50 protein-coding genes, 2 tRNA genes and 3 pseudogenes (1 of these 55 cut by a window edge) are annotated in these 57,383 nt (G+C 64.5%); 38 read left to right on the top strand and 17 right to left on the bottom strand.

Annotated features, from left to right (window positions below; genetic code table 11):
* Together AOQ71_RS30630 and AOQ71_RS30635 are read right to left on the bottom strand one after the other, a co-directional pair.
* On the bottom strand, positions 1 to 606 hold a 606-nt coding region (locus AOQ71_RS30630; protein ID WP_245317269.1), incomplete at its 3' end, for a DUF1365 domain-containing protein.
* A 4-nt stretch (positions 607 to 610) separates the two neighbouring features.
* Positions 611 to 1,924 carry an NAD(P)/FAD-dependent oxidoreductase gene (locus tag AOQ71_RS30635; protein ID WP_057754894.1) on the bottom strand — a complete coding sequence of 438 codons (1,314 nt, stop codon included), beginning with the start codon at positions 1,922 to 1,924 and terminating at the stop codon, positions 611 to 613.
* Between the two features lie 394 nt (positions 1,925 to 2,318).
* Here AOQ71_RS30635 and AOQ71_RS30640 point away from each other — a divergent pair, with 394 nt between their 5' ends.
* From AOQ71_RS30640 to AOQ71_RS46435, 8 genes and pseudogenes are all read left to right on the top strand, one after another.
* Entirely contained in the window at positions 2,319 to 3,818 is a 1,500-nt protein-coding gene (locus AOQ71_RS30640; protein WP_083514607.1) for an efflux transporter outer membrane subunit, read from the top strand.
* Entirely contained in the window at positions 3,808 to 5,235 is a 1,428-nt protein-coding gene (locus AOQ71_RS30645) for an efflux RND transporter periplasmic adaptor subunit (protein ID WP_057754897.1), read from the top strand. Before AOQ71_RS30640 ends, AOQ71_RS30645 begins: the two co-directional genes overlap by 11 nt.
* Before the next feature lie 37 nt (positions 5,236 to 5,272).
* Positions 5,273 to 5,435 (top strand): efflux RND transporter permease subunit (locus AOQ71_RS48865; RefSeq protein ID WP_245317314.1); only part of this gene is annotated, 163 nt, incomplete at its 3' end.
* A gap of 1 nt (position 5,436) precedes the next feature.
* A pseudogene (locus AOQ71_RS30650) lies at positions 5,437 to 8,422 on the top strand (efflux RND transporter permease subunit); the annotation flags it as partial.
* Complete coding sequence (locus AOQ71_RS30655; RefSeq protein ID WP_057754903.1) at positions 8,422 to 11,529, top strand: efflux RND transporter permease subunit; 3,108 nt, start codon at positions 8,422 to 8,424, stop codon at positions 11,527 to 11,529. The pseudogene AOQ71_RS30650 and the gene AOQ71_RS30655, both read left to right, overlap by 1 nt.
* 37 nt (positions 11,530 to 11,566) lie before the next feature.
* Positions 11,567 to 12,307: a tRNA-uridine aminocarboxypropyltransferase gene (locus AOQ71_RS30660; protein ID WP_057756639.1), complete on the top strand. Its 741-nt coding sequence runs from the start codon at positions 11,567 to 11,569 to the stop codon at positions 12,305 to 12,307.
* Positions 12,308 to 12,415: 108 nt separating this feature from the next.
* A tRNA-Cys gene (locus tag AOQ71_RS30665) sits at positions 12,416 to 12,489 on the top strand.
* 191 nt (positions 12,490 to 12,680) lie between these two features.
* Entirely contained in the window at positions 12,681 to 12,827 is a 147-nt protein-coding gene (locus tag AOQ71_RS46435; protein WP_167354006.1) for a hypothetical protein, read from the top strand.
* Positions 12,828 to 12,879: 52 nt separating this feature from the next.
* On the opposite strand, the gene AOQ71_RS46070 is transcribed toward AOQ71_RS46435, so the two are convergent.
* Complete coding sequence (locus AOQ71_RS46070; protein WP_057754910.1) at positions 12,880 to 13,086, bottom strand: hypothetical protein; 207 nt, start codon at positions 13,084 to 13,086, stop codon at positions 12,880 to 12,882.
* 274 nt (positions 13,087 to 13,360) lie between these two features.
* On the opposite strand from AOQ71_RS46070, the gene AOQ71_RS30680 reads away from it, so the two are divergent.
* The gene (locus AOQ71_RS30680) at positions 13,361 to 13,624 is read left to right on the top strand and encodes a hypothetical protein (RefSeq protein WP_057756641.1); all 264 of its coding nucleotides are present in this window, start codon (positions 13,361 to 13,363) and stop codon (positions 13,622 to 13,624) included.
* Between the two features lie 235 nt (positions 13,625 to 13,859).
* On the opposite strand, the gene AOQ71_RS30685 is transcribed toward AOQ71_RS30680, so the two are convergent.
* Positions 13,860 to 14,915, bottom strand: a complete 1,056-nt coding sequence (locus AOQ71_RS30685; protein WP_205668275.1) for a transporter substrate-binding domain-containing protein — start codon at positions 14,913 to 14,915, stop codon at positions 13,860 to 13,862.
* A gap of 263 nt (positions 14,916 to 15,178) precedes the next feature.
* Here AOQ71_RS30685 and AOQ71_RS30690 point away from each other — a divergent pair, with 263 nt between their 5' ends.
* The 11 genes from AOQ71_RS30690 to AOQ71_RS30740 all read left to right on the top strand — a co-directional run bounded on the left by AOQ71_RS30690 (position 15,179) and on the right by AOQ71_RS30740 (position 27,727).
* Positions 15,179 to 15,562, top strand: a complete 384-nt coding sequence (locus tag AOQ71_RS30690) for a RidA family protein (RefSeq protein ID WP_057754916.1) — start codon at positions 15,179 to 15,181, stop codon at positions 15,560 to 15,562.
* Between the two features lie 890 nt (positions 15,563 to 16,452).
* Positions 16,453 to 17,616, top strand: a complete 1,164-nt coding sequence (locus AOQ71_RS30695) for a PspA/IM30 family protein (RefSeq protein WP_057754919.1) — start codon at positions 16,453 to 16,455, stop codon at positions 17,614 to 17,616.
* A 13-nt stretch (positions 17,617 to 17,629) separates the two neighbouring features.
* Entirely contained in the window at positions 17,630 to 18,298 is a 669-nt protein-coding gene (locus AOQ71_RS30700; protein WP_057754922.1) for an OB-fold-containig protein, read from the top strand.
* An 11-nt stretch (positions 18,299 to 18,309) separates the two neighbouring features.
* Positions 18,310 to 20,016 carry a flotillin family protein gene (locus AOQ71_RS30705; protein ID WP_057754925.1) on the top strand — a complete coding sequence of 569 codons (1,707 nt, stop codon included), beginning with the start codon at positions 18,310 to 18,312 and terminating at the stop codon, positions 20,014 to 20,016.
* Positions 20,017 to 20,225: 209 nt separating this feature from the next.
* Positions 20,226 to 20,594, top strand: a complete 369-nt coding sequence (locus AOQ71_RS30710) for a hypothetical protein (protein ID WP_057754928.1) — start codon at positions 20,226 to 20,228, stop codon at positions 20,592 to 20,594.
* Positions 20,595 to 20,739: 145 nt separating this feature from the next.
* Positions 20,740 to 20,814, top strand: a tRNA-Asn gene (locus AOQ71_RS30715).
* Positions 20,815 to 21,028: 214 nt separating this feature from the next.
* Complete coding sequence (locus AOQ71_RS30720) at positions 21,029 to 21,208, top strand: hypothetical protein (protein WP_057754932.1); 180 nt, start codon at positions 21,029 to 21,031, stop codon at positions 21,206 to 21,208.
* A gap of 139 nt (positions 21,209 to 21,347) precedes the next feature.
* On the top strand, positions 21,348 to 22,010 hold the full coding sequence (locus AOQ71_RS30725; protein WP_057754935.1) for a protein-L-isoaspartate O-methyltransferase family protein: 663 nt from the start codon (positions 21,348 to 21,350) through the stop codon (positions 22,008 to 22,010).
* A gap of 205 nt (positions 22,011 to 22,215) precedes the next feature.
* Positions 22,216 to 23,607, top strand: a complete 1,392-nt coding sequence (locus AOQ71_RS30730) for a TolC family outer membrane protein (protein WP_057754938.1) — start codon at positions 22,216 to 22,218, stop codon at positions 23,605 to 23,607.
* Positions 23,608 to 23,910: 303 nt separating this feature from the next.
* A complete protein-coding gene (locus AOQ71_RS30735; protein WP_057756643.1) occupies positions 23,911 to 24,678 on the top strand; it encodes a PopZ family protein in 768 nt (255 codons plus the stop codon).
* Between the two features lie 172 nt (positions 24,679 to 24,850).
* Entirely contained in the window at positions 24,851 to 27,727 is a 2,877-nt protein-coding gene (locus AOQ71_RS30740; RefSeq protein ID WP_057754941.1) for a valine--tRNA ligase, read from the top strand.
* Between the two features lie 114 nt (positions 27,728 to 27,841).
* Here AOQ71_RS30740 and AOQ71_RS30745 read toward each other — a convergent pair whose 3' ends face one another.
* A complete protein-coding gene (locus AOQ71_RS30745) occupies positions 27,842 to 28,444 on the bottom strand; it encodes a DNA-3-methyladenine glycosylase (RefSeq protein ID WP_057754944.1) in 603 nt (200 codons plus the stop codon).
* A gap of 130 nt (positions 28,445 to 28,574) precedes the next feature.
* Here AOQ71_RS30745 and lipA point away from each other — a divergent pair, with 130 nt between their 5' ends.
* Complete coding sequence (lipA, locus tag AOQ71_RS30750; protein ID WP_057754947.1) at positions 28,575 to 29,531, top strand: lipoyl synthase; 957 nt, start codon at positions 28,575 to 28,577, stop codon at positions 29,529 to 29,531.
* A gap of 6 nt (positions 29,532 to 29,537) precedes the next feature.
* Positions 29,538 to 30,020 (top strand): type II toxin-antitoxin system RatA family toxin, encoded by a 483-nt coding sequence (locus tag AOQ71_RS30755; protein ID WP_057754949.1) that lies wholly within the window; start codon positions 29,538 to 29,540, stop codon positions 30,018 to 30,020.
* Positions 30,021 to 30,120: 100 nt separating this feature from the next.
* Here AOQ71_RS30755 and AOQ71_RS30760 read toward each other — a convergent pair whose 3' ends face one another.
* Positions 30,121 to 30,729: a CinA family protein gene (locus AOQ71_RS30760; protein ID WP_057754953.1), complete on the bottom strand. Its 609-nt coding sequence runs from the start codon at positions 30,727 to 30,729 to the stop codon at positions 30,121 to 30,123.
* Positions 30,730 to 30,733: 4 nt separating this feature from the next.
* Complete coding sequence (locus AOQ71_RS30765) at positions 30,734 to 31,915, bottom strand: bifunctional 2-C-methyl-D-erythritol 4-phosphate cytidylyltransferase/2-C-methyl-D-erythritol 2,4-cyclodiphosphate synthase (protein ID WP_057754956.1); 1,182 nt, start codon at positions 31,913 to 31,915, stop codon at positions 30,734 to 30,736.
* 282 nt (positions 31,916 to 32,197) lie between these two features.
* Between AOQ71_RS30765 and dusB the strand changes: the two genes are divergently transcribed.
* Genes dusB through ntrC form a run of 3 tightly spaced genes read left to right on the top strand, consistent with a single transcriptional unit; the run spans position 32,198 to position 35,817 of the window.
* Positions 32,198 to 33,199, top strand: coding sequence for a tRNA dihydrouridine synthase DusB (gene dusB / locus AOQ71_RS30770; protein ID WP_083514609.1), 1,002 nt, complete (start codon positions 32,198 to 32,200; stop codon positions 33,197 to 33,199).
* Positions 33,196 to 34,365, top strand: a complete 1,170-nt coding sequence (locus tag AOQ71_RS30775; protein ID WP_057756646.1) for a two-component system sensor histidine kinase NtrB — start codon at positions 33,196 to 33,198, stop codon at positions 34,363 to 34,365. Before dusB ends, AOQ71_RS30775 begins: the two co-directional genes overlap by 4 nt.
* Before the next feature lie 9 nt (positions 34,366 to 34,374).
* On the top strand, positions 34,375 to 35,817 hold the full coding sequence (gene ntrC / locus AOQ71_RS30780; protein ID WP_057754959.1) for a nitrogen regulation protein NR(I): 1,443 nt from the start codon (positions 34,375 to 34,377) through the stop codon (positions 35,815 to 35,817).
* Positions 35,818 to 36,005: 188 nt separating this feature from the next.
* Here ntrC and AOQ71_RS46440 read toward each other — a convergent pair whose 3' ends face one another.
* The gene (locus tag AOQ71_RS46440; protein WP_167354007.1) at positions 36,006 to 36,152 is read right to left on the bottom strand and encodes a hypothetical protein; all 147 of its coding nucleotides are present in this window, start codon (positions 36,150 to 36,152) and stop codon (positions 36,006 to 36,008) included.
* 175 nt (positions 36,153 to 36,327) lie between these two features.
* Between AOQ71_RS46440 and AOQ71_RS30785 the strand changes: the two genes are divergently transcribed.
* From AOQ71_RS30785 to fabI, 5 genes and pseudogenes are all read left to right on the top strand, one after another.
* Positions 36,328 to 38,547 carry a DUF3141 domain-containing protein gene (locus tag AOQ71_RS30785; protein WP_057754962.1) on the top strand — a complete coding sequence of 740 codons (2,220 nt, stop codon included), beginning with the start codon at positions 36,328 to 36,330 and terminating at the stop codon, positions 38,545 to 38,547.
* Positions 38,548 to 38,573: 26 nt separating this feature from the next.
* On the top strand, positions 38,574 to 39,536 hold the full coding sequence (locus AOQ71_RS30790; protein WP_430648662.1) for a phosphate acetyltransferase: 963 nt from the start codon (positions 38,574 to 38,576) through the stop codon (positions 39,534 to 39,536).
* Between the two features lie 5 nt (positions 39,537 to 39,541).
* Positions 39,542 to 39,660 (top strand): annotated as a pseudogene (locus AOQ71_RS48870) (acetate kinase); the annotation flags it as partial.
* A gap of 1 nt (position 39,661) precedes the next feature.
* Positions 39,662 to 40,748 (top strand): annotated as a pseudogene (locus AOQ71_RS30795) (acetate/propionate family kinase); the annotation flags it as partial.
* A complete protein-coding gene (fabI, locus tag AOQ71_RS30800; RefSeq protein WP_057754965.1) occupies positions 40,745 to 41,533 on the top strand; it encodes an enoyl-ACP reductase FabI in 789 nt (262 codons plus the stop codon). The pseudogene AOQ71_RS30795 and the gene fabI, both read left to right, overlap by 4 nt.
* A 6-nt stretch (positions 41,534 to 41,539) precedes the next feature.
* Here the strand turns inward: fabI and AOQ71_RS30805 are convergent, their stop codons facing one another.
* The 5 genes from AOQ71_RS30805 to AOQ71_RS30825 form a co-directional block, all read right to left on the bottom strand.
* Positions 41,540 to 41,998 carry a MaoC family dehydratase gene (locus AOQ71_RS30805; protein ID WP_057754968.1) on the bottom strand — a complete coding sequence of 153 codons (459 nt, stop codon included), beginning with the start codon at positions 41,996 to 41,998 and terminating at the stop codon, positions 41,540 to 41,542.
* Between the two features lie 12 nt (positions 41,999 to 42,010).
* A complete protein-coding gene (locus tag AOQ71_RS30810) occupies positions 42,011 to 42,661 on the bottom strand; it encodes a 3-oxoacid CoA-transferase subunit B (protein ID WP_057754971.1) in 651 nt (216 codons plus the stop codon).
* 3 nt (positions 42,662 to 42,664) lie between these two features.
* Positions 42,665 to 43,312 carry a CoA transferase subunit A gene (locus tag AOQ71_RS30815; RefSeq protein ID WP_057754973.1) on the bottom strand — a complete coding sequence of 216 codons (648 nt, stop codon included), beginning with the start codon at positions 43,310 to 43,312 and terminating at the stop codon, positions 42,665 to 42,667.
* A gap of 93 nt (positions 43,313 to 43,405) precedes the next feature.
* Positions 43,406 to 44,002, bottom strand: coding sequence for a hypothetical protein (locus AOQ71_RS30820; RefSeq protein WP_057754976.1), 597 nt, complete (start codon positions 44,000 to 44,002; stop codon positions 43,406 to 43,408).
* The gene (locus AOQ71_RS30825; protein ID WP_057756650.1) at positions 43,999 to 44,925 is read right to left on the bottom strand and encodes an alpha/beta fold hydrolase; all 927 of its coding nucleotides are present in this window, start codon (positions 44,923 to 44,925) and stop codon (positions 43,999 to 44,001) included. Before AOQ71_RS30825 ends, AOQ71_RS30820 begins: the two co-directional genes overlap by 4 nt.
* A gap of 125 nt (positions 44,926 to 45,050) precedes the next feature.
* Between AOQ71_RS30825 and AOQ71_RS30830 the strand changes: the two genes are divergently transcribed.
* From AOQ71_RS30830 to hflX, 7 genes are all read left to right on the top strand, one after another.
* Positions 45,051 to 47,558, top strand: a complete 2,508-nt coding sequence (locus tag AOQ71_RS30830) for an alpha/beta hydrolase (RefSeq protein WP_057754979.1) — start codon at positions 45,051 to 45,053, stop codon at positions 47,556 to 47,558.
* Positions 47,559 to 47,567: 9 nt separating this feature from the next.
* Entirely contained in the window at positions 47,568 to 48,431 is an 864-nt protein-coding gene (locus AOQ71_RS30835) for an alpha/beta fold hydrolase (RefSeq protein WP_057754982.1), read from the top strand.
* Positions 48,432 to 48,447: 16 nt separating this feature from the next.
* A complete protein-coding gene (locus AOQ71_RS46445; protein ID WP_167354008.1) occupies positions 48,448 to 48,618 on the top strand; it encodes a hypothetical protein in 171 nt (56 codons plus the stop codon).
* A gap of 337 nt (positions 48,619 to 48,955) precedes the next feature.
* The gene (locus AOQ71_RS30840) at positions 48,956 to 51,376 is read left to right on the top strand and encodes a sensor histidine kinase (protein ID WP_057754987.1); all 2,421 of its coding nucleotides are present in this window, start codon (positions 48,956 to 48,958) and stop codon (positions 51,374 to 51,376) included.
* Positions 51,377 to 51,393: 17 nt separating this feature from the next.
* A complete protein-coding gene (ntrX, locus tag AOQ71_RS30845) occupies positions 51,394 to 52,764 on the top strand; it encodes a nitrogen assimilation response regulator NtrX (RefSeq protein WP_057754991.1) in 1,371 nt (456 codons plus the stop codon).
* A 245-nt stretch (positions 52,765 to 53,009) separates the two neighbouring features.
* Entirely contained in the window at positions 53,010 to 53,258 is a 249-nt protein-coding gene (gene hfq / locus AOQ71_RS30850; protein WP_007591126.1) for an RNA chaperone Hfq, read from the top strand.
* A gap of 11 nt (positions 53,259 to 53,269) precedes the next feature.
* Entirely contained in the window at positions 53,270 to 54,652 is a 1,383-nt protein-coding gene (hflX, locus tag AOQ71_RS30855; RefSeq protein WP_057754994.1) for a GTPase HflX, read from the top strand.
* Positions 54,653 to 54,751: 99 nt separating this feature from the next.
* On the opposite strand, the gene AOQ71_RS30860 is transcribed toward hflX, so the two are convergent.
* The gene (locus tag AOQ71_RS30860) at positions 54,752 to 55,210 is read right to left on the bottom strand and encodes a GNAT family N-acetyltransferase (protein ID WP_057754997.1); all 459 of its coding nucleotides are present in this window, start codon (positions 55,208 to 55,210) and stop codon (positions 54,752 to 54,754) included.
* A gap of 14 nt (positions 55,211 to 55,224) precedes the next feature.
* Positions 55,225 to 56,043 carry a nucleoside triphosphate pyrophosphohydrolase gene (gene mazG / locus AOQ71_RS30865; RefSeq protein ID WP_057755000.1) on the bottom strand — a complete coding sequence of 273 codons (819 nt, stop codon included), beginning with the start codon at positions 56,041 to 56,043 and terminating at the stop codon, positions 55,225 to 55,227.
* A gap of 128 nt (positions 56,044 to 56,171) precedes the next feature.
* On the opposite strand from mazG, the gene queC reads away from it, so the two are divergent.
* Positions 56,172 to 56,879, top strand: a 708-nt coding sequence (queC, locus tag AOQ71_RS30870; RefSeq protein WP_157083752.1) for a 7-cyano-7-deazaguanine synthase QueC, incomplete at its 3' end; no start/stop codon positions are given.
* A 118-nt stretch (positions 56,880 to 56,997) separates the two neighbouring features.
* On the opposite strand, the gene AOQ71_RS30875 is transcribed toward queC, so the two are convergent.
* Positions 56,998 to 57,375 carry a nitrile hydratase accessory protein gene (locus AOQ71_RS30875; RefSeq protein ID WP_057755008.1) on the bottom strand — a complete coding sequence of 126 codons (378 nt, stop codon included), beginning with the start codon at positions 57,373 to 57,375 and terminating at the stop codon, positions 56,998 to 57,000.
* Positions 57,375 to 57,383 carry the 3' end of a nitrile hydratase subunit beta gene (gene nthB / locus AOQ71_RS30880; RefSeq protein ID WP_057755011.1) on the bottom strand. The gene runs 651 nt beyond the window's last position, so only the last 9 of its 660 coding nucleotides appear in the window; the start codon falls outside the window, past its right edge; its stop codon occupies positions 57,375 to 57,377. Before nthB ends, AOQ71_RS30875 begins: the two co-directional genes overlap by 1 nt.

A 57,383-nucleotide genomic window follows, 5' to 3' on the forward strand; every position in this document is an offset into this window, starting at 1 on the left:
GAGCAGCGGGCCGTCGTGGTCGGTCTCCAGGATGCGCAGCTTGACCGTGTCGGACGGCGGCAGCACCCGGAAATGGTAGCGCATCGCCATCGGCACGAAGGGCGAGACGTAGAACAGCTTGTCCTGTTGCTGCCGCAGACCCGCGGCATTCAGCTCGCCGGCCCTGATGGGCAGGACGTATGGATGAATCTCGCCAAAGGTGTTGCGCACCTCGTAGATCATCAGCACCAGCTCGCCGGCGGTGTTACGGCAAAAATAGACCGAGAGTGGATTGAAGCCGTAGCCGAGCAGGCGGGGATAGCACAACAACTCGACCCGGCCGCCCTCGAGGTCGATGCCTTCAGCGGCAGCGCAGCGCTCCGCATAGGCGCGCAGCGAGGAGCCGTCGCGCGGGCCGTGATCCTTCTCGTGGAAACTGTAGAGCGCGGCGCGATTGACGCCGAACAGCGCCGACTGCCTGTTAGCCTCATCCAGCCGGTCGAGATCGATCAGGAGGCTCATGACGCGGTAGCTGAAGCGATGGCCCGTCGGCTTCAGCCGCGCGTGCATGACGTCGCCGAAATAGAGCGCGGCGGCATCCGGTGCCGGAAGGGCTGTCCTCGCCATCGCGCTACTCCGCCGCCTCCGCCAGCTCGACGGGGCCCTTGCGCCAGGGCGCGGTCACCCCCAGCGCTTCGGCGACCGAAAGGCCCGAGCGCAAGCCGTCCTCGTGAAAGCCGTAGCCGGTCCAGGCGCCGCAAAACCAGGTGTGCCGCGGGCCCTGGATCTCAGCCAGGCGCTTTTGGGCTGCAAAGGCCGCCGCATTGTACTGCGGATGCTCGCACAGATATTGACCGAAGGTGAGCTCGGGCGCGGGTTCGAAGGGCGGGTTGAGGCTGACGAACAACGGCTTGTCGGCGTCGATCCCTTGAAGCCGGTTCATCCAGTAGGTCACCGCGACGTCGTTCATCGCCGCTCCCTCGCGCCGCCAGTGCAGGAAGTTCCAAGACGCCCAGGCGCGGCGCCGCTTCGGCATCAGCCTGACGTCGCGATGCAGATAGACCTTGTTCGGAGAATAGTTGATGGCGCCGAGGATGTCGCGCTCGCGCTTGTCTGCATCAGACAGCATCGCGAGCGCCTGGTCACTATGCGCTGCGATCACCACATGGTCGAAACTCTCGTGCCGGCCGTGGCTGTCACCGACCACGACGCCGTGCGACGTGCGCGCGATCGAGGTCACGGCGCAGCCGAGCCGGATCCGGTCCCTGAACGCGGCCTGGAGCCGCCCGACATAGGTCTGGCTGCCGCCCCTGACCGTGCGCCAGACCGGCCGGTCGTAGTGCAGCAGGCGATGATTGTCGAGGAAAGCGACGAAGTTCTCGGCCGGAAAGTCTAGTATGTCGTGCGCAGGAGCCGACCAGATCGCAGCGCCCATGGGGGCGAGATAGTCGGTCAGAAGTCGCTTGGAGAACCGCCGCCGGCGGAAATAGGCGCCGAGCGTCAGTCCGCTGAGGCGGCCGCTCCGAAGGTCGTCGATACTTTGGCGGCCGAACGCCGGGATCTCCGTCAGCATCCGCAGGTAGGACGGGGAGAGCAGATTGCCCGGTTGGGCAAACAGGCCGGCGCCGGTCGCCCACCAATCATTGCCACCGCCGCGCCATTCGAAACGGCCACCATCGGCGGACACCGCAAAGCTCATGCAGCTTGCGACCGTCGCAACGCCGAGATGGGCGAACATTGCGGTCAGATCGGGATAGTTAAGCTCATTGTAGACGATGAAGCCGATATCGACGGTTACAGGCGTGCCCTGATAGTCGATGGTGACGGTGTGGCTGTGGCCGCCTGGACGCAGCTCGCGCTCATAGACCGTCACCGGGTAGCGCTGGGAAAGCGTCCAGGCCGCCGTGTTGCCGGCGATGCCCGTTCCGATGACCGCGATGCGCATGCGTCAATGTCCCTGCCTCGTGCTGGACAAGCTACGATGCGTTGCGGCGCGGGTTTCAATGGAGAGCAGGCCCTGGCTTTGGGTGTTCGGGGCCACTGTGGCTGCAATATCACATGAAATCTTTGTAAGCTTGATGTGTTTCCGGACCTTTCTGGAATCGAAAAAGCCGCTGCGAGACAGGCATATTTTTCATTCCGATGATCGGATCGCCGGCATGATCGGCTGTGCGTTTCGCGGGTGCGGGACTGTCCCGCAGTTCCGCGCCCGGCTAGTATGAATCTCCGGTTCCGCAGAAAGCATCACGCTGTGAACGAGTTACAGAATGGCCTCCGGCCGCCCGCCCGCCTGTCNNTCGTCCGGCCGCGCGCGAGCGGCATGACCTGCCCGTCGGGGGGTGGATGTGACACAGCGGGTTCCGGCCCTCGTCAGGCGGCAAGTTCTCGGGCAAGTCCTCGGGCAAGTCCTCGGGGCTGCCCCCCGAATCCTGCGCGCGGTCGCCGTGCTATTCCTGGCCTCGAGCTCGGGCGCCTGCGTTTTGACCCAGGACCTTCCCGATCCCGCGCTCGATGTCCCCACGCAGTACAAATATGCCGGGAAGGCGGACGCACCGCCCTCGCTGGATTGGTGGCGCGGCTTCCGCTCGGCCGAGCTGACGCAGCTGATGGAAGAGGCGCAGACCGTCAACCTCGATATCGCTGCCGCGGTCGCGCGCATCGTCGAGGCCGATGCGCAGGCGCGCCAGGCGGGCGCGGCGCTGTTGCCGAGCCTGTCGGGAACGGGACAGGAGACTTATTCGCGCACCTCCGGCTCCTCGGCTTCGGGGCTCACCAATGGTGGCCGTGAGGTCGTCAACTACCAGGCGTCGCTGAGCGCGAGCTATCAGCTCGATTTCTGGGGCCAGAATCGCGATGCGCTGCAAACGGCGGAGGAGACCGCCAAGGCCAACCGCTTCGATCGCGACACCGTCGCGCTGACGACGCTCGCCGCCGTTGCCAATGCTTATTTCCAGGTGCTGGCCTCGCAGGACCGCCTGCGCACCGCCCAGCGCAACATCGCCAGTGCCCAGCGCATCCTCGATGCCATCCGCGAGCGCCGCAAGGCCGGGACGGGGACCGACCTCGACGTCGCCCAGCAGGAGAGCGTGCTCGCCAACCAGAAGGCGTTGGTGCCGCCCTTGCGCCAGACCCTCGACCAGAACAGCAACGCGCTGGCCGTGCTGGTGTCGCGCCCGCCGGAGAGCGTGCGCCTTGCCGGCGGTTCGCTGGACCGGATCGCCATTCCGCGTGTCACGCCCGGGCTGCCGTCCGAGCTGCTGACGCAGCGGCCTGATATACGCCGGCAGGAGGCGCAGCTCGCCTCCGCCACCGCGAATATCGGCAACGCCCGCGCGCAGTTCTTCCCGAGCATCCAGCTCACCGGCAATGGCGGCTATCAGAGCTCGGCGCTGTTTTCGCTGTTCCAGCCGCACGCGGCGTTCTTCCAGCTGGTCGGCAGCGCGACCCAGCCTATCTTCGACGGCGGCAAGATCCTCGGCAATTTCGAATATGCCAAGGCGCGGCAGGACGAACTGCTGCAGACCTACCGCAAAACCATCGTCCAGGCCTTCACCGACGTCGACAACGCACTATTTTCAATCAAGCAGACCACGATCAAGCTGCAATTGCAGCGCGACGTGGTCAACGCCTCGCGGCGCGCCTTCGATCTCGCCGAGCAGCAGCTGCGCGCCGGCACGGCCGATATCGTGACCGTGCTCAACACCCAGCTGACGCTGTTCCAGGCCGAAGACACCCTGTCACAGGCGCAGCTCGCACGGCTTCTTGCCATCGTCAGCCTGTATCAGGCGCTCGGCGGCGGCTGGGAGCCGCGAATGGAGAAACCGGTCAATGCTCTTTAAGCCGGATACAAAGGACGGCGCGAAAGCGGGGATGGCGAAGAAGTCGCGCGGCCGCGGCTTTGTCATGACCCTGATCACGCTCGCGATCCTCGGCGGTCTCGGCTATCTCGGCTGGATCGCGTGGCATCAGAAGCCGGCAAATGACCGCAGCGCTCGGCCCGATCTGCCGGTGCCTGTGCTGGCGGCGACGCCGCGCGTGCAGGACGTGCCGGTCTATCTCGACGGCGTCGGCGCCATCCGCGCGCTCAACACGGTCACCGTGCGCTCCCAGGTCGACGGCAAGCTGATCGCGGTGAAGTTCACCGAAGGCCAGGACGTCAAAAAGGGCGACGTGCTCGGCGAGATCGACCCCGCGCTCTACCAGGCGACCTATGACCAGGCCGTAGCCAAGAAGGCACAGGACGAGGCCCAGCTCGCCAACCAGCGCATCGACCTTGCGCGCTACGAGCAGTTAGCTGCCTCCAATGCCGGCTCCAAGCAGCAGGCCGACACCCAGCGCGCTGCGGTGGCGCAGACCGAGGCGCTGGTCAAGGCCGACCAGGCCGCAATCGACAATGCGGCGGCGACGCTGAGCTACACCAAGATCGTGGCGCCGCTGTCGGGCCGCGCCGGCCTGCGCCAGGTTGACCAGGGCAACATCATCCACGCCTCCGACACCACCGGCCTCGTCGTCATCACCCAATTGCAGCCGATCGCGGTGTGGTTCAGCCTGCCGCAGCAGCAGATCATGCGCGTCAACGCCGCTGCCGCGAAGGGCGCGCTGTCGGTCGACGTGTTCGGCAATGACGGCGTCACCGTGATCGATACCGGCAAGCTCACCGGCATCGACAACCAGGTCGACCAGACCACGGGCACGCTGAGGCTCAAGGCGGAATTCCCCAACGCCAATTACCAGCTCTGGCCCGGGCAGTTCGTCAATGTCCGCCTCAAGGTCGAAACGCTGAACCAGGCGCTGGTGGTGCCGACCTCGGCGGTGCAGCGCGGGCCGATCGGCACGTTCAGCTACGTCATCGGCGAGGACAACGTTGTGACGGCCAAGCCCGTCACGGTGACGCAGCAGAACGAGCGTGATGCGGTGATTGCGAGCGGCCTGACGCCGAACGATCGCGTCGTGACCACCGGTTTTGCCAATCTGTCCGACGGCTCTAAGGTCAGCGTCGGCCGCGACGAGCAGACGCCGTCGGCTGACCTCGCTCCGCGCAAGCGCACGCGCGCTCCGCAAGCCGACGGCAAGGGCGGTCAGGCCAAGGAGGGCCAGAAGGACGGCCAGAAGGACGGTCAAGGCAAGGACGGCGAATTCCGCGCCAAGCGGAAGAGCAGCGAAGGCGACCAGAAGGGCCAGACGGGCCCAGCGCCGGGGCCGGGGGCTCAACCATCGGGGGCTCAATCATCCGGATCTGGAGCCAAGCAGCCATGATCCCGGCAACAGCCGCCTGACGCGGCAGGCGTATCCCATGGGTGTCTCCGAACCCTTCATCCGCCGGCCGATCGCAACTTCGCTGCTTGGCATTGCGCTGCTGATCGGCGGGCTGCTCGGCTATTTCGCGCTGCCTGTCTCGGCGCTGCCGCAGGTCGACTTCCCGACCGTGCAGGTGACGACGCAGCTGCCGGGCGCGANGAGCCCCGACGTGATCGCCTCGCTGATCACCGCGCCGCTGGAGCGGCAGCTCGGCCAGATCCCGTCGCTGACGGCGATGAACTCGACGAGCTCGTTCGGCGTCAGCCAGATCTCGCTGCAGTTCGACCTCAACCGCGACATCGACGGTGCGATCCAGGACGTGCAGGCTGCGATCAATGCCGCCGCCGGCGTCTTGCCCAAGACACTGCCTTATCCGCCGACCTACGCCAAGGTGAACCCGGCCGATGCGCCGGTCATGACGCTGGCGCTGCGCTCGGACACGATCTCGCTGCGGGCGATGAGCGACATCGCCGACACGCTGCTGGCCCAACGCCTCAGCCAGATCTCCGGCGTCGGCCGCGTCTCCGTGCTCGGCGGGCTGAAGCCGGCCGTGCGCATCCAGGCCGATCTGGCGCGGCTTGCCGCCTACGGCATTGCCATGGAGGATCTGCGCGCGGCCATCGCAAACGCCAATGTCTCCGGGCCAAAGGGCTCGCTCGACGGCGCCCAGCAGTCCTACATCATCGCGGCCAACGACCAGATCGCCGCCGCCGAGGCCTACCGTCCGATCATCATCGCCTATCGCAACGGCTCGCCGGTGACGATCGGCGACGTCGCGCAGATCGTCGACGGGCTCGAGAACGACCGCACCGGCGGCTGGTACCAGGGCACGCCGGCCGTCATCATCGACATCCAGCGCCAGCCCGGCGCCAATGTCATTGACGTCGTCAGCCAGATCCGCGCCGAGATTCCGAAGGTGCAGCGTGCCATTCCGGCCGGCGTAAAACTGACCATCGTCTCAGACCGTACTGTCACCATTCGCGCCTCGGTCCACGACGTGCAGTTCACGCTCGTGCTCGCCGTCGTGCTGGTGACGCTGGTGGTGCTGCTGTTCCTGCGCTCGCTGCGCGCAACGCTGATCGCGGGCGTGGCGCTGCCGCTGTCGCTGATCACGAGCTTCGGCATCATGTATTTTGCCGGGTTCAGCCTCGACAATCTGTCGCTGATGGCGCTGACGATCGGCACCGGCTTCGTGGTCGACGACGCCATCGTGATGATTGAGAACATCGTCCGCCACATGGAGAATGGCGACAACGCGATGCAAGCCTCGCTGAGGGGCGCCAGCGAGATCGGCTTCACGGTGATTTCGCTGACGGTGTCGCTGATCGCGGTGTTCATCCCGCTTTTGTTCATGTCCGGTCTTGTGGGACGCATGTTCCGCGAATTCGCGCTGACGCTGACGATTGCGGTCGTGACCTCGGCGGTGGTCTCGCTGACGCTGACGCCGATGATGTGCTCGCGCCTGCTCAAGCACACCCATGAGGAGCTGGCGGTGCCGGGCCTCGCCGCCATCAGCCGCTTCATCGATCGCACCGTCGAATTCTATCACCGCACGCTGCTCGTGGTGTTGCGGCATCAGCGCACCACGCTGGTGGTGACCTTCGTGACGCTGGCCGCAACACTCGTCCTGTATGTCGTCGCGCCAAAGGGGTTCTTGCCGCTGCAGGACACCGCCTCGATCACCGCGGTGACAGAGGCCGGCCCGGATGTCTCCTTCGCCGAGATGCAGAAGCGGCAGGCCGATGCCGCCGACGCCATCAAGGCCGATCCCGACGTCACAGGCGTCGTCTCGGTGATTGGCGCGGGTTCGGTCAATCCGACCACCAATGTCGGGCGCCTCGTCATGACGCTGAAGCCGCGTGGCGAGCGACGCGACGATATCGGAGCGGTCATTGCCCGGTTGAAGGACAAGGTCTCCGGCATTCCCGGCATGACCGTCTATTTCCAGCCGGTGCAGGACGTGCAGATCTCGACCCAGTCGAGCCGCTCGCAATACCAGTACACGCTGACCGGCACCGACGCGGCGCTGGTATCGGAATGGGCGCGCAAGCTCGTCGACGAGATGCGGCGCGATCCCTTGTTCCGCGACGTCTCCTCGGAAGCCCAGGAGGGCGGCCTGCGCGCGCAGCTCGAGGTCGACCGCACCCGCGCTGGCCAGCTCGGCGTCAGCCTGCAGGCCATCACCGACACGCTCAACGATGCTTTTGCACAAAGGCAGATCTCGACCATCTACGGCCAGGCCAACCAGTACCGCGTGGTGCTGGAGGCGCTGCCGATGTACCAGCGCGATCCCTCGATCCTGTCAAAGCTGTATCTGCCGGGCGGCGCTAGCGCGACCGCCGGCGCGCCCAACGCGCAAGTGCCGCTCGATGCGGTGGCGACCTTGAAGCGCACCACGGCGCCGCTGGCGATCTCGCACCAGGCGCAATTCCCGGCGATCTCGCTCAGTTTCAACCTCGCGCCGGGCGCCGCGCTCGGCGACGCGGTCGAGGCGGTGAAAGCGATCGAGACCCGGATCGAGATGCCCAGCAGCATCGTCGGCGTCTATGCCGGCGACGCGGCCGAATTCGCCAAGGCGCTGGGAGGCCAGCCCTGGCTGCTGCTCGCCGCCGTGATCACGATCTACATCGTGCTGGGCGTGCTCTACGAGAGCTACATTCACCCGATCACGATCCTCTCGACGCTGCCATCCGCCGGCGTCGGCGCCATCCTGGCGCTGATGCTGTTTGGGCAGGATCTCTCGGTGATCGGCCTGATCGGCATCATCCTCCTGATGGGCATCGTCAAGAAGAACGCGATCATGATGATCGACTTCGCGCTGGAGGCCGAGCGCGGGCAGGGCATGCCGGCCCATGAAGCCATCGTGCAGGCCTGCCTGTTGCGCTTCCGGCCGATCATGATGACGACGCTCGCGGCGCTGTTCGGCGCACTGCCGCTGGCGATCGAGAGCGGCACCGGTGCGGAGCTGCGCTTTCCGCTCGGCATCTCCATCATCGGCGGCCTGCTCTTGAGCCAGCTGCTGACGCTCTACACCACGCCCGTGATCTACCTCGCGCTCGACCGCATCAATCGCCGCCTCGAGCAGGCGCTGCCGCCGCCGGAGCCCGAGGCGCCCACGGCTGGTGCGACCGAGGGGATGCAGTGATGGCATCTATCTCGGAACCGTTCATCCGCCGTCCGGTCGCGACCACGTTGTTGTCGATCGGGCTGTTCCTGCTGGGAGCGGTGGCCTACGAGTTCCTTCCCGTCGCCTCCGTCCCCAACGTCGACTTCCCCGCCATCTTCGTCTCGGCGAGCCGTCCCGGCGCCGACCCGTCGGTGATGGCGGCCACCGTCGCCGCGCCGCTCGAACGGCGGCTCGGTGAAATCGCCGGCATCAACCAGATCACCTCGACGTCGTCGCTCGGCGTCGCGAACATTCAGCTCCAGTTCGACATCGGCCGCAACATCGACAAGGCGGCGCGCGATGTGCAGGCCGCGATCAACGCGGCCCTCGTCGACCTGCCCAGCGACCTGCCGGCACTGCCGCGCTTCCGGAAAGCGAACACGACCGGCGCGCCGGTCTTCGTGCTGGCGCTGACCTCCAAGACGCTATCGGCGAGCGCGATTTACGACGTCGCCGATACCGTGCTGGCGCAGCGCATCTCGCAGGTACCTGGTGTCGGCGACGTGACGGTATCGGGCGCCGACCAGCCGGCGGTGCGGATCCAGCTCAACCCGGTGGCGCTGTCGAATGCGGGGATCGCCACCGACGACGTGCGTACCGCTATCATCAACGCCAACCCGCTTGGCCCCGTCGGCATCTTCAACGGCGAGCGCCAGAGCGAGACGCTGTCGCTGAACCGGCAGATGCGCACGGCGCAGGAATTCCGCGACATCGTGGTCAAGAGCTCGAACGGCAATTTCGTCCGGCTCTCCGACGTTGCCGACATCGAGGACAGCGTTCGCAACGCGCGCTCGATCGCCTGGTTCAACAAGCAGCCGGCGGTGCTGATCCAGATCACCAAGCAGGGTGACGCCAACGTCATCGACACCGTCGACCGGGTCAAGGCGCTGATCCCCGAGCTGAGGCAATGGATTCCGGCCGGCGTTGACGTGTCTACGCTGGTGGATCGGACCACCACGATCCGCGCCAGCGTGATGGATATGCAGTGGACGCTGCTTGCGACCGCCGGCCTGGTGATGGTCGTGGTGTTCGTGTTCCTGCGTCGGATCACGCCGACGATCGCCGCCGGCATCTCGGTGCCGCTGGCGCTGGCCGGCACCTGTGCCGGCATGTGGGTCGCCGGCTTCTCGATCGACAATCTGTCGCTGATGGCGCTGGCGATCTCGGTCGGCTTCGTCGTCGACGATGCCATCGTCATGATCGAGAACATGTTCCGCAACCTCGAACATGGCATGCGGCCGATGCGGGCGGCGCTCGAGGGCGCCAAACAGATCGGCTTCACCGTGGTTTCGATCAGCCTGTCGCTGATCGCGGCGTTCACGCCGCTGCTTTTCATGAACGGGATTCAGGGACGCCTGCTGCGTGAATTCTCTTTGACGCTGACCTTCGCGATCGTGGTCTCGACCCTGGTGTCGCTGACGGTGACCCCGATGATCTGCGCCCATTACATCCGGCAGACCACGTCGGAGACCGCGACGCTGTTCGATCGTGTCATCGAAGGTTTGCTATCGCGTATCGTCGCCTTTTATGCCCGCAGCTTGCGCGCCGTGCTCGAATTCCCGCTGCTGACGCTGCTGGTCTTCTTTGCCACCATCGCTCTGACCGTAACGCTCTACATCAAGGTTCCAAAATCCGATTTCCCGGTCGACGATTCCGGCTTCGTCATCGGCGCGACGCGCGCCTCGGCCGACATCTCGTTCCAGTCGATGCTGAGCCTGCAGCAGAGGCTGGCCGACATCGTGATGCAGGATCCGGCCGTCGCCGGCATCGGCTCGACCGTCGGCAGTGGCGTCGGGGGTCCCGGTTCGGCGACCTCGAATCGTGGCACCATGTTCATCAGCCTGAAGCCGCCGGAAGAGCGCGACCACGTCTCGACCCAGATCGTGATCGACCGTCTCAGGAAGGCACTATATCCCGTGCCCGGCATTCGTCTGTTCATGTTCGCCGCCCAGGACGTGCGCGCCGGCGGGCGGCAGAGCGATTCCAACTTCCAATATACGCTCTCCAGCACCGACCTCGATCTGCTGCAGAAATGGGCGCCGATCGTGGCCAAGCGGATGGAGACGGTGGAGGGCATCACCGACATCTCCAGCGACCGCGATCCCGGCGGACTCCAGCTGACATTGAACATCGACCGCCAGAAGGCCGCGGCGCTGGGCGTCAGGGTGCAGGACATCGACAACGCCCTGAACAATGCCTTCTCGCAGCGCCAGATCTCGATCATCTACACCCAGCGCAACCAGTACATGACGGTGCTGGAGATCGATCCGAAATTCCAGGTCGACCCGTCCAATCTCGATCGCATCTATGTTGCCGGCGCGGGCGACAAGCAGGTGCCGTTGTCTGCCGTGGTCCGCGCAACGCGCGGGCTTGCCGCGCTCGCGGTCTATCATTCGCAATCGGTGCCATCGACCACGGTATCGTTCAACACCTTGCCTGGCGTCGTGCTCGAGGCCGCTACGCGGAACATCCAGCGTGCGGTCGATGAATTGCACATGCCCGAGGGCATCCGCGGCAGCTTCGACGGCAATGCCGGCGAATTCGCCAGGACCAGCAGTCGGCAGCCGCTCTTGATCCTCGGCGCGCTGGTGGCGATGTATATCGTGCTCGGGGTGCTCTATGAGAGCCTCGCCCATCCGCTCACGATCATCTCGACACTGCCCTCGGCCGGCCTCGGGGCGCTGCTGGCGCTGCAGATCACCAACACGCCGCTGACGGTGATCGCCTTCGTCGGCATCATCCTGTTGATCGGCATCGTCAAGAAGAACGGCATCATGATGGTCGACTTCGCGCTCGATGCCGAGCGCCAGCGCGGCCTGTCCTCGGCGGAGGCGATCTTCGAGGCCTGCCAGGCGCGTTTCCGTCCGATCCTGATGACGACCATGGCCGCGCTGTTTGCCGGCATTCCGCTGGTGGTCGCGACCGGGCCGGGCACGGAGCTGCGCCGTCCGCTCGGCATCACCATCATCGGCGGCCTGTTCGTCTCGCAGGTCCTGACCCTCTACACCACGCCGGTGATTTACCTGCTGATTGACCGCCTGCGTCGGCGGTCCGAGCCGCGCGCGCTGCCGGCGCCGGCGGAATAGGTTGTTGAACGGCTGTACCGAGCGTATAGCGGCGGTCATGTCGAACCCAGCCGAGACCACGACCGCAGCGCCCGAGCCTGTCCCCGAATGCCCGCACTGCCAGAAGCCGATGCCGCTCTGCATCTGCGACACTGTCACGCCGATCGAGAACAAGCTCTCGCTCCTGATCCTGCAGCATCCGCAGGAGCAGGACAGGGCGCTCGGCACGGCGCGGCTGCTTGCCAGGCACTTTGAAGACGCGACCGTGAAGGTCGGCCTGTCCTGGCCGAGCCTGTCCAAGGCGCTTGGCCGTCCGGTCGAGAACGCCTCGCACTGGGCTGTGCTCTATCTCGGTTCGGCGCGCGCCGCCGACCTCGACGTCGAGGGCGAGATCGTCGCGCTCAACCGCAAGGGCGAGGTCGCGGAGAACCAGCGCGCCATTTTTGGCAAGCTCGAAGGCGTGGTGCTGCTCGACGGCACCTGGAGCCAGGCCAAGGCGCTGTGGTGGCGCAATCCCTGGATGCTGAAATGCCAGCGCGTAATCCTCAACCCGAAGCACCCATCGCGCTATGGCCGCCTGCGTCGCGAGCCGCGCAAGGACGGGCTGTCGACCATCGAGGCAGCGGCGACGCTGCTCGCGGGGCTCGAGCGGCGCCCCGACATCGCCGCGACGTTGAACGCCAGTTTTGAACGGCTGTTGACGCGTTATCGCGAAGTCCAGGCTGAGATGCCTGAACTGGCGCCAAAGCCGGAACCCAAAGGCCGCCGGCGCGACTTCCGCCGCGGCAAACGGTCCTGACCTGGGCTGATCCCAATTCTGCGGTTGATTGCCTCGCGGTGCGAAGGCGTAAGCGCCCGGCCGGGGTTGCTTAACCCCCTGATCCCCTATATTGGTCCGCCCTTACGGGGCCACGTGGCGGAGTGGTTACGCAACGGTCTGCAAAACCGTGTACACCAGTTCAATTCTGGTCGTGGCCTCCATCACCAAACTTCTGATATTTCAGCCTAAATCGTGATTCCGTTCGGTCCGCCAAGGGCGCGGACAGCAACTGCACGAGCCGCGCCCACCGGAATTGCCCGGGGCTTGCTGGAAACCCTCGATTCAGGCCCGATGGCATAAACTTCGCATCTGCGAAGGCATGCAGTCGTATCAATCGAGCGCTGGAGCACACGTGGGCGAGATCGTCCGGTTTATCCCGAAATCCGAGCTTGAGCGGGCTCGCCTTATTGCCGAGGCGCGCGCGATCTATGACAGCATCTTCCCGCCTGATGTGCCCGACAGGGCGCCGCAGGATGACAAGGACAGCGTCAAGAATTGATCGCAGACCTGTGGCCTGCCGTCAGGTTTGGCCAGGAGGTTTCAGCAGGTTTTCAGGAGGCGGCGTACCAGCCATCCGGAAAGGGCAGCAGGGGCCATGCGCCCTCATTGTCATTCGCGGCCTCGAGCGGCTTCTTGAGCGCTGCGTCGAAGCTCCACGGGCGGGGCACGAAGTCCTCCAGCGGCGCAGGCGCGAAAGTGTCGTGAATCATGGCGTCCCGGACGGCATCCAGCATCAAATTGAATTCGGCTTCGCTCATCACACCCTCCGGAACGCGGATGGCGCACTGTCGCAAAGCCGGTTTGTTGGCCGATTGACCCGATCGTTCGGATTTTAACGATCGGGCGATCGAGGTCCGTTTGGTTACCGATTTCTGAAGATCCCCGAACCCCCAGGTAAATCCGGCGACCTCTAGGAAGTTCCAGGCGGCCGCCAGTGTGCAAGAGATCACATCCCCCGCGATTTATTCCTCCTACCTCTTTGACCACACCGGCCAACAGGGCCGGTCCGGCAGGGCAGACAGGAGACTGGTCATGAAGGCGAGGTTCTTGCGGTTTGCGGGTGTGAGAAGCCGGGCGCGTCGCGCCTCCACAGTCGGCCTGTTCCTGACGTTGTTTGCATCAGCTGCGAATGCGCAGCAGGGCACACCGGAGCAGCGCCGGGCCTGCACGCCCGACGTCTACCGGCTCTGTGCCGGCGAAATCCCCAACGTCCGGGCCATCACGGCCTGTCTGCGTCGTAACCGCTCCAGCCTGAGCGAGGCTTGCCGCAGCGTGTTCGACCAGGCCGGCGGCTGACATCGCTGGCCTGTGGGTTTGTGCGCAGCAAGTGCCTTGCGGCTCCAGCACAAATGCTTCAGGCGCTACCTGTGGATATGCTGCGGACAAGCTGTTGAATGGCTGTTATCGGATCCAGATCCGGAACGGCTCCCAATCATATCCGAGAGATTCATGACGTAGTTGCGTCCGGCGCCACAATCATCTGATTTGGCGGGTGCGCAGTCCGAACGAAGAGCCTGCTTCGGCGCATGATCTAGTGCTTGCCGAACCATTCCTCGTAGATCCGCTGATACGTGTCGTTCTCGCGCAGCCTCAGAAGGGCTTCGTTGACCTGCTTGCGCAATGGACTGCCGGTCGGAAAGACGATGCCGTAGTCTTCCCTGTGAAAGACGTCACCGACGGTCCGCGCCAATCTGCTGCCATCGTGGGTCGTGTAGTAGAGCAGGGCGGGTGCATCGAACACGACGGCGTCGACCTGCTGGTCCAGCAGCGCCCGGTAGAGGTCATCGACCTTTTCGAACTCGCGAACCTCTGCCTTGAGCTCGCTCAGATAGGCCTTTGCCGTGCTGCCGCGCGTGGTGCCGACGGTCTTGCCGACAAGATCCTGCTGGCCGTTGATCGGTCCCCTGATCTGCTGCACCGTCAGCGACGCCGTCAGCTGCGCCGTGTAGAACGCGACGAACACCACCCCCGTGAACATCCACAGCACGGCCACGATCCGGGCGATCCAGTGCCGCGGCATCTGATCGGCCTGGGTGGCCAGCGTGCCCGCCGCCCAGAACATCGCGTGAAAAATCCCCGGAAAATATTTCTTGGTTGGAATGATGCCGCTGTGATGCGTGCGCTCGACCAGGAACATCAGATGCGCCGGCACGAGGATCAGGAGCAGCGCAATGCCGAGCCAGACCAGCAGGGTGCGCGAGAAGAACAATTGCATCAGCTCGCGCAGCGGATTGGCTTCGACATTGACGGCCGTGCCGCGCACCAGGATTTGCAGGCCCGAGTTCATGATCGGCTGCGAGAAGTCGAACCTGTCCTCGCGCTCCGACGTGATCGAGATCGCCGCGATGGCGAGATCGGCTCGTCCACTTGCCACAGCGTCAAGCAATTCGCTCACATCGGGCAACACCACATATTCGGTCTCGCGATTGAGCCGCTTGCCGATGCTGTTCCAGAGCTCGATGCTGAAGCCGCCCAGCACGCCGTTCTTCTCGACGACCATGGGAGGGACGATGCGGGTCGCGACGCGGAGCTTGGCGGTCTCGGCCTGAGCCGTGGACCAGGCCATCCAGATGAGCAGTGCCAACATCAACCCGCGTATGGCCCTGGCTGCGACCGACGAGGGTAACCGATCGGTTCGCGCGCGAGAACTGGTCGCCTGATGCAGACGAGTCATCGATGCTTTCCCGGCCTCGAACCGTGCTCTCGGCGGATCCCTGGGGACTGTCCCTTGACTGATTGATGGCCCAGTCCGATGCAAAACACCATCCCTTGAAACTGGTCATGATCGGGGTGTGCATGCGATCCTCGGCAAGTGTCTGTTTCAGGACGCCCCCTAACAAGGATAACCCAGTGAAATTCCATATGATCAGCGGCGGACCGAAGCCGGTCGCGCCTTTCAGCCACGCCGTCGAGACCGACGGCTTTGTCTTCGTCACGGGCCAGATGCCGGACACGCCGCAAACACCGGGCGTGCTGCCTGATGGCATTGTCGCCCAGACCCGTGCGGTGATGGAGAATTTGAAGATCGTCCTGGCCGGCCTCAATCTCGGCCTCGAGCATGTCGTGATGACGCGAATCTATCTCACGCGTTTCAAGGAAGACTACGCGGCGATGAACGAGACTTATCGCACGTTCTTTGCGGAGGGCAGGCTGCCGGCCCGCACCTGTGTCGGCGTCACGGGGCTTGCTTATGATGCACTGATCGAGATCGACCTGGTATGCCGGCGGCCGTGACCTACCATCCCTTGCGTTGCCCGTCAGGCAAAGCACGCTGCGGGCGTTCAACTGCCGCGAGTGAAAATATTCCGCTTTACCGAATTTCTGATTTACGGTAGACATCCGCCACCTCATCGCGGTCAGAGGGGCGTATCGCGATCGTCACGAACGTGGGGTGAGCCGTGGTGGACGCCGACTGCATCGGCGCGGTGGTTTTCGCAGGGCGGGCAACCGTGAGCGAGAGCCGCGCGCGCATACGACAGGTGCGGCCAGCGTACGGTAAAACCGTGTCGTCCTGACGCCCGGAGTCTGTGCGTCAAGTCTTGCGGTGATGCGTGCGGCCCGACCGGGTCCGCGCATCAGCCATCTGCAAGGCGACGGGGGCAATCGTGCATCGCTCCCCGGGGAGAGCGCGGCTAAGGTGAAGAGATGAAGCAAAGCTCGGGCGCATTGCGCCGCGAGGACGCGGAGCTATATCTGCGAGAAAGATGCGAGTTATCGGAGCGCCGTGCAGGCCCCTTGCTCCGTCATTGCGAGCGTAGCGAAGCAATCCAGAATCTCTCCGTGAAAAGATTCTGGATTGCTTCGTCGCAAGAGCTCCTCGCAATGACGCGGAGAGAGGGGGAGCGCGTCAACCTCAGTCTCGCGCCCCGGCTCTGCGCCGCAACGTTTCACCTTGCAGCGCGTCCGGGACATGAGGCGGAACTGCCAACTGCGTTGCCAATCGCTCCCTCGCATTTCGTCTCAAATTGCAACCCGCGCGTGCAAGAAGTCTTGATCGGCGGTGATGTAGGAGTGATGGGCCGCCTTGAACGCGGCCCCAGGCGACAGCGACTAACCCAAAGAGTGCCAGGATCAGTAGAAATTCATCGTGCTTCCCCCTTGTAAAGCACCAAAATGGTGCTTTAGTGCTTTCCATGAGCCCATCGCCCCGAAATGCGCCATCGGCGCTTCGCTACCGGCTTGCCCCTGACCCGGCCGCCAAGGCCGCGATGGAGGCGACGTTCCAGGCCTATGACCGCATGATGGAGATCCTGGATGAGGTCGCGCGGACCCACAATGTGGGCTCCAACGTGGTCCTGCTGCACGCCCATGCCTATGAGCCGATCCGCAAAGAGACCGCGCTGCCATCGCGGCTGGTGACGCTGGGCCTGCGCGACCGCGCCGAGTACCGCGCGTCGCAAGGCCGCCGCCTGCCGCTCGACGACAAGCTCGCCAAGATCAAGGGTCCGGCCACCATTTCGATTTCGACGGTGCAGGGGCGCTTCAGCGTGCCCTTCGACTATGCCGGCTACGCGGAGGGCTGGGGGCAGAGCGTGCCCGCGCACCTGATCCGCACCGACGACGGTTTCGAGGTTCACTACGGCGTCACGCCGAACAGTCTGCCAGAGGAGGAGAACGCTATGGATACCATCGCAGCCGCTCCCGAGAATTTCCTGTCACGGGTCGGGCGTCTGATCGCCGGCATCGCCTATGACGCGATCGAGCAGGCGGAAGGCAACAACAAGCTGAAAGTCGTGGGCCAGGCCATCCGCGAGATCGAGCGCGCCGAGAGCGAGGCGCGCGATGCACTCGCCGCTGCCCGCGCCGAGGAATACCGCCTCAACGCCCGCCGCACCGAGATCGAGCGCGAGATGACCGATCTTGCCGCCAAGATCGAGGGCGCGATCACGGACGGCCGCGACGATCTCGCCCGCGCCGGCATCGCCCGGCAGATGGATCTGGAGGCGCAGTTCGAGGTGCTCTCCCGCGCCATCGACGAGAACAACGAGAAGATCGAGAGTAGCGTGACCTCGTTGCGTGCCGTGCTCTCGGCGCTGCAGGATGCCGAGCAGCGCCGCGTCGATCTCGCAAAGAGCGAGGCCGAAGCAAGCCACCACGCTTCGCATTCGCCGCGTAAGCGCGGCGGCAGCTCCGCGGCGGCGAAGGCGCTGCGTGCGGGCAGGGCGGTGGCACGCGTCACCGGCGTGCCGGCGGGCATTCCGTATTCCAGCGACATCGACGAACTCAGCGCGCTGCATCGCGACAAGGAGATTGCGGCAAGGCTCGCGCGGTTGAAGTCGCGCTCCTGAAGAGTATCGTGTCATGAGCGCATTGCTCGAACACGTCATGGCGCCGGAGGTCCGGCCGTTCGCGATCGCGGCGGCCATGATCCTCATCGTCGGCACGCTCGAAGTGGTCACGATGCTGGTCGGGGCTTCCTTGAGCGAGATGCTCGGCACCAGCATCGATTTCAGCCATTCCAGCGACAATGGCGTGATCAACGCCATCTCCTGGATCAATGTCGGCGGCGTGCCGCTCTTGATCTTCCTGCTGCTGGCGCTCGGCGCCTTCTCGATCACCGGCTTCCTGATCCAGGATGTCGCGCGGATGGTGGCCGGGCCCTTGCCGGCTTCAGTCGCTTCGCTGGCGGCGGTCGTGGTCTCGGTCCCGCTGGTCCGCGGCGCGAGCCGGGGTATCGCCCGGATCATTCCGAAGGATGAAAGCTACGTTATCGGCCTCGGCCATCTCGTCGGCCGCGTCGGTGAGGTCGTCGTCGGCCCGCTCGACCAGGGCCCGCCCGGTCGCGTCAGCGTCGCCGATATCCACGGCAACCGCCACTTCGTGCTTGCGGTTGCAGCGCCGGACTCGGCGCCGCTGCCGCAGGGAACCCTCGTCCTCCTGGTCGATCGTGTCGACACCCGTTTCGTCGCAGTGAAGGCAGACGATGAACTCAAACCGGCCAAAGCAACTCTAAGCCAGCAAGTCCATTAGCGGAGAAAGTTATGTTCGACATCGCAGTCCCGGCCATGATCGGCGTCGCGCTGATCGTCGTTTTGGGCATCATCTTCACCATCCTTTACAAGCGCGCCACGCGCGACGAGGCCTTCGTGCGCACCGGCCTCGGCGGCAAGAAGGTCGTGCTCGACGGCGGCGCCATGATCCTGCCGATCTTCCATTCCTATGCCAGCGTCAACCTGAAGACGCTCAGACTCACGGTCGAGCGCAAGGAGCGGGAGTCCCTGATCACCAAGGACCGGTTGCGCGTCGACATCGTCGCCGAATTCTACGTCCGCGTTCGCCCCGACGACGAGAGCATTGCGCTCGCGAGCCAGACCTTGGGCGCGCTGACCAATGACGCCGAAGCCCTGCGCAACCAGGTCGAGGCGAAATTCGTCGACGGCCTGCGCTCGGTGGCGGCGACCATGACCATCCTGGAATTGCAGGAAAAGCGCAGCGACTTCGTCAAGCACGTGCAGGCAACGGTCGAGTCCGACGTGAAATCCAACGGCCTCGAATTGGAGTCGGTGTCATTGACTAAACTCGACCAGACCGACGTCAAGTTCTTCAACCCCGAGAACTTCTTCGACGCCGAAGGCCTGACCCAGCTCAAGACCATCACCGAGACCCGCCGCCGTGACCGCAACGCCATCGTGCGCGACAACGAAGTCGCGATCGCCCAGAAGGATCTTGAAGCGCGCCAGCAGACGCTGGGGATCGAGCGGACCAAGAAGGAGGCCGAGCTGTCGCAGGAGCGCGACATCGCCAACAAGACTGCGAGCACGCGCGCCGAGGTCGCAACCGCAACCCAGACCGCGCGCCTGACGGAGGAGAACGCCCGCATCGACACCGATCGGGCGGTCGCCGAGAAGGAAGCGGGCGCGAAACAAATCAAGGAGACCGCAGTCATCGAGTCGGATCTTGCGATCAACAAGCGCAAGACCGACGCGCAGCGCGAGATCCAGATCGCCACCCAGGAGAACGAGATCCAGATCGCGGCCAAGAGCAAGCAGACCTCGGAAGCCGTGGCCGAGGCCAAGACGGCCGAAGCGCTTGCCGTTTCCGCCGAGGAAAAGGTGGTCACCGCGCGCGCCGTCGAGGTCGCAGACCGTGCCCGTTTGACCCAGGTGCTTGCCGCACGCACCGAGGCCGAGCGCAAATCGACCGAGCTGATCGTCGCGGCTGAAGCCGAGAAGAGGGCCTCGCTCGACCGCGCCGAGGCCGTCAAGACGCTGGCGACCGCCGAAGCTGAATCCAACAAGATCAAGGCGGTTGGCGTGCGCAACATCGGCGAGGCCGAGGCTGCCGTCATCACCATGAAGAACGAGGCGCAGAACAAGCTCGGCAGCAACGTCATCGATTTCGAGATCGCCAAGAAGCGGATCGAGACGATGCCCTCGGCGTTGGCGGAGATGGTCAGGCCGATCGCCAACCTCAAGGACGTCCGCATCCTGCACACCGGCGGCGCGTTCGGTGGCAATGGCAACGGGGCTGTGGGCGGCGGCGTCGGCTTCGGCGAGGGGCTCGCCGGCGAGCTGCTCAAGGTGCATGCGCTGCGACCGATGATCGACGAGATCCTGCGCCAGAGCGGCTTTGCGCCCGGCGATGATCCCGTGAAGGCGCTGGTCGGCGCCGTGACCGGCAAGGCCAATGGTGCGGCGGGTACGCCGGCGGTGCCTGCGCCGGAGAAAACAAACTCGGCCGATCTATGAATGCCGGTTCATTGCTGCTGAGAAGTCGGAACGATAAGAACGTCCCGTGCGCGTCTCGCGTCGCGCACGGCTCCGGAGCGCGGTTCGATTGCGTGTTGAGCCTTTCGACTGCGCTCCGGACGAATGTCTCGAGGCAATGCCATTTGTTGCCGCGGCGCCTGCGCCGATCGATGTCAGGCGCTGAGGCTTGTTTCGATCGGGGATTTCATATGAAGTATTTTCTCTCCGGGCTGATCGCCGTCGGCCTGTCTGTCGCTGCCACGGCAGCCTTCGCCGCCGATGCCCGCAACGTCACCGTCGTCAACGAGACCGGCTACGCCATCAAATTCCTCGGCTTCAATGCCCCTGACGATGGCCTGGACGAGTGGGACAACGAACTTGACAGGGTTTTGCAGAACCAGGCGAGCACCTATGTCGAGTTCGACGATGACGATGAGGGGTGCGTCTGGAACATCCGCGTCGACTGGCAAAACTATGACGAGTCTGTGCTCTGGAAGAACGTCAACCTCTGCAAGTTTACGGCTCTGCGGCTGCGCTACGACCCCGGCACCAAGACCACCTCGTTCGTCGCCGAGTAACTCGGCCTGACCGAGGCCTAACAAGCCCGCGGGGAGGGCTCGATCAGCCCTACCTGGATGCTTTGCGGATGATGACGAATTCGTCCTTTGCAAGCGCAATCGGCTTTGTTATACGCAGCGCGCACGAACGTACGGTTCGCCCTTTTCCTCGGTAGCTCAGCGGTAGAGCATCCGACTGTTAATCGGATGGTCGCTGGTTCGAATCCAGCCCGGGGAGCCAAATTCCGCCTTACTTTCAATAATTTGCAGGCGCATATTGATGTGGTGCGCGATCTTGCTCGATTGGTCTCTCAACCCCGTCGCACGGCCAGGCCCCGCAGAATCGTGTTCAAGCGGATGTGTACGTCGAGACGCACACCGTAACGCAGACGGCACCAAATCGACTTAATTCACATCGAGCTTCGTTGGGCCGGACCCTTACGGAGCTGATTCCCATGCCCGACATCCAGATCGACCGTGCCGACCAGGCCCCCTCGATTCTGCCGGCTGATATCCCTGAATTGAGCGACGATCAGTGCCTTGCCTGTCTCGCTCGCGCGGTCGAGACCCCCGATTCGGCGCGGCTGGACGAAGTGGCGGCCCTGATTGGCCGTCTGGCGGTCGCGATCGAATAAGCTTTCGCACCTCTATGCGCTGACGTTGCGCAGCCGCTGGCTGACCGGCCAACGGACGTGTTGCGTTTTCGCGGAGCCTGTTCCAAAGATGCCGCCAAATTCATCTTTCGCGGCATCGTCCGCCTTGCAGGGTCCGCAAATGTCCGGTTTCTCGACCGCGCGCCAAAAAATGGTCGATGGCCAGGTGCGCACCAATGACGTCACCGATCGCCGCATTCTCGATGCCATGCTCACGGTTCCCCGCGAGGCCTTCGTGCCGGCGGGCCGGCAGGCTCTGGCCTATCTCGACCTCGATCTCGATGTCAGCGAGAGCGGCGCCAAGCGTTTCCTTATCAAGCCGCAGCTCACCGGCAAGCTGCTCCAGGCCGCCGAGATCGGCGAGGGCGACAGCGTACTGGTGGTCGGCTGCGCGACCGGCTATCTCGCGGCGCTGACCGCGAAGCTCGCGCGCCAGGTTACGGCCACGGAAGGCGATTCGGATCTTGTGGCCAAAGCCAAGGACGCCTTCGCCGCGCTCGGGCTCACCAATGTGACCTGCAAGGCTGCCGCCTGCACCGAGGGCGACCCGGCCGGCGCGCCCTATGACGTGATCGTCCTCAACGGCGCCACCGAGGTGACGCCGGACGGCCTGTTTGGCCAGCTCAAAGAAGGCGGACGCCTGGTGGGGGTCTCGGCCGAATCCAGGCCCTCTCGGGCCATGATCGTGACCCGCTCGCACGGCGAGTTCGGCTACCGGCCGCTGTTCGACGCGGCTGCCCCGGTGCTGCCCGGCCTGGAACGGGCCCCTGCCTTCGTCTTCTGACGACCGAAACCCCGTTAAAATCCCGTTCTGAATCAGAAGTGTGGCCGGGATGCTGCACGTGAAGAGTTTCCACTGAGAACCACCGGGAGGTGGTTCCGTCGCGCTTGACCGCGTCTTATGTTGCGGCGGGGCAACGACTCCACTTGGATACGGTAACCAGGCTCGCGGGCACGAGCCTGGCGTGAGAATGAACGGAATTTCAGGGATGCATGGGGTGAAGCTTTTCACCGGAGCAGCGGTTTCGGTCCTGCTGATGGCGCTTGCCGGGCCGGTGCCTGCATTGGCGGATACGATCGAGGCTGCGCTCGTGCGCGCCTATCAGAACAATCCGCAGCTCAACGCACAGCGTGCGCAGGTGCGCTCGACCGACGAAGGCGTGCCTCAGGCCCTGTCGGGCTATCGCCCCAAGGTCAATCTGAGCCTCAGCAGCGGTTATCAATACCAGGACGTCCAGCCGACCCAGAAAGGCCTCGCGATCCATAGCGACCCGCCGCTTCAGCCCAACGCCGCCAGCGTGAGCGTCAGCCAGACGCTCTACAATGGCAACCAGACCGCCAACAAGACGCGCGCGGCGGAGAGCCAGGTCTCCGGTACGCGCGAAGCACTGCGCAGCATGGACCAATCCGTGCTTCTGAGTGCAGCTACGATCTATATGGACTATCTGCGCGACTCCGCGACATTGGAAGTCCAGCGCAGCAACGTGCGCGTGCTCGAACAGACGCTGAAGCAGACGCGTGATCGCTTCAACGTGGGCGAAGTGACACGCACCGACGTCGCGCAGTCCGAAGCGCAGCTGGCTGCCGGCAGGACTCAAGCGCTGACCGCGGAATCAACGCTCACGACGACGCGCGCGAATTTCCGCCGGATCATCGGCAACGAGCCGACGAATCTGGCGCCGGGCTCCCCGGTCGACCGGTTCCTGCCGCCAACGCTCGCCTCGGCCGTCGAGCTCAGCCTGATCCAACATCCCGACGTCACGGCTGCGATGTACGGCATCGACGTCAACTATCTCCAGGTCAAGATCAACGAAGGCGCGTTGCTGCCGACTGTTACGGTCGCGGCGACTGCCAGCACGGCCTACCAGCAGCAGCTGACGGTCTTCCGAACGAGTACCGCGTCAGCCATCGCGACGGCCTCCGTGCCGATCTTTCAGGGCGGCGCAGAATATTCGCTGATCCGCCAATCGAAGGAAAACCTGGCGCAGCAACGTCTGAACCTCGAGAAGACTCGCGACACTGTTCGCGCCAACGTGGTGCAGTTCTGGGGGACTTTGCAGGCCGGCAAGGCGCAGGTGCAGTCCGCGCAGGCGCAGGTCACCGCGTCCGAGATCGCGCTGAACGGTGTGCGCGAGGAAGCCAAGGCCGGTCAGCGCACCACCCTCGACGTCCTCAACGCCCAGCAGGCGCTGGTCAATGCGCGCGTCGCGCTGGTCACCGCACAGCACGATCGGGTCGTCGCATCCTACAACGTGCTCGCCGCCGTTGGCCGCCTTGCACCGCAGGTGCTCGGCCTCAACACCACCGTCTACGATCCGAGCGTGCACTACCAGCAGGTCCGCGACAGCTGGGTCGGCGTGCGCACGCCTGACGGACGCTGATTGCCGTAGTTCTCCGGTCGGCCTCGCAAACTGCCGGGACCGACCGGTGCCTTGCTTGCAATCGTCAAAATCCCTGACATAGCCTTGCCAAGATGCTGCCGATCGATTCGGCCCGCATCCGATGTTGCGTGCGTGGCGCTTGAGTGACGGGGCAGGGGCGCGCCGCCTCATGTTGAGTCGTGATCTGGGGACAAGTCTGGCTGTCGCGACGAAAATGTCGGACGACGCATCCGGAACCGGCCAATGCCGTCGTGCTTGGTGTAAAACAACGCATGCGAGGGCGTTGATGATGTGGAGTCGGAGATGACGCAGCCTGCAAAGGTCACAGAACCCTCCATGGAGGAGATTCTGGCCTCGATCCGGCGCATCATTGCCGATGACGAGGCGAAGCCGCCGCCCGCAGAGGCTGCAAAGCCTGCACCTGCGCCTGCAGCAAAGCCGATGGCTGACATTCCTCCATCCAAGATCGCTCCTGCAAAGCCTGCTGCCGAAAAGCCCGCGCCGCCGCCGGCTGCCAAGCCCGCGCCACCTCCGCCGCCTGCGCCCGCCGCCGATGCCGGGCCCAACAGCCAGGACGATATCGACGCACTGCTGGCAGGGCTCGACGAGGCCACGGCTGCGCCCGAAGTGCGGGCTCCTGAACCCGAGCCCGAACCGGAGCCCGAGCCCGACGTGCTCGAGCTGACCGACGACATGGCGATGGATCCCGCGCCGACACCGGCGCCGCCGCCGCCAAGCTTCCGCAAGGTCGAGCCGCGCGACGATCTCGAATTCGCCGAGGCGCCGCCGCCGCGTCCGACGCCTCCGCCGTCCTACGCGCCGGTCGATTATGACGCGCCGCCGCTGCCGCCGCAGCAGCCGATCCTGGCCCAGTCGACCGTCTCGGCGGTCGAATCCGCCTTCAACTCGCTGGCCCACACGGTGCTCAGCAGCAATGCGCGGACGCTGGAGGATCTGGTCAAGGAGATGCTGCGTCCGATGCTGAAGTCCTGGCTCGACGACAATCTGCCGGGCCTGGTCGAACGCATCGTCAAGGCTGAAATCGAGCGGGTCTCGCGCGGCGGCCGCTGAGGGCCAAGCCAGGCTCATCAAGCCAGGCTCATCCAGGCCAAGCTCTTCCAAGCCAAGCCCTGATTAAGCCCCGCTTGAGCGCTATATCAGGGCTTCCGAACGGGCCGGAAAGCCCTTTTGCCGCTGAGCTTTCCGTTGACTTGAGCCCCGCGCGCGGCTTTCTAGCAGCCCCATGATCGAGAAAAATTACCAGCCCGCCGATATCGAAGCCCGCATGTCCGTGGTGTGGGAGGACAGCCTTGCCTTCAAGGCCGGCCGTCCCGACCGCCGCGACGCGGTGCCCTTTACCATCGTGATCCCGCCACCGAACGTGACGGGCTCGCTGCACATGGGCCACGCCCTCAACAACACGCTCCAGGACATACTGTGCCGGTTCGAGCGCATGCGCGGTCGCGACGTGCTGTGGCAGCCCGGCACCGACCATGCCGGCATCGCCACCCAGATGGTGGTCGAGCGCCAGCTGATGGAGCGCCAGCAGCCCGGTCGCCGCGAGATGGGTCGCGAGAAGTTTCTGGAGCGGGTCTGGCAGTGGAAGGCCGAGAGCGGCGACACCATCATCAACCAGCTCAAGCGCCTCGGCGCCTCCTGCGACTGGTCGCGTGAGCGCTTCACCATGGACGAGGGCCTGTCCAAGGCCGTCATCAAGGTGTTCGTGGAGCTGCACCGCGAAGGACTGATCTACAAGGACAAGCGGCTGGTGAACTGGGACACCAAACTGCTCACGGCGATCTCCGATCTCGAAGTGCAGCAGACCGAGGTGAAGGGTCACCTCTGGTATCTGCGCTATCCGATCGAGGGCAAGACCTTCGACCCGGAGGATCGCTCGACCTTCATCGTGGTTGCCACGACGCGGCCCGAGACCATGCTCGGCGACACCGGCGTGGCCGTGCATCCCGAGGACGAGCGCTATCAGAAGCTGATCGGCAGGAACGTGGTCCTGCCGCTGGTCGGTCGCAAGATCAAGATCGTCGCCGACGAATATTCCGATCCGGAAAAGGGCTCGGGCGCCGTGAAGGTGACGCCGGCGCACGACTTCAACGATTTCGAGGTCGGCAATCGCCACGGCCTGCGCCGCATCAGCGTGCTGGACAAGGAAGGCTGTCTCGACCTCGTCGACAACGAGGATTATCTGAAGGGCCTGCCGGAAGGCGCCACGCAATTCGCCGAGGAGTTCAACAAGGTCGACCGCTTCGTGGCGCGCAAGCGCATCGTCGAGCGGCTGGAATCGTTCGGCTTTGTCGAACGCATCGAGCCTCACACCCACATGGTCCCGCACGGCGATCGGTCGGGCAGCGTGATCGAGCCTTATCTCACCGACCAATGGTATGTCGACGCCAAGACGCTGGCAAAACCGGCAATCGCGGCGGTGCGGTCGGGCGAGACGACCTTCGTGCCGAAGAACTGGGAAAAGACCTATTACGAGTGGATGGAGAACATCCAGCCCTGGTGCATCTCGCGCCAGCTCTGGTGGGGCCATCAGATCCCGGCCTGGTACGGCCCCGACGGCAAGGTGTTCGTCGCGGAGACCGAGGAGGAGGCGGTCAGCCACGCGCTCGGCTATTACGTCGAGCAGGAGGTGATCACGGCCGAGCAGGGCCGCGAGATGGCGCTCGACCGCAACAAGCGCGAGGGCTTCATCACGCGCGATGAGGACGTGCTCGATACCTGGTTCTCCTCGGCGCTGTGGCCGTTCTCGACGCTCGGCTGGCCCGAGGACGCGCCCGAAGTTCAGCGCTACTACCCGACCAACGCGCTGGTGACCGGCTTCGACATCATCTTCTTCTGGGTCGCCCGGATGATGATGATGGGCCTTCACTTCATGAAGGAGATCCCGTTCTCGACGATCTACATCCACGCGCTCGTCCGCGACGAGAAGGGCGCCAAGATGTCGAAGTCGAAGGGCAATGTCATCGATCCGCTCAACCTGATCGACGAATATGGCGCCGATGCGCTGCGCTTCACGCTGGCTGCGATGGCCGCGCAAGGGCGCGACATCAAGCTCGCCACCAGCCGCGTGGAGGGCTATCGCAATTTCGCGACCAAGCTCTGGAACGCCTCACGCTTCGCCGAGATGAACCATTGCGCCGTGCCCGAAGGGTTCGAGCCGGCCAAGGCCAAGGAAACGCTGAATCGCTGGATCGCACATGAAACCGCGCACACCACACGCGAGGTGACCGAGGCCATTGAAGCCTATCGCTTCAACGACGCCGCAGGCAGCATCTACCGCTTCGTCTGGAACGTCTATTGCGACTGGTATGTCGAGCTCGCAAAACCCGTGCTGCTCGGTCCCGATAGCCCGGCCAAGAATGAGACCCGCGCCATGGTCGCCTGGGCGCGCGACGAGATTCTGAAGCTGCTGCACCCCTTCATGCCCTTCATCACCGAAGAACTGTGGGAGGTGACGGCCAAGCGCGACGGCCTGCTGGCGCTGGCGGAGTGGCCGCTGAAGCCAGCCGCTCCCTCGCCGGAGCAATTGGCGATTCTGGCGGCGGCGGCAGGTCCCACCGATCCACTGGTCTCGCCGGCATTCGTGATGCCGATCTTCGACCATGCCGACTTCACCGATCCCAAGGCGGAAGCGGAGATCGGCTGGGTCATCGACCTGATCACGCAGATCCGCTCGGTCCGCGCCGAGATGAACATCGCACCGGCGACGCTCACTGCCCTGGTGCTCGCGGGCGCCTCGGCCGAGACCAGGGAACGCGCGCCGCGCTGGACCGACGTCATCAAGCGTATGGCGCGGCTGTCTGACATCTCCTTCGCCGATCGCGCGCCTGACGGCGCGGTTCAGTTGCTGGTGCGCGGCGAAGTGGCGGCGCTGCCGCTGAAGGGCGTGGTCGATTTCGCCGCCGAACGGACCCGTCTCGACAAGGAAATCGGCAAGGCCGACGCCGACATCAAGCGTGCCGAGTCCAAGCTCGCCAACGAAAAATTCGTTGCCAACGCGGCCGAGGAGGTCGTCGAGGAAGAGCGCGAAAAGCGCGAGGCGGCGCTGGCCCGCAAGGCCAAGCTGCTCGAGGCGCTGGAGCGGCTGAAGCAGGCGTCTTAAGACGCCCGTCATTCCGGGATGGTCCGAAGGACCAGACCTCAGGTGCGCAATTGCGCACCGGGGAATCTCGAGATTCCGGGTTCGGCTCTTCGAGCCGCCCCGGAATGACGACGATCACTTCGGGAACGGCTTGCTGAGGAATTTCGAGCCCCTGACACCATAGCGCCAGGGCAGATCGACAGCTTTGGTGATGCCGATCCGGATGCCGGTTGCGACCTCGACATCCTCCGTCCGTGCATGCAGCGCGATCGGCGGCCGGTCCAGGGGCAGGGCGTTGTGCGCGATGGTGATGCCGAGGGCCTCGGTCAGTTTGCCTGGGCCCGAGCACAGCGCGTGCACCTCCTGGAGATGGCGGCGGCGACGCATCGCAGCCAAACCATGCGTCGGCTCCAGCGCGCGGATCAGCACGGCGGAAGCCGAGCCTTCCGCCTCGCAGACGAAGTTGACGCACCAGTGGATGCCGTAGGAGCGGTAGACATAGGCAAAGCCGGGCGGACCGAACATGATCTGGTTCCGCGGGGTCGGGCCATTGTAGGAATGTGCCGCCGGCTCGGTATGATGATAGGCCTCGACCTCGACGATGATCCCGCCGACGCCGTCGACCAGCATGGTCGCCCCGATCAGGTCGGACGCGACCTCGCGGACGTCGCGGTCGAAAAAGCTGCGCTTCAGGGCCTTGCCGAGCCGGGGTGTGGAAGACTTCGAGACTGGAGCCATTCGAGGTGAGAATCGCCTGAGAACTGAGCAGGATATTGCCCATATCTGCCATGTTCCCTGAAGCGGCGCGAGCCGGGTTGCGGCAAGCAGCCAGACCGACTAGGTAGGACCTGAACAGACCGGACAGATCATGGTCGTTATTGTCGATACCATCACGAACCCGCTGCGCCCGCGCCACCCCGAGAAGGTGAATCGTCCCGATTCCGCTTCGCCGCCGAAGCCGGACTGGATCCGCGTGCGCGCGCCCAACACCCGCGGCTATGCCGACACCCGCAATATCGTGCGCGCCAACGGCCTGCACACGGTGTGCGAGGAGGCGGGCTGCCCGAACATCGGCGAGTGCTGGGACAAGAAGCACGCGACCTTCATGATCATGGGTGACACCTGCACCCGGGCCTGCGCCTTCTGCAACGTCAAGACCGGCCTGCCCAACGCGCTGGATGAGGCCGAGCCGCAGAACGTCGCCGAGGCTGTCGCCAAGCTGGGTCTCGCCCACGTGGTCATCACCTCCGTCGACCGCGACGATCTCGCCGACGGCGGCGCCGAGCACTTTGCCCAGACCATCCGCGCAATCCGCGCTGCCTGTCCCTCGACGACGATCGAGATCCTGACGCCGGACTTCCTGCGCAAGGAGGGGGCGCTAGAAGTCGTCGTGGCCGCGCGGCCCGACGTCTTCAACCACAATCTCGAGACCGTGCCGTCGCGCTATCTCACGGTGCGGCCGGGTGCGCGCTATTTCCACTCGATCCGGCTGCTGCAGCGGGTCAAGGAGCTCGATCCCGCCATCTTCACCAAGTCCGGCATCATGGTCGGCCTCGGCGAGGAGCGCCACGAGGTGCAGCAGGTGATGGACGATCTGCGCTCGGCCGACGTCGATTTCCTGACCATCGGGCAATATCTCCAGCCGACCCGCAAGCATCACGCCGTGATGCGCTACGTGCCGCCCGACGAGTTCAGCTCTTACGAAAAGGTTGCCTATACCAAGGGCTTCCTGATGGTGTCGGCGAGCCCGCTGACCCGCTCGTCGCATCACGCCGGCGAGGACTTTGCGAGACTGAAGGCCGCGCGGGCTGCGGCCGCGCGCTGAACCGATATGCCCCGATTTTCGAGCAAGCGCCGTGTCAGTCACAGCGCATCCGAGATGTTTGATCTGGTCGCCGACGTCGAGCGTTACCCGGAATTCGTGCCCCTGTGCAGCGCACTGAAGATCCGCCAGCGCATGGCCAAGCCTGACGGCACCGAGGTGCTGGTCGCCGACATGACGGTGTCGTTCAAGCTGGTCAGGGAATCCTTCACCAGCCGCGTGACGCTCGACCGCGCCAATCTGAAAATCCTGGTCGAATATCTGCAAGGCCCGTTCAGTAATCTCGAAAACCGCTGGACCTTCGAGCCGAAGGGCCAGCAGAACGGCAATGAATTCTGCGACGTCGGCTTCTTCCTCGCCTATGAATTCAAGAGTCGCATGCTGGCAATGCTGATGGGCTCGATGTTTGACGCCGCGTTTGCGCGGTTTTCAACCGCATTCGAAAAAAGGGCGGATGCGATCTATGGCCGGCCGAAGCTGGCGTCGTCGTAGTTTGCTTGTAGCCCGGATGGAGCGTAGCGCAATCCGGGATTCCCTCCGCGAACATAGAAGTCCCGGATTGCGCTGCGCTTCATCCGGTCTGCGGGACTTGCTATCCCCTCGGTGATCGTGGCGGCCTGCGCTTTGCCGCATGCCGGCGCGGCGTGCGCGTCACGCGGGGACGCAGGCGGCTCGCGGCGGCGCGTTGCGGCTTGGCCGCGACTTGCGGGCCACGGGCGAGCTCCATCAGCATGCGGAGCGCTTCGACCACCGAACGCTGGCGCACCGCGGTGCGGCCGATCGCGCCGAAGCGCTGCTCGCGATGGATGATGCGGCCGTCGCGCGCGGCAGCGGCGAAATGCACGAGGCCGACCGGCTTGCCCGGCGTGGCGCCGCCGGGACCCGCGATGCCGGTGATGGCAACGGCAAGATCGACGTCCGCGCGTTCAAGCGCACCGACTGCCATTGCGGTCGCGGTCTCCCTGCTGACCGCGCCGAAATTGGCAAGCGTGCTGGCCTCGACGCCCAGCATCGCGCGCTTGGCGTCGTTGGAATAGGTGACGAAGCCGCGGTCAATGACGTCGGACGAGCCGGGGATGTCGGTGAGTGCGCCGGCGACGAGGCCGCCGGTGCAGGACTCGGCGGTCGCGATCGTCAGCTTGCGCATCCGGCACAAATCGAGCAGCGAGCGGGAGAGGGCGCGTGCGTCGCTGCCTCCCATGATCCTACGCGCTCCAGGGCAGGCGGACGGTGGCGCTGGCGGTGGCCGCGATGCCTTCCTCGCGGCCGGTGAAGCCGAGCCGCTCGCTGGTGGTTGCCTTCACCGCGACGCGGGAGATGTCGACGCCTGAGATCTCGGCGATGCGCGCGCGCATGACGTCACGCAGCGGGCCGATCTTCGGTCGCTCGCAGATCATGGTGACCTCGAGATTGGCGATACGGCCGCCGCGCGTGGTGACGCGCTCGACGGCGTATTTCAGGAACTGGTCGGACGAGGCGCCCTTCCACTTCGCATCGCTCGGCGGGAAGTGCGAACCAATGTCGCCGTCGGCGAGCGCGCCGAGAATCGCATCGACCAGGGCATGCAGGCCGACGTCACCGTCGGAATGAGCCAGAAAGCCTTTCGTGTGCGGCACGCGCACGCCGCAGAGCATGACATGGTCGCCTTCGCCGAAGGCGTGCACGTCGTAGCCGGTGCCGGTCCTGATATCACCGAGCAGGCTGGCCAGGCGCGCTTCCTCGCGCACGAAATCCTCAGGAGTGGTGAGCTTCATATTGGCAACATCGCCTTCAAAGGTCGCCACCGTCAATCCCGCCCATTCGGCGATCGCGGCATCATCGGTGAAATCAGATCGTCCGTCCTTGGCCGCGCGACGATGCGCCTCGAGGATGACATCGAAACGAAAGGATTGCGGCGTCTGCGCTACTCGCAAACGCGCGCGGTCCGGCGTGTCCTCGACATCGCCGTCAGCGCTCGTGACCTTGATGGTATCGGTGACGGGGACGACGGGGATGGCCGCGCCGGTGCGGCTGGCCGCCTCGATCGCGCGCGAGATCACGCCAGCCGAGACGAACGGGCGGGCGGCGTCATGAATCAGGACGATGTCGGGCTTGTGCTGCGCCAGCGCTTCGAGACCCGCCAGCACCGAAGCCTGGCGCGTCGCGCCGCCATTGGCCGGTGCCTCGTGCTTGAGGCCTGCGACCGCCGCCGTGAACATGGCGCTGTCATCAGGGTTCACCACCGGCTGCACGGCTGATACTTCGGGATGGGTGCTGAACGCCTCCATGGCGCGGTAGATCACGGGCACGCCGCCGATCTCTCGATATTGCTTGGGGCCACCGGCGCCTGCGCGCAGGCCACGTCCGGCCGCGACGAGAACGACTGCGGTGCGCTGTGATTTCGCCATAGGACTCAAATATTCAACTGCTAAAGGGAAGAGTCGGGAGTGAGGTGATTGCCGGCATGCCTCTAGCACGGCAGGCCCGCAAAAAAAGGGGGATTCCCGGGATTGTGGGATTCAGCATTTTGCTGCACTGCACTTGAAAGATCTGCAGAACTGTCTAAACTGTAGGCATGACGCTTGACTGCACAAGAATTGTGCGCAAGATAGATCATGGCAGGCGCGATGAGGCGCTGCCCAGGCAACGAGACCCCCGTGACCGGCTCGGCAGTATCAGGCTCTAAGCCGTTGAAAATAGGCGATATTGAAATCGCCAATCCGGTCTTCCTGGCACCGATGTCGGGAGTGACGGATTCACCCGTCCGCCGTCTGGCCGCTGAGCTGGGGGCCGGCCTGGTCGTCTCCGAAATGACGGCCAGTGACGAACTCGCCAATGGTCACCGGATGTCGCGGTTGCGCTGCGAAGCGACCGGGGTTGGGCCCCATGTGGTCCAGCTCGCCGGCTGCGAGGCGCATTGGATGGCGGAAGGCGCCCGGATTGCCGAGGCCGAGGGCGCCGACATCATCGATATCAACATGGGCTGTCCGGCCCGTCACGTCACCGGCGGCCAATCAGGCTCGGCCCTGATGCGCGATCTCGATCACGCCGTCGGCCTGATCGAGGCGACGATATCAGCGGTGAAAGTGCCGGTGACGCTGAAGATGCGGCTCGGCTGGGACGATCGCACCCGCAACGCGCCGGGGCTGGCGCGGCGCGCGGAGGCCGCCGGCGTCAGGCTCGTCACCGTTCACGGCCGCACCCGTTGCCAGTTCTACAAGGGCGAGGCCGATTGGGATGCGATCCGCGCCGTGCGCGAGGCCATCTCGATTCCGCTCGTCGTCAATGGCGACATCACCTCTTACGACAAGGCGCTTGCGGCGCTCGAGGCCTCCGGCGCCGATGCCGTGATGATCGGTCGCGGCGCCAACGGCCAGCCCTGGCTGCCCGGCGAAATCGGGCGACGGCTGAAGGGTGGGGCGGCTGAAGCCATGCCCTCGCTCGCGACGCAACTTCATTATGTCCGCACGCTTTATGAGGGCATCTGCGCTCTCTATGGCCTGCGGGTCGGGCTCAAGCATGCGCGCAAACATCTCGGCTGGGCGCTCGATGTCGCGGCCAAAGCCAGCGGTGCGCCGGCCCCGACGCTGAAGGCCTGGCGCCAGAAGATTTTGACGTCCGAGGATCCGGGCCTGGTCCACCGATCGCTACAGGATGCCTTCGACGATTTTGCATGGAGCGCTGCTGCATGAGCTCAGCCGCGGACCATCGCAAACCTGGCGACAGCGAGGCGATCCTCGATGCCTTGCCCAATCCCGTGCTGTTGATCGGGCCGGACGGCAAGATCGTCGCCGCCAATATTGCGACCGAAGCCTTCTTCGATATCTCGACGCAGTTCCTGAAGCGGCAGTCGCTGAAAGAGCTGGTGCCGTTCGGCAGCCCCTTGCTGGCGCTGATCGACCAGGTGCGGTCGTCGAACTCGCCGGTCAACGAATACAAAGTCGATCTGGGCACGCCGCGCATGGGCGGCGATCGCCAGGTCGATCTGCATGTCGCCCCGCTCACCGAGCGGCCCGGCCATATCGTCGTGATGCTCCAGGAGCGCTCCATCGCCGACAAGATGGACCGCCAGCTTACCCACCGCAGCGCTGCGCGCTCGGTGATAGCGCTAGCAGCGATGCTCGCGCATGAAATCAAGAATCCGCTCTCCGGCATCCGCGGCGCGGCGCAGCTCCTGGAGCAGCAGGCATCCTCGGAAGACCGCATGTTGACCCGCCTGATCTGCGACGAGGCCGACCGCATCGTCACGCTGGTCGATCGCATGGAAGTGTTCGGCGACGAGCGCCCCGTGGTGCGCGGTCCCGTCAACATCCACTCCGTGCTCGATCACGTGAAGCGGCTGGCGCAGTCGGGCTTTGCCCGCAACATCCGCCTCATCGAGGACTATGATCCTTCGCTCCCCCCGGTGCTGGCCAACCAGGACCAGCTGATTCAGGTGTTCCTCAATCTGGTGAAGAATGCCGCGGAAGCCTTGATCGACGTCCCCGACGGCGAGATCCAGCTTACCACCGCGTTCCGCCCCGGCGTGCGCCTGTCAGTTCCCGGTCAAAAATCCCGGGTATCCCTGCCGCTCGAATTCTGCGTGCGGGACAATGGACCAGGCGTGCCGGACGATCTTCTGCCCAATTTGTTCGACCCGTTCGTGACCACCAAGCAGACCGGCTCTGGCCTCGGTCTTGCTCTGGTCGCCAAGATCGTCGGCGATCACGGCGGCATCATCGAATGCGAGTCTCAGCCGCGCAAGACCACCTTCCGCGTGCTGATGCCGATGTACTCGACATCGGTCAAACACACAGATCACAGCAGTCGCGACGGCTCTGCCGGGAAGTCGTCGTCTGCATCACAGGGGGCAAAATGAGGATTAACAATGCCCGCAGGTAGCATTCTCGTCGCTGATGACGACACCGCCATCCGCACGGTTCTAAACCAGGCACTTTCCCGGGCCGGGTATGAAGTCAGGCTGACCGGCAACGCCGCCACGCTGTGGCGCTGGGTCAGCCAGGGGGAGGGCGATCTCGTCATCACCGACGTGGTGATGCCAGACGAAAACGCCTTCGACCTGTTGCCGCGGATCAAGAAGATGCGGCCGAATTTGCCGGTCATCGTCATGAGCGCGCAAAACACGTTCATGACGGCGATACGCGCCTCGGAGCGCGGCGCGTATGAATATCTGCCAAAGCCCTTCGACCTGAAGGAGCTGATTGCCATCGTCGGCCGCGCGCTCGCGGAGCCGAAGGAACGCGTCGCGACAGCTGACGATGACGCAGAGATGGAGGCGATCCCGCTGGTCGGCCGCTCGCCGGCGATGCAGGAAATCTACCGCGTGCTCGCGCGTCTGATGCAGACCGACCTCACCGTGATGATCACGGGCGAGTCCGGCACCGGCAAGGAGCTGGTGGCGCGCGCACTGCACGATTACGGCAAGCGCCGCAACGGGCCGTTCGTCGCGGTCAACATGGCGGCGATCCCGCGCGACCTCATCGAATCCGAGCTGTTCGGCCATGAGCGCGGCGCCTTCACCGGTGCCAACACGCGGGCGTCCGGCCGGTTCGAGCAGGCCGAGGGCGGCACGCTGTTCCTCGACGAGATCGGCGACATGCCGATGGAGGCGCAGACCCGCCTGCTGCGCGTGCTGCAGCAGGGCGAATACACCACGGTGGGCGGCCGCACCCCGATCAAGACCGACGTGCGCATCGTTGCGGCCTCCAACAAGGATCTGCGCGTCTTGATCCAGCAGGGTCTGTTCCGCGAGGACCTGTTCTTCCGCCTCAACGTCGTGCCGCTGCGGCTGCCGCCCTTGCGCGAGCGCATCGAGGATCTTCCGGATCTCGTGCGTCACTTCTTCGCGCTCGCCGAGAAGGACGGCTTGCCGCCGAAGAAGCTCGATGCGCTGGCGCTGGAGCGGATGAAGCAGCACCGCTGGCCCGGCAACGTGCGCGAGCTGGAGAACCTCGCCCGTCGCCTTGCCGCGCTCTACCCGCAGGACGTGATCACGGCGTCCGTCATCGACGGCGAGCTGGCGCCGCCTTCGGTCAGTCCGGGGGCCGCGGTCCAGCAAGGTGTCGATAATCTTGGCGGCGCGGTGGAAGCCTATCTCTCATCGCACTTCCAGGGCTTCCCGAACGGCGTGCCGCCGCCCGGCCTCTATCACCGCATCCTCAAGGAGATCGAGGTACCGCTGCTCACGGCCGCGCTCGCCGCGACCCGCGGCAACCAGATCCGCGCCGCCGATCTGCTCGGCCTCAACCGCAACACGCTGCGGAAGAAGATCCGGGATCTCGATATCCAGGTGTACAGGAGCGGGGGCTAGTCCCAGCGACAAACGCCGTGCGCATTTGCGCAGGAGTGGCTCAGCTCCCTACCACAGCGGAGCTGAGCCTGTCCGGATCGCGCTGGCTGTTCGTGGCAGACGCGGAGGACAGAAGTCCTGATAGGGCTGATATGTTCCGCTAGAACATTCGAATTGTCGTCATGCCGTCGCAGCACGCCACCTCGCGCCTATCTGAGCAGGCGCACTGCGACTGGCTGGATATTGGCCATCTCCACGGTCGGGTCCTGCCTGCTTGGCCCGTTGACCAGGAGATCAGAGGCCACGATCAGCAGCAACACCGCCGAAACCATCGTTGCGAGGAAGAATCTGTCCATTCCGGTTAAGCCGGAAAGGCTGCAATCCGTTCCCGCCGTCGACCTCGGTCTTCTTGCCTCTTCTTAACAGGGTTCCGCGTAGCGGCGGCGCGCGCAAGTCGCCCACCGTTGACCTATGTCAACGTGAGCCGTGGCGGCTCGCCTTGAATGACCTCGCACCACGACGAGGTCGAACATGGCAATGGAAAATTTGAAGCTGCCTGATGGTCCCATGTCAGGGCTGGTCGCCTCGGCCGTGGAATATCTGGTCGATGCCGGCCAGCGCAGCGTGCTGTTCCTGGACATTATGCGCCAGCGCGGCGACCAGTATCGCGAGCATGTCGCGCAGACCGCACCGCACGTGCTGCAATATGCTGCCGAATTAATCACCGACGGCCGCACGCTGGATGAGCCCGTCAATTACGCGCTGGTGCGCATCATCCCGCCCAAGGACGTCACGATCGACATGACCCGGCGACCATTCGTCGTGGTCGATCCGCGCGCAGGCCATGGCCCCGGCATCGGCGGCTTCAAGGCGGACAGCGAGATCGGCGTCGCGATGAAGGCCGGGCATCCCTGTTATTTCATCGGGTTCCTGCCCGAACCCATGCCAGGCCAGACGATCGAGCGCATCGCGCGGGCGGAAGCGAAGTTTCTTGAAACTGTCATCAACCGTCACCCCGAGGCCGACGGCAAGCCCTGCGTCATCGGCAATTGTCAGGCCGGCTGGGCGGTCATGATCCTGGCATCGCTGCGGCCGGAACTGTTCGGCCCGCTGATCATTGCCGGCGCGCCGCTCGCGTATTGGGCAGGCGTCCACGGCAAATATCCGATGCGCTATTCGGGTGGCCTGTTGGGCGGAAGCTGGCTCACCGCGCTCGCCAGCGATCTCGGCGCCGGCAAGTTCGACGGCGCCTGGCTGGTGCAGAATTTCGAGAACCAGAACCCCTCGAACACGCTCTGGACCAAGCAATATAATGTCTATTCCAAGGTCGACACCGAGGCCGAGCGCTATCTCGATTTTGAGCGTTGGTGGGGGGGCCACGTCAACCTCAATGCGGAAGAGATCCAGTTCATCGTCGACGAGCTCTTCATCGGCAACAATCTCGCGGCCGGCCGCATCGAGATGTCCGATGGCCAGAAGGTCGATCTGCGCAACATCCGTTCGCCGATCGTGGTGTTCTGCTCCAAGGGCGACAACGTCACACCGCCGCAGCAGGCATTGGACTGGATCCTCGACTGTTATGCCGATGTCGACGAGATCAGGGCCTATGGCCAGACCATCGTCTACACCGTTCACGACAGCATCGGCCATCTCGGCATCTTCGTGTCCGGCGGCGTCGCCAAGAAGGAGCACGCCGAATTTTCCAGCAACATCGACCTGATCGACGTGCTGCCGCCCGGGCTCTACGAGGCGACGTTCGAGGCGAGGGGCAACGAGACGCTCAATGCCGATCTTGCTGCCGGGCAATGGGTGATGCGCTGCGAGGCCCGAACGCTCGACGACATCAGGGCCATGGGCGGCAATTCCCCCGAGGACGAGCGGCGGTTCGCGGCCGCCAAGCGCGTCTCCGAGCTCAATCTGGCGGCCTATCAGAAGTTCGTGCAGCCCTGGGTCAAGAAGATGGTGACGCCGCAGGTGGCGGATTGGGCACGCAACATGCATCCGCTGCGGATGCAGTACGAGGCGTTCAGCAGCAAGAATCCCTGGATGTCCACGGTCAAAGCGGCCGCCGATCGTGTCGAGGATGAGCGCAGGCCGGTGTCGAAGGACAATCCGTTCCTGGCCTTCCAGGAGCAGATCTCCAAGCAGATCGTGCACGCGCTCGATAGCTGGCGCGATACCCAGGAGGCGCTCAGCGAGACCATCTTCCTCAATGTCTACGGCTCACCCGCGCTCCAGGCCGCGGTCGGCATCGATCCCAATTCCGTACCGTCACGCCGCCGCGAGATGTCGGACGAGCATCGCGCCATGCTCGAAAAGCGCATTGCGGAATTGAAGGCGAAGATCGGCGAGGGTGGTCTCCGTGAAGCCTCCATCCGCGCGCTGCTCTATGTCGGCTCCGCGCGCGGCATGGTGGACGAGCGCAGCATCGAGGCGCTCCGTCAGGTCAGGCGCGACCATGCCGGCCCCCGGATGACGCTGTCCGAATTCAAGATGCTGGTGCGCGAGCAGTTCTTCATGCTGCTGGACCGGGAGGGCGCGTTGGCGGCCATCCCAAGCCTGTTGCCCGCCGATATGAACCAGCGGCACGCGGCCTTCGCGGCGATCCGCGAGGTGTTGTCGGCGAGCGAGGACATCACCGGCGAGCGCGCCAATCGCTTGAAGCGTGTTGCCGGGCTGTTCGGCCTCGACGAGGAGGGCGAGACAATGTCGAACGTCGCCCCTTTCGACTCGCAGGCACGGGCGTCGTAGCGCGGATTGGCGGAAACGGGAGCGACATGATGTCGGCCGAGACGATGCACAAGACCGGCAGCAAGTACGACCGGCTGATCGCGGCGGCGCAGGCGGTGCCGGCGACACCGACCATCGTCGTGCACCCCTGCGACGAGACCTCGCTCCGCGGTGCCGTCGACAGCGCCAGCGCGGGCATCATCCGGCCGATCCTGGTCGGGCCCGAAAAGAAGATCAGGGACACGGCCACAAAATTCGACCTCGACGTGTCCGGATTCGAGATCGTCGACGCCGCGCACAGCGAGGATGCGGCGGCCAAGGGTGTCGAGCTGATCCATGCCGCCAGGGGCGAGCTGCTGATGAAGGGCAGCCTGCATACGGACGAGCTGATGCGCGCCGTCACGGCGAAAACGGGCGGCCTGCGCACCGACAGGCGCATCAGCCATGTCTTCGTCATGGACGTGCCTGCCTACGCCGAGACGATTTTCGTGACCGATGCCGCGATCAACATCTTCCCCGATCTCGATGCCAAGCGCGACATCATCCAGAACGCGATCGATCTCTACAACCAGGCCGGCTTCGGCAAGACGCCGCGGGTTGCAATCCTGTCGGCAGTCGAAACGGTCACCTCGAAGATCCCGTCCACGATCGAGGCCGCGGCGCTCTGCAAGATGGCCGATCGCGGCCAGATCACCGGCGGCATGCTCGACGGCCCGCTGGCATTCGACAACGCCATCGACCCGGAGGCGGCGCGGATCAAGGGCATCGTCTCCGAGGTCGCGGGACGAGCCCAGATCCTGATGGTTCCGGACCTCGAATCCGGCAACATGCTGGCCAAGAACCTCGCTTATTTCGCCAAGGCCGATGGTGCCGGCATCGTGCTGGGCGCACGGGTGCCGGTCGTCCTGACCTCGCGCGCGGACTCGCCGCGCGCGCGCATGGCGTCCTGCGCGGTCGCAGCGCTTTACGCATCAGCCCGGCGCCAGCAGGCGCCGACAGTCGCCGCGTGACCGCCATGGACACCATCCTCGTCGTCAATGCCGGCTCCTCAAGTGTCAAGTTTCAGGTCTACTCGATCGAAGGCGAGGCCAGGCTGCGCCGGCAGATCAAGGGGCAGATGGACGGCATCGGCAGNCCTGCGCGCCGGCGACGCCGGCGGGCAGTCCCTGGCCGATCGCGCCTATCCGATCGAGGCCGTGCCCGATGTTCCCTCGGCAATGGCCGTTGCCGGAGACTGGCTGCGCAACGAGCTCCAGGTCACGCCCATCGCGGTCGGTCACCGCGTCGTGCATGGCGGCCCGGACTATTCAAAGCCGGTCCTGATCGACCATGGCGTCGTGTCCCGTCTCGAACGATTTGTTTCTCTGGCGCCGCTGCACCAGCCGCACAATCTCGCACCGATCCGCTCATTGCTGGCGAATTTTCCGGAGCTGCCGCAGGTGGCATGCTTCGACACCGCCTTTCACCGCAACCATGATGCCGTCGCAGATCACTATGCCATTCCGCATCAGCTTCACGCCGAGGGCGTCAGGCGCTACGGATTCCACGGCCTGTCCTACGAGTACATCGCCCGAACGCTGCCGAACCTCGCGCCCGCGATCGCCAAGCGGCGCGTGATCGTCGCTCATCTCGGCAGCGGCGCCTCGATGTGCGCGCTCAAGGAGGGCCGCAGCGTCGAGAGCACCATGGGCTTCACGGCGCTGGACGGCCTGCCGATGGGAACGCGACCCGGACAGATCGATCCCGGCGTGCTGCTTTATCTGATCTCCGAGAAGGGCATGCAGCCAGCGAAAGTGCAGGACTTCCTCTACCGCGAGTGTGGCCTGAAGGGCCTTTCCGGCATCAGCAACGACATGCGCGAGCTGGAGGCCAGCAACGATCCGCAAGCAAGGCTCGCCATCGACTATTTCGTCTACCGCATCGCCCTCAACGCCGGAATGCTGGCGGCGGCGCTGCAAGGGCTTGATGCCTTCGTGTTCACCGCCGGTATCGGCGAGAACTCCGCATCGATCCGCGCGCGCGTTGCAGCCAGGCTCGAATGGCTCGGCGCGGTGCTCGATGCAGGCGAGAATGCCCGCCATGCGCGCCTCATCTCCCATGCCGACAGCCGCATCCCCGTCTATGTCGTTCCGACCGACGAGGAGCTGATGATCGCCCAGCACACGCTGTCGCTGCTGATGAACGGCCAATCGCACAACACAAGATCTGAGAGGGTGTCATGATCCCCGTATTTCCGGACAGCAAGGTGGCGCTCAAGGGCAAGAAGGGGCTGATCGTCGGCATCGCCAACGACCAGTCGATCGCCTGGGGATGCGCGCGAGCGTTCCGCGCGCTCGGTGCGGATCTCGCCGTGACTTATTTGAACGACCGCGCCAAGAAACATGTCGAGCCGCTGGCCCAGGCGCTGGAGGCGCCGATCTTCATGCCGATGGACGTGATGGCCGAGGGCCAGACCGAGGCGGTATTCGAGCGCATTGCGACCGAGTGGGGCCAGCTCGATTTCCTGCTCCATTCCATCGCCTTCTCGCCCAAGGAGGCGCTGCATGGCCGCGTCGTTGACGTCCGTCGCGACGGCTTCCTCAAGACCATGGACGTCTCGTGCTGGTCGTTCATGCGGATGGCCCATCTCGCCGAACCCTTGATGAAGAACGGCGGCACGCTGTTCACCATGACCTATTACGGCAGCCAGATGGTGGTGGAGAATTACAACGTGATGGGCGTCGCCAAGGCCGCGCTCGAAGCCTCCGTCCGCTACATCGCGGCCGAGCTGGGTCCGAAGGGCATCCGCGTCCACGCAATCTCGCCGGGACCGCTGGCGACCCGTGCTGCCTCGGGCATTCCTGAATTCGACGAGCTGATGGACAAGGCGCAGTCAAAGGCGCCGTCGCGCAGCCTCGTCAGCATCGACGATGTCGGCAATGCCACCGCTTTCCTCGCGCTTGACGGCGCCAAGCTGATCACCGGCGGGGTGCTCTATATCGATGGTGGCTATCACATCATCGATTGAACGCGCTCAACGATAATGCAAGGCGATGAGCTCAGCGACGCAGGCGGGCCTCTTGCCGCCCTCGATCTCAATGACGAGGTGATAGTTGACGCGCAGGCCGTCCGGCGGCACATCCTCGGCTTCCGCAACGGTGACGCGGCCGCGCAGCTTTGAGCCGGCCGGAACCGGTGCCAGATAGCGGATGCGATCGGCGCCGTAATTCAGCGTGTTGCGCAAACCTTTCAGGCCGATCACGGAGCGGATGAAGAGGGGCGCGAGCGCCAGCGAGAGCAGGCCGTGGGCAATGGTCTTGCCGCCAGGCATTTCCTTAGCCGCGCGTTCCTGATCGACATGGATCCATTGCTCGTCGCAGGTCGCCGCCGCGAACTGGTTGATGCGATCCTGCGACACCTCGACCCAGTCGCTGACACCGATCTCGGTCCCGATGGCGGATTTGATGTCGTCGAAATCGCTGAATATCCGCATGGCCTGGCCTCGTCAGATCTTCATTTCCGGCACGGTTTCAGGGATCGCGAGCTCGGCTTCGGTCACCGCCAGGACCTCACCGGCGGTGACGCCGGGAGCGGTTTCCAGCAGAGTTGCCTTGCCGTCGGGAAAGCCGATCACCGCCATGTCGGTGACAACCAGATCCACGGGCCGTGCCGAGGTCAGCGGCAGCGTGCATTTGGCGACGATCTTGGACTTGCCCTTGGCCGCATGCTGCATGGCAACGACGACGCGCTTGGCACCCGTCACGAGATCCATCGCGCCGCCCATGCCGGGCACCATCTTGCCCGGGATCATCCAGTTGGCGAGATGGCCGGAGCTATCTACCTGGAGGCCTCCGAGCACGGTCACGTCGACATGGCCGCCGCGGATCAGCCCGAACGACATCGCGCTGTCGAAGGTGGCCGCGCCCGGCAGCGCACTGATCGGACGGCCGCCGGCATCCGTGAGCGTCGGGTGCTCCATGCCTTGCTCCGGAATTGGGCCGGTGCCGATCAACCCGTTCTCGGATTGGAAGAACACTTTGAGATCGGATGGGACGTAGTTTGCGACCAGGGTCGGGATTCCGATGCCGAGATTGACGAGATTGCCGCTTCTCAGCTCCTTGGCGACGCGCCGGGCGATGATGATCTGCGGGTCCATGTGTCACCCGTTGGTGATGAGGTAGTCGACGAGCGGTGCCGGGGTCACGACGTGATCGGGTGCGATGACGCCGACGGGCACGATGTTCTCCGCGGTGACGATGACCGTGTCGGCGGCCATCGCCATGACGGGATTGAAATTGCGCGACGTCAGCGCGTAGGCGAGGTTGCCGAGATAGTCGGCGAGGAATGCATGCACCAGCGCGAATTGCGCCCGCAGCGCGGTCTCCAGCAGGAATGGCTTACCGTGGACCTCGATCTCACGCTTGCCTTCCGCAACCAACGTGCCGACCCCCGTGGGGGTCAGAACCCCGCCGAGACCGCATCCGCCTGCGCGAATGCGCTCGACGAAGGTACCCTGCGGGACGAGATCGACGGCGATCTGGTTCGCCAGCATCTGTTGCTGCGCCTTGGGATTGAGGCCGATATGGGTGGCGGTCAAGCGAGCGACCAGCGCCGCATCGAACAGCTTGCCGACACCCTTTCCCGGGGTGGCCGCATCATTGCAAATCAGGGTCAGCCCGGTCTTCTTCTGCCGCACGAGTTCGTCGAGCAGGCGTTCCGGCGTTCCAACGCCCATGAATCCTCCGATCATGAGGCTTGCACCGGCGGGGATCATCGCAACTGCTTCTTCGATGGAAACGGCCTTCATCGATGGAACTCCGATCGCGGAAGCGGACAGTGGTGATGGACTGATGTTCCGGGACGGCAGATTGCCATCGTTGATCTGCGTCAAGGCTTCCGATCATTCGCGTGGGTCGATGCCGATGCTTGCCAGCATCTCGCGCCAGAGCCTGCGCACCTCATTGTGCCGCTGCTCCAGCGCCGCGCTGACGGCATCGCGGAAGGGCAAGAGCTCAGGCCCTTTCAGGAACAGGATTTGCGCCTGGAGCAAGCGACCGCTCTCGAACTCGATGCGCCGCAGCGCCAGGACGAAGGGATCGGCCGGGCTGGCCTCGGTCGGCAGCAGCGCTGCCGGGCGAATGGCGGCGTGAACGGCGTGCGCAAGCGTGGCGAGATTGACTGATGGCGCAAGGCTGCGATCCCCAGTCAATCCGGTTGGTGGAGGAAGCCAGGCCGCCTCCCACGAAGCGGCCATGTAGCCCAGGGCGATATCCGGCACCCAAATGGTCGCGCGCTGCAGCAACGAGACGATCTCGGACTCGCGATAGAACTGCGCGTTCAATTCGGTCTGCCAGGCAGTCTCGATCCTTAACGGCAGCGCCAGAGCAAACTGCCGCGCGAGCGCGCCATGGGCCGAGATCAGGAAGGCAGCCACGCGCGTTTGCTGCTGCGGCGGCACCCGACCGTCAGCATCGAGCGGTCCGAGGAAGCCGCTCATGGCGAGGGCCTCTGCACGGGAATGGCGCGCAGATGGTCGTAGCCGGCCGGAAACGGCGAGAGCTCGCCGCCGGGCTCGCCAGGCGCGATCAAGACGGCCTTGTTGCCCTGCCAGCGCCCGGCCAGCACGTCCTCGGCAAAGCGCGCGAGCAGGTCTGCGGTGAGCGCTCCCTTCTCGAGGGTGAAGGCGTGATAGGCCTCCGGAATGATCACCAGCGCACTGTCGGGGATTTCGACGCGAAGCGTCTCGTGCAGGCAGCGGGGAGTCAGGAAGTCGAATTCGCCATTCAGGATCATGGTCGGGACGGCGATGGACGAGAGCTGCGAGGTGATCGGATGGAAGTCCAGAAAGGACTCCATCAGGTTTTGCAGGGCATAGACGTCGTTGACGAGCCAACCCTGTCGCTTGACGCCGTCGAGCTTGTCCAGCAGCGGCTTCAGCCACCGGTCAGACAGGTTCATTGGCAGCAGCAGGTCCTGCAGGTAGCTGGTACCGCCGAGGATGAGACCGGTACGCAGCGCGTTGCCGATCAAGAGCAGCTGCGGCGACAGCTCGGCAAAACAGCTCATCGGCACCAGCCCGGACAGACGCTTGCCGTGTTCGATGGCATAGCGCAGCGCGATCAGACCGCCGAAGCTGATACCGCTGAGGAACACGGGTCCGTCGCCGAGCGTGCCGATCAGTCGGTGGAGCACGGCGACATGATCGTCCTGATTGATGAACAGCGCCGGCTTGTCCGAGACGCCCTGGCCGAGCAGGTCGAATGTGACGACGCGAAAGCGCCGGGCCAGCAGCGCATCACAGTAGGCTGCCCAAAGCTCGGCATATTGCGTCAGCCCATTCACCAGCACATAGGCGGGAGCGTCTGCCGGTCCGTCCAGCTCATAGCGGATCCGGTACGAGCCGTGACTGAGGAAGGGCATTGCGTTCGCCAGCAGTTTTTGACTGCGCGATCCTTCATCCGACGCGCCGCATTCCATTGAGTTAGATCAAAGCTCGCCTGATCGAGCTGTCTAGCGTCCCCTCAAAATGCAAGGGAGGCTCCATCATGATCGGGAATGGATTCGCAAGGCACAGCCTCGTCGGCCTCATCCTGCTGCTCGTCGGCACATCGCTCGCAGTTGCACAACCTTTCACGCGGCGTTCGTCGCAAATGCAACATGATGGTTTGAAGAAGACCTACGAGATCGCCAACTTCAAGATTGGCGGCAAGTATGATCTGTCCGATCCCTCGAAATTTGAGCTCGGCGGCGAGGGCGGCGTCACGCTGGAATCGCTCGGTGCGGGCAAGCTGCACACCAGCTACATCGCGATCGGCAACGCGCGGCGCAATGCGCAGGGCGAAATTACCAATGCCGTCGTCGTCAATTCCTACTATTCCGGCGATTCCACCGACATGTATGAGCAGTGGGTCAAAGGTGCGCCACTGTCGGGCGGCGTCCCGATCATCGGACCGGGCCGGCCGATCGACACCGATCGCTATTACGTCATCATGGTCGATCCGCTCGGAACCTGGGGCGCCAGCAAGCCGTCCGAGGGTCTCGGCATCAAGTTTCCGCAATACAGCTACTACGACATGGTGCAGGCAAACTATCGCCTGCTCCGCGACGAGCTGAAGGTCGCGCGCGTTGCGCTCGTGACCGGTGTCTCCATGGGCGGCACGCAGACCTATGTCTGGGGCGTGATGCATCCGGAATATGTCAGCGCGATCATGCCGATCGGCGGCACCACGCAGTCCGATGGCGACGACCCCGTCGGCAACTGGACCTTCCAGATGATGACTGCCGCGATCCAGGGCGATCCGGTCTGGCAGGCGACCAAGGGCGACTATTACAACCTGCCCAAGGAGAAACATCCGGTGCCGGGCGTCGCGTTCGGCTGGTCGATCCTCGGCATGACGGGTTACGATTTTGCCTATCGCACGACCCAGAACTGGGCCGCGGTACAGCCGGAAATCTTCTACTGGGATCCGCCGAACGAGAAGGCGGGCCTGAACGTCACCAATCGTGCCAAGCTCTATGACGCCGTCGATCTCGTCTTGCGCAACCGGGTCGGCGAGACCCACAACATCAATCCGTATCTCGGCCGTATCCAGGCGCGCACGCTGGTGATGCACATCACCAATGACCTCTGGCTGAATTTCAAGCTGGCACAAAAGGCAGTCGATCGCGTGCCGGGGGCGGACCTGATCGCGCAGGAAAGTCCGGTCGCCCATTACGGCGTGTTTCCGATCATCAACCAGCGCAAGAACGATCCGAAATTCGTCGCCTTCATGGACGACGTGGCCGCGCTCGATCGCGCCCAGCTGTTCGTCGACAAGAATTATCGTGTTCCTGGAGTCGCCGAGAAGATCGATCCGGGCAAATCCTTCTGGAAGGACTTCGTCACCTATCCCTATCCGGTCAAATACGCCAACGCCAAGGACAAGATCGGCAATACCTGGCAGATCGGCTACATGGATGAGTATGCCGGCACCGACAAGGACCCGAAGGTCCTCGTCATCATCCATGGCAAGGGCGCCTTCGGCGGGCACTACGGCAACATCATGCAATACGCGCTGCGAAGCGGCCTGCGCGTGATCGTGCCTGACTTGCCGGGCTACGGCATGTCGGGGCCGGGCAATCTCGACAAGAGCCCGGCGCGCACCATGCAGGACATGCGCGAGACCATCTACGATCTGGTCGTCAACCAGCTCGGCGTCAAGAAGGCCTATTATCTCGGCCACTCGCTCGGGGGCCAGTTCGTCATGGGCTATGCGCTGACCTGGCCGGACGCGGTGCAGGGCCTGGCGCTCGAAGCGCCGTCGGGTCTCGAGGAATATCCGCGCGACACCACGATCGCGAAGGACAAGAAGGCACCTTTGTTCCAGCCGGGCCTCGGCCGCGACTTCGACAAGTGGAAGCAGATCTGGGACCAGACCGGAATCCTGGCCGCGGAGAAGGCCCGTGACGAGCAGGGCATTCGCGACTTCTTCTACTTCAAGAAGCGTGATCCTGACACCGGCGTGGTGTCGGCGGCGAAGAGCGGCTACTTCTTCAGCGACAGCGAATATGCCCGCTTCCACACCGAACAGCGCGTCGGGCTCACCAGGGGCAATCCGAAAGAGCTCGAGCAATGGTGCAACGTCTTCATCTTCGATATCTACACGATCGGATCAGAGCTCCAGCAGGATGATCCGAAGAATCTTTACGAGCGGGTCACGCAGATCAAGGCGCCGATTTTCCTGGCGTTCGGCGACAAGGAGCCGTTCATCCCGACGCCCGCTTTCAACGGGCTGACCGATCTCGGACGCGACGTCATCACGCCCTTCATGACGCGCATGACCAATGTCGGAAACCGGCCGATGCTCAAGATCTACCCGGAGACCGGACACTTCATCCACACCGACAATCCGGTGGAGTATTCGGCCGATGTCGTCGACTTCGTGACCAGGGGACGAGTGGATACGTCATCGCCACTCGGCACCGACCGCATGATCAAGGGCGCCGTCGCCTCGGCCATCCCCGTGGCGCCGACCCCGCCTGGCGCGGCGCCGACGGCAGGGTTGAACAAATAGGATGATCTGATGCCGCGGGTGCAGGCGGGTGCAGTCCAGCTTGGCTGGCGGGAGTGGGGGCAGGGCGACGTCACCGTCGTCTTCATCCACGGCAATCTCGCCAGCAAGGACTGGATCGAGCTCGCCGCGCCGCTGTTTCCATCGGGTCTTCGCGTTGTGGGAATCGACTGGCGCGGCTGCGGCGACAGCGACCGTCCCAAGGCCACGGCAGATTATTCCAATTACTCCATGCAGCAGCATGCCGACGACATGCTCGCCGCGCTCGATACGCTGGGCGTCGGCTATTGCCATCTTGCCACGCATTCGACCGGCGGCATCATTGCGGCGCGCATGCTGCTGGCGCAGCCGCAGCGCTTTGGCCGCGTGTTCGCGCTCGATCCGGTGACGCCGCTCGGCATGGTCTTCAATGCCGATCAGATCGGCCTGTTTCGGGCGATGATGGCGAGCAAGGAATTGACGCGGACGATCATGGCGACCGCGGCTTCCTCGCTGTTCGTGCCGGAGAGTATGGCGCCAAACATGATCCCGCAATTTCGCCAAGGTCTGGGAGACATCCAAGCGCTGTTCGATCGCATCATCGAGCAGACCTTCAGCGTCTCCGAAGGCATCTGGATTGGAACGCCGGTGAATCTGACGCGGGAAAAAGAGAGCCGCGAGCTGGAACGGCGCATGCCGGAGCTGCGCCACCCGCATCTGGTGTTGTGGGGCGAACGGGACGGCTGGATCGCGCCGGCCGATCTTCGTGCCATGACTGCGGCGATGCCGGATTGCCGTCTCGTGATCGTGCCCGGCGTCGGGCATTCGATGAACCTCGAGGTCCCCGCGCTCTATGCCGGCTATTTCGGCGCCTGCTTCGGCGGACTTGCCGCATAACGAAGGGAGTGATGCCATGGCTGAAATCAACAAACTCTCGGTCGAAAAGACGATCGAGAAGCTGCGCGGCGCCGATCAGCGAGTATCCAGGGATCAGCGGCTCGAGGCAAAGACCGACGAGCTGAACGAGGAGATCAGGCGCATGAAGGCTCAGCGAAAACGCCTCGATCGGCGCAAGCAGGATTGAGCTGGCAGCGCCGGGGCGATCAGCTGACATCACCGAAGCGGTGATGTCCTCCGGGGTCACCGGGGTCTTGACCTGCGCGGGCCGCTGGTCCGCTGCGCCGTTGCGGGCCACGGACGGACCCCGTTCCACCGCAGCTGCCGGCGAGGGGCACCCACAGCGAGAAGCTCTCGAATCCCGACCTCCCGTTTTGGGAAATCGTGGCTAAAAGAAGAAGTTGAATTCGGTAAGCCGCTGAGATCGCGTGGCTATTTGACACTGTCGCGTCTCAGCAACAATGTGGTAGGAATACATCAGTTTCCGCCCAGCGCGGACCCACGTTTTCAGCACCATTGCCGGAATGACCAGCGCAGACACCTCGGCCGCATCCTTTGACACGGCCCCAGCCGAAGAGCCCCGGCGCTGGTCCGCGCGACGCTGGCTGGCACCATTTGCGGTGGCCCTGGCGCTGCTCTCGGCGCTCCTGACTTTCCTGGTCCTGACCGGTCTGGCCAAGATCGAGCCGACGCCGGAAGTGGTGCGCTCGTTCTACCTGATCAATGCCGGCACGATTTTGCTGCTGGTCGGCATCATCGTCCGCGAGCTCTGGCAGCTGATCCTGGCCCGGCGGCGGGGACGGGCGGCGGCGCGCCTTCATGTCCAGATCGTCAGCCTGTTCTCGATCGTTGCCGTGCTGCCGGCGGTGCTGGTCGCCGTCGTCGCCAACGTCACCATCGAGCGCGGTCTCGACCGGCTGTTCTCGGGACCCACCAAGGAAGTGATCCAGAACTCGCTGACGATCGCGCGGGCCTACATGAACGACCATGCCCAGCTGATCCAGGGCGACATTCTTGGAATGGCCAACGACATTGCGCACGCGCGGCCGCTCTATGATCAGGATCGGCGGTCGTTCCGCGAAATTCTGACGGCCAGCGCCGCGTCCCGCAACTTGCCGGGCGCGATGATCATCGACAAGAGCACCAACATCCTGGAGTCCGCCGACACCGGCATGCGGCTGACCTATTCGCCGCCCGCGCCGGAATTCCTCAGCAACGTCAAAGAGACCGAGCCGGAAATCGCGATCCTTCCGGACGCGAGCTCCGTCGCTGCCGTGATCCGCCTGCGCGCCTTCAACGATACGTTCCTGTATGTCGCCCGTCCGCTCGACCCGAACGTGGTCAGTCAGGTCAACCAGACGGAGATCAGCGTCGCCGAATATGCCCAGATCGAGTCGCGCCGGCTCGGCATCCAGGTCGCGTTCGCGCTGATGTTCGCGGTGATCGCGCTGACCATCCTGATGGCTTCCGTGCTGATCGGCCTCAACTTCGCCAACTCGCTGGTGGCACCGATCCGGCGGCTGATGAATGCGGCCCACACGGTGTCGACCGGCGATCTCCATGTGAAGGTGCCCGTGCATCAATCGGAAGGCGATCTCGCTCAGCTTGGCGAGACCTTCAACAAGATGACGCAGGAATTGCGCAGCCAGCGCGACGAGCTCGTCAATGCCAGCGACCTGATCGACAGCCGCCGCCGCTTCATCGAGGCGGTGCTGTCCTCGGCCAGCGCCGGCATCATCGGCGTCGACACCTCGGGCAGCGTCGGCATTCTCAACCGCTCCGCCGAGAAGCTGATCGGGCATTCCGAGGCCGAGACGCTCGGCCATCCGCTCTCCGACGTGCTGCCCGAGCTCGACGAGATGATGAAGGCGTCGCGGGAAGGCACCCAGCGCCTGGTGCAGGGCCAGATCACGATCACGCGCGACGGCACCGAGCGCAATCTTTCGGTCCGAGTCAGCGCCGAGAAGAACCAGCCGCACGACAGCTACATCATCACGCTCGACGACATCACCGAGCTGGTCTCGGCGCAGCGCACCTCGGCCTGGGGCGATGTCGCCCGCCGCATCGCCCACGAGATCAAGAACCCGCTGACGCCGATCCAGCTCTCGGCCGAGCGCATCCGCCGCAAGTTCGGCAAGGACATCACCGAGGCCAAGGACAAGCAGATCTTCGACCAGTGCACCGACACCATCGTGCGCCAGGTCGACGACATCAGGCGCATGGTCGACGAATTCTCGCGCTTTGCGCGGATGCCGAAACCCGTGATGGAAGGCGAGGATGTCGCCGACACCGTGCGGCAGGCCGTGTTCCTGATGAAGGTCGCCCATCCCGAGCTCGACATCGAGGCCGAGTTCAAGGAGGATCCGCTGCGCGCCCAGTTCGACCGCCGGCTGATCTCGCAGGCGGTCACCAACATCGTCAAGAATGCCACCGAGGCGATCGAGCAGGTGCCGCCGGAAGAGCTCGGCAAAGGCCGCATCGACGTCGTGGTGTCGCGCGAGGGCGACGACGTCCTGATCGATGTCATCGACAACGGCATCGGCCTGCCCAAGGTTGCGCGCTCGCGGCTGCTCGAGCCCTATGTGACGACGCGCGCCAAGGGCACCGGCCTTGGCCTTGCCATCGTCGGCCGCGTGCTGGAAGACCATGGCGGCCGCATCGAGCTGAAGGACGCCTCAGACTTCCGCGAAGGCCAGCGCGGCGCCTGGATGCGCATGCGCTTTGCGATCTCCGGACAGGCCAAGAAGGCCGAAGGTGCCGAGCCCGGGGCGGCGGCGACGGACACCGCCAAGGGCGCAACCACGCCCGAAATCAGGGAAACGGCCCCAAATTCCGCCAAGGACTCTGCTACGGCGCAGGCAACAAAAGAGCCGGCGGCCGAAACCAAAGAGCCGGCTGAAAAGACCAATGATTCAACGAAAATCGAAGCCTCAACAGGCAGCTGAGAAGACAGGCGCGACCCATGGCAAGTGAAATTCTGATTGTCGATGATGAGGCCGATATTCGGGATCTCGTTGCGGGAATCCTCGAAGACGAGGGTTTTGTCACGCGGACCGCGCGCGACAGCGACTCGGCGCTGGCCGAGATCGCCAACCGGCGGCCGCATCTGGTGTTCCTCGACATCTGGCTGCAGGGCTCCAAGCTCGACGGCTTGCAGCTGCTGGAGCAGGTCAAGAAGGACAATGCCGATCTGCCAGTGGTGATGATCTCCGGTCACGGCAACATCGAGACCGCCGTCGCCGCAATCAAGCGCGGCGCCTATGATTTCATCGAGAAGCCTTTCAAGGCCGACCGTCTCATTCTGGTCGCCACCAGGGCGCTGGAAAACTCGCGCCTCAAGCGCGAGGTCAAGGAGCTGAAGCAGCTCGCGCCGAGCGCAAGCTCGCTGGTCGGCCGCTCGCCGAGCATGAACCAGCTGCGCCAGACCATCGAGCGCGCCGCCAAGGCCAACAGCCGCATCCTGATCGTCGGCCCCGCCGGCGCCGGCAAGGAATTGACCGCGCGCACGCTGCACATGGCCTCGGGCCGCGCCGACGGCCCCTTCGTGGTCATCAACGCCGCGGCGATCACGCCGGAGCGCATGGAGCACGAGCTGTTCGGCGTCGAACAGTCCAACGGCGAGCATCCGCGCAAGCCCGGTGCGCTGGAAGAGGCCCATGGCGGCACGCTGTTCATCGACGAGATCGCGGACATGCCGCGCGAGACCCAGAACAAGATTCTGCGCGTGCTGGTCGAGCAGTCGTTCCAGCGCGTCGGCGGTACCGCCAAGGTGCAGGTCGACGTCCGCATCATCTCCTCGACCGCGCGCAACCTCGAAGAGGAGATCGCGGCCGGCCATTTCCGCGAGGACCTCTATCACCGGCTCTCGGTGGTGCCGATTCGCGTGCCCGCGCTGTCGGAACGGCGCGAGGACATTCCTGAATTGATCGACTATTTCATGGAGCAGATCTCGGCCGGCAGCGGCCTGCCGAAGCGGCAGATCGGCCAGGACGCGATGGCGGTGCTGCAATCACATGTCTGGCCGGGCAATGTGCGTCAGCTCCGCAACAACGTTGAGCGAGTCATGATTCTGGCCGCGGGCGGGCCGGAGGTGATCATCACCGCCGACATGCTGCCCCAGGACGTTGGCTCGATGGTGCCGGCGATGCCGACCAGCAACAATGGCGAGCACATCATGGGCCTGCCGCTGCGCGAGGCACGTGAAGTGTTCGAGCGCGACTATTTGATTGCCCAGATCAGCCGTTTCTCAGGAAATATTTCTCGCACGGCCGAGTTTGTTGGCATGGAACGGTCGGCGCTACACCGGAAGTTGAAGGCGCTCGGGGTCGGCTAAGCTCGACGCCACGGTCGCACTTGCTGGGATATCTGGGAAAAATCATCTATTTCCGTAGTTTTTCGGAGAAATAGGGCGCGTCGTGCCGCGCGAAGCGGCTTGCCTAAAATGTCCACCTGTCCTCTAATCGACCAGCCGTCCCTCCGAGGGGGATCTCATGAGGAGCGGCAACCGGAGGAAGGCCCAATTTGAAAACAGGGTCGCTTCCGGTGCAATAAAAAGAAACTCAAAGCGAGAAAAAAACAATGGCGGCAGACCGCGCACAAAACCTACAGGACACCTTCCTCAATCACGTTCGCAAAACCAAAACGCCACTGACGATCTTTCTGGTCAACGGAGTGAAGCTCCAGGGCATCGTGACCTGGTTCGACAATTTCTGTTTGCTGCTTCGGCGCGACGGTCATTCGCAGCTGGTCTACAAGCACGCGATCTCGACCATCATGCCAGGCGCTCCGATCCAGCTGTTCGAAGGCGGCGAGGATCAGCCGGCTTGAGAGTGATCTGATTGGAACCCCGCAATTTTGACGGGGAGGCCGACCGTCCGCGATCGGCCGGGGCTAAACAAACGGGGCGGGTGCTTGTCGTCGGCCCCTATTTGCGAGCGCGCGCGGGAAGTGCCGACGCGCAATCGGAGAGTCATGTTCAGCGTGACGCGGAGGCCCGGCTCGATGAAGCCGCAGGCCTCGCGCGCGCGATCGACCTCGTCATTGCCGATGCCATCATCGCGCCGATCAGCCAGATCCGGCCTGCGACCTATATCGGCAAGGGCAAGGTCGAGGAGATCGCCGCGCTCGCCAAGAGCCTCGACGTCGAGCTCGTGGTGATGGATTGCGCGCTGGCACCGATCCAGCAGCGCAATCTCGAGAAGGAATTGCACGCCAAGGTGCTCGATCGCACCGGGCTCATTCTCGAAATCTTCGGCCGCCGCGCCAAGACCAAGGAGGGCGCGCTCCAGGTCGAGCTTGCCCATCTCAATTATCAGCGCTCGCGCCTGGTGCGATCGTGGACCCATCTCGAACGCCAGCGTGGCGGCTTCGGCTTCATGGGCGGCCCCGGCGAGACCCAGATCGAGGCCGACCGCCGCCTGATCCAGGAGCGCATCACCAAGCTCGAAAGCGAGCTGAAGAAGGTGCAGGCGACGCGCCGCTTGCATCGCGCCGGCCGCCAGCGCGTGCCTTATCGGGTCGTTGCGCTGGTCGGCTACACCAATGCCGGCAAGTCGACGCTGTTCAACCGCCTGACGCGTGCCGACGTGCAGGCGGCCGACATGCTGTTCGCCACGCTCGATCCGACCCTGCGTGCGCTCAACCTGCCGCATGGCGGCAAGGCCATGCTGTCGGACACGGTCGGCTTCATCTCCAATTTGCCGACGCAGCTCGTCGCCGCCTTCCGCGCCACGCTGGAGGAGGTGCTGGAGGCCGATGTCATCCTGCACGTCCGCGACATCTCGCATGAAGATGCCGAGGCCCAGCAGAGCGACGTGGACGCGGTGCTGCGCCAGCTCGGCATCAATCCTGATGACTCAGGCCGCATCATCGAGGTCTGGAACAAGATCGACCGCTACGACGCAGAGCAGCGGGAAGAGCTTCTGAATATCGCCGCGCGCCGGCCGGAAGATCATCCCGCGATGCTGGTCTCGGCCGTGTCAGGCGAGGGGATCGACGCGCTGCTCGCCGCGATCGAAGAACGGCTCGCCGCCAAGCGCACCACGCTCGATCTCTCCATCGACGCCGCCGACGGCGCCGGAATCAGCTGGCTGCACCGCAATTCCGAGGTGCTGGCCAAGGAGCTGCACGACGGCCGCTTCGACATGACCGTGCGCGTGGACAAGACCAAGCGCGACATCGTGGTGAACAGGTTTGATGCGGTGCCACGCCTGTCGGCGTGAGTCGGACGTAGCCCGGATGGAGCGCAGCGCAATCCGGGATATCACGACACGGAGAGACCCCGGATTGCGCTGCGCTCCATCCGGGCTACGCACCGAACATCACCGCGACAGATCGAGGCTCATGAACTGGTTGTGCGGGCTCGCCTGATAGTCGGCGAACGGCGCACACGAGACGAAGCCGGCGCTGCGGTAAAGCGCGACGGCGGGCGCGTGCAGCGGCGCCGTGCCCGTCTCCAGGCTGAGACGCGCATATCCGCGCTTGCGGCCTTCGGCAATGATGTGGTTCAGAATCGAGCGCCCGGCTCCGGTCCGGCGTGCAGCAGGCGCGGCACGCATCGACTTCACTTCGCCGTGCCTCGCGTCCAGCTGCTTCAGAGCCCCGAAGCCGGCCAGCACGTCGCCTTGCCAGGCCGTCCAGAACGTCACTGATGGAGCCGAGAGACCGCTCGCGTCGAGCGCCTGCGCATGCTCGCCCATGACGCTGCGCAGCTCTGCCAGATGATGCGCCAACAAGTCCGCAACGTGAGGTGCCTTCGGATTGTCCTGTCTGATGTCCACTTCATGTCCTCGCGTCAGGTAGCCGTCTTCGCCGCATTCCACAGCGCGTCCATCTCCTCAAGCGAAGCCTGCTCCAGCGTGCGCCCCTGCGCTTCCAGCGCCCGCTCGATATAGGCAAAGCGCTTTTCGAACTTCGCATTGGTCGCGCGCAGCGCGGCTTCCGGATCGGCGTCGACGTGGCGGGCGAGGTTGACGAGGGCGAACATGAGGTCGCCGGTCTCTTCCGCGATCTCCTGCTTGTCGTCGCGATCGAGAGCGGCCTCGATCTCGTCCGCTTCCTCGCGAATCTTTTGCAGCACCGCGCGCGGATCGTTCCAGTCGAAGCCGACCGTGGAGGCCTTGCGCTGCAGCTCCATCGCGCGCGTCAGCGCAGGCTGGCCGGCCTTGACGCCCGAGAGCAGCGATTTGTGCGACGGCGCTGCCTCCGGCGGCCGGCGCGCGGCGCGCTCGGCTTTCTCCTCGGCCTTGATGCGGTCCCAGACTTCCTTGACGTGATGCGGGGCGAGATTGCCGTCCTTGTCGGCGAACACATGGGGATGGCGCCGGATCATTTTTCGCGTGATGGCCTCGACCACGTCTCCAAAGGAGAACGCGTTCTGCTCAGAGGCCATCTGGGCGTGGAACACCACCTGCAACAGGAGGTCGCCGAGCTCTTCGCGCAAGTCGTCGAGATCGCCCCGCTCGATGGCGTCGACCACCTCATAGGCTTCCTCGATCGTGTAGGGCGCGATCGTCGAAAAATCCTGCTCGAGGTCCCAGGGGCAGCCGGTCACCGGCGTGCGCAGCGCCGCCATGATCTCGATCAGGCGGGAAATGTCGCGGGAAGGGGTCATTGCGGGGGCAGTCTCCTGGGTCCAAATCCTTATGCCAAAAGCGCGCCGCCGTTCCCAGCGCGGCGGGGCGGAACAGGCCGATTTCCACCGATTGGCTGATACGCCCCGCAAGTGCTAAAGCGCGGCCCATGAGCGACACATTTTCATCCCAAACCGCCCTCGTGCTCTTCTCTGGCGGCCAGGATTCCACCACCTGCCTTGCCTGGGCGCTGAGCCGCTTTGCGCGCGTGGAGACGCTGGGGTTCGAGTACGGTCAACGCCACGCCGTCGAGCTCGACTGCCGTGACCGGCTGTTCGAGGGCATCAAGGACCTTCGCGCCGATTGGGCGGCAAAACTGGGCGAGAGCCACACCCTGTCGATCCCGACGCTGGCGGCCGTGTCCGAGACCGCGCTGACCCGGGACGTTGCGATCGCGATGGGCGCCGACGGCCTGCCCAACACCTTTGTGCCCGGCCGCAATCTGGTGTTTCTGACCTTCGCCGCGGCGCTGGCCTATCGGCGCGGCATCACCCACATCGTCGGCGGCATGTGCGAGACCGACTATTCCGGCTATCCCGACTGCCGCGACGAGACCATTCGGGCAATGCAATCAGCGCTCTCGCTCGGCATGGCGCGAGCCTTCGAGCTGCACACGCCGCTGATGTGGATCGACAAGGCCGCGACGTGGAAGCTCGCGCATGACCTCGGTGGCGACGCGCTGGTCGATCTGATCCGCGAGCAGTCGCACACCTGCTATCTCGGCGAACGCGGTGCGCGGCATGAGTGGGGATATGGCTGCGGCGAGTGCCCGGCGTGCAGTTTGCGGGCGAAGGGGTGGCGGGAGTTTGTGGCGGGGNGTAGTTCCGCCGTCATTGCGAGCGAAGCGAAGCAATCCATAATCTTCCCGCGGTGACGGTCTGGATTGCTTCGTCGCAAGAGCTCCTCGCAATGACGAGTTCGGGGCGCGCGCAGGCCTACCGAAAATCCTCGTCCCTCAGCTCGATCGGCCTACCATGCGGCGTGCGATCCGCGGCGTGATCCCACGCGTCGCGATAGCGGTGCAGTGTGTCCATCGACGCGACGCCCTTGCTCGCGACGAGGCCCTCCAGCGTGGCGAGCCAGTGCAGATAATAGGTCTCGCCCGTATCAGGGTCGCCCGCTTCCTGCGCGCGCTTGATCTCGGAGGCCAAGGCCGCAGCCCATTCGGGCCAGGTGAACACGCCGTGGTCGTGCAGCGTCAAGGCCATGGCAAAGGCCTGCGCTTCCCAGGGCGCGCGGAACACCGGGCCGTCGTCGTCACGCGGAATGCTTGGAATCGCCGCGGTTGCGGCGGCAGCAGCTTCACTGCTCATCAGGCCGG

The sequence above is a fragment of the Bradyrhizobium manausense genome (assembly GCF_001440035.1).
GTDB classification, from domain to species: domain Bacteria; phylum Pseudomonadota; class Alphaproteobacteria; order Rhizobiales; family Xanthobacteraceae; genus Bradyrhizobium; species Bradyrhizobium manausense.

Bases quoted from the DNA above. Each gene is read 5' to 3' on its own strand.
- AOQ71_RS30635 (WP_057754894.1), bottom strand. From the start codon at position 1,924: ATGCGCATCGCGGTCATCGGAACGGGCATCGCCGGCAACACGGCGGCC.
- AOQ71_RS30645 (WP_057754897.1), top strand. From the start codon at position 3,808: ATGCTCTTTAAGCCGGATACAAAGGACGGCGCGAAAGCGGGGATGGCG.
- AOQ71_RS30655 (WP_057754903.1), top strand. From the start codon at position 8,422: ATGGCATCTATCTCGGAACCGTTCATCCGCCGTCCGGTCGCGACCACG.
- AOQ71_RS30660 (WP_057756639.1), top strand. From the start codon at position 11,567: ATGTCGAACCCAGCCGAGACCACGACCGCAGCGCCCGAGCCTGTCCCC.
- AOQ71_RS46070 (WP_057754910.1), bottom strand. From the start codon at position 13,086: ATGAGCGAAGCCGAATTCAATTTGATGCTGGATGCCGTCCGGGACGCC.
- AOQ71_RS30680 (WP_057756641.1), top strand. From the start codon at position 13,361: ATGAAGGCGAGGTTCTTGCGGTTTGCGGGTGTGAGAAGCCGGGCGCGT.
- AOQ71_RS30685 (WP_205668275.1), bottom strand. From the start codon at position 14,915: ATGTTGGCACTGCTCATCTGGATGGCCTGGTCCACGGCTCAGGCCGAG.
- AOQ71_RS30700 (WP_057754922.1), top strand. From the start codon at position 17,630: ATGAGCGCATTGCTCGAACACGTCATGGCGCCGGAGGTCCGGCCGTTC.
- AOQ71_RS30705 (WP_057754925.1), top strand. From the start codon at position 18,310: ATGTTCGACATCGCAGTCCCGGCCATGATCGGCGTCGCGCTGATCGTC.
- AOQ71_RS30710 (WP_057754928.1), top strand. From the start codon at position 20,226: ATGAAGTATTTTCTCTCCGGGCTGATCGCCGTCGGCCTGTCTGTCGCT.
- AOQ71_RS30720 (WP_057754932.1), top strand. From the start codon at position 21,029: ATGCCCGACATCCAGATCGACCGTGCCGACCAGGCCCCCTCGATTCTG.
- AOQ71_RS30725 (WP_057754935.1), top strand. From the start codon at position 21,348: ATGTCCGGTTTCTCGACCGCGCGCCAAAAAATGGTCGATGGCCAGGTG.
- AOQ71_RS30730 (WP_057754938.1), top strand. From the start codon at position 22,216: ATGCATGGGGTGAAGCTTTTCACCGGAGCAGCGGTTTCGGTCCTGCTG.
- AOQ71_RS30735 (WP_057756643.1), top strand. From the start codon at position 23,911: ATGACGCAGCCTGCAAAGGTCACAGAACCCTCCATGGAGGAGATTCTG.
- AOQ71_RS30740 (WP_057754941.1), top strand. From the start codon at position 24,851: ATGATCGAGAAAAATTACCAGCCCGCCGATATCGAAGCCCGCATGTCC.
- AOQ71_RS30745 (WP_057754944.1), bottom strand. From the start codon at position 28,444: ATGGCTCCAGTCTCGAAGTCTTCCACACCCCGGCTCGGCAAGGCCCTG.
- lipA (WP_057754947.1), top strand. From the start codon at position 28,575: ATGGTCGTTATTGTCGATACCATCACGAACCCGCTGCGCCCGCGCCAC.
- AOQ71_RS30755 (WP_057754949.1), top strand. From the start codon at position 29,538: ATGCCCCGATTTTCGAGCAAGCGCCGTGTCAGTCACAGCGCATCCGAG.
- AOQ71_RS30760 (WP_057754953.1), bottom strand. From the start codon at position 30,729: ATGGGAGGCAGCGACGCACGCGCCCTCTCCCGCTCGCTGCTCGATTTG.
- AOQ71_RS30765 (WP_057754956.1), bottom strand. From the start codon at position 31,915: ATGGCGAAATCACAGCGCACCGCAGTCGTTCTCGTCGCGGCCGGACGT.
- AOQ71_RS30775 (WP_057756646.1), top strand. From the start codon at position 33,196: ATGAGCTCAGCCGCGGACCATCGCAAACCTGGCGACAGCGAGGCGATC.
- ntrC (WP_057754959.1), top strand. From the start codon at position 34,375: ATGCCCGCAGGTAGCATTCTCGTCGCTGATGACGACACCGCCATCCGC.
- AOQ71_RS46440 (WP_167354007.1), bottom strand. From the start codon at position 36,152: ATGGACAGATTCTTCCTCGCAACGATGGTTTCGGCGGTGTTGCTGCTG.
- AOQ71_RS30785 (WP_057754962.1), top strand. From the start codon at position 36,328: ATGGCAATGGAAAATTTGAAGCTGCCTGATGGTCCCATGTCAGGGCTG.
- AOQ71_RS30790 (WP_430648662.1), top strand. From the start codon at position 38,574: ATGATGTCGGCCGAGACGATGCACAAGACCGGCAGCAAGTACGACCGG.
- fabI (WP_057754965.1), top strand. From the start codon at position 40,745: ATGATCCCCGTATTTCCGGACAGCAAGGTGGCGCTCAAGGGCAAGAAG.
- AOQ71_RS30805 (WP_057754968.1), bottom strand. From the start codon at position 41,998: ATGCGGATATTCAGCGATTTCGACGACATCAAATCCGCCATCGGGACC.
- AOQ71_RS30810 (WP_057754971.1), bottom strand. From the start codon at position 42,661: ATGGACCCGCAGATCATCATCGCCCGGCGCGTCGCCAAGGAGCTGAGA.
- AOQ71_RS30815 (WP_057754973.1), bottom strand. From the start codon at position 43,312: ATGAAGGCCGTTTCCATCGAAGAAGCAGTTGCGATGATCCCCGCCGGT.
- AOQ71_RS30820 (WP_057754976.1), bottom strand. From the start codon at position 44,002: ATGAGCGGCTTCCTCGGACCGCTCGATGCTGACGGTCGGGTGCCGCCG.
- AOQ71_RS30825 (WP_057756650.1), bottom strand. From the start codon at position 44,925: ATGCCCTTCCTCAGTCACGGCTCGTACCGGATCCGCTATGAGCTGGAC.
- AOQ71_RS30830 (WP_057754979.1), top strand. From the start codon at position 45,051: ATGATCGGGAATGGATTCGCAAGGCACAGCCTCGTCGGCCTCATCCTG.
- AOQ71_RS30835 (WP_057754982.1), top strand. From the start codon at position 47,568: ATGCCGCGGGTGCAGGCGGGTGCAGTCCAGCTTGGCTGGCGGGAGTGG.
- AOQ71_RS46445 (WP_167354008.1), top strand. From the start codon at position 48,448: ATGGCTGAAATCAACAAACTCTCGGTCGAAAAGACGATCGAGAAGCTG.
- AOQ71_RS30840 (WP_057754987.1), top strand. From the start codon at position 48,956: ATGACCAGCGCAGACACCTCGGCCGCATCCTTTGACACGGCCCCAGCC.
- ntrX (WP_057754991.1), top strand. From the start codon at position 51,394: ATGGCAAGTGAAATTCTGATTGTCGATGATGAGGCCGATATTCGGGAT.
- hfq (WP_007591126.1), top strand. From the start codon at position 53,010: ATGGCGGCAGACCGCGCACAAAACCTACAGGACACCTTCCTCAATCAC.
- mazG (WP_057755000.1), bottom strand. From the start codon at position 56,043: ATGACCCCTTCCCGCGACATTTCCCGCCTGATCGAGATCATGGCGGCG.
- AOQ71_RS30875 (WP_057755008.1), bottom strand. From the start codon at position 57,375: ATGAGCAGTGAAGCTGCTGCCGCCGCAACCGCGGCGATTCCAAGCATT.